This is a genomic window from Variovorax sp. YR752, assembly GCF_943372545.1.
The window spans coordinates 1-56,050 of the sequence record NZ_CALRZC010000024.1 but is presented as its reverse complement, the minus strand read 5'-3'; the positions used below and the strand labels follow the sequence as shown (position 1 = coordinate 56,050).

General features: G+C 66.7%; 54 protein-coding genes (1 of these 54 cut by a window edge). 16 read left to right on the top strand and 38 right to left on the bottom strand.

Annotated elements, in window-relative coordinates; translation table 11 throughout:
• From AAG801_RS08505 to AAG801_RS08495, 3 genes are all read left to right on the top strand, one after another.
• Positions 1-38, top strand: partial view of a calcium:proton antiporter gene (locus AAG801_RS08505; RefSeq protein WP_341888013.1) — the 3' end only. The gene continues 1,144 nt to the left of window position 1, outside the view; 38 of the gene's 1,182 nt are visible here — the last part of the coding sequence; the start codon falls outside the window, past its left edge; the stop codon is at positions 36-38.
• Positions 39-406: 368 nt separating this feature from the next.
• Complete coding sequence (locus AAG801_RS08500) at positions 407-2,092, top strand: histidine kinase (RefSeq protein ID WP_341888012.1); 1,686 nt, start codon at positions 407-409, stop codon at positions 2,090-2,092.
• Positions 2,093-2,121: 29 nt separating this feature from the next.
• Positions 2,122-2,817 (top strand): response regulator transcription factor, encoded by a 696-nt coding sequence (locus tag AAG801_RS08495; RefSeq protein ID WP_341888011.1) that lies wholly within the window; start codon positions 2,122-2,124, stop codon positions 2,815-2,817.
• Positions 2,818-2,858: 41 nt separating this feature from the next.
• Here AAG801_RS08495 and AAG801_RS08490 read toward each other — a convergent pair whose 3' ends face one another.
• From AAG801_RS08490 to AAG801_RS08405, 18 genes are all read right to left on the bottom strand, one after another.
• On the bottom strand, positions 2,859-3,770 hold the full coding sequence (locus AAG801_RS08490) for a type II secretion system F family protein (protein WP_341888010.1): 912 nt from the start codon (positions 3,768-3,770) through the stop codon (positions 2,859-2,861).
• Between the two features lie 12 nt (positions 3,771-3,782).
• Positions 3,783-4,772 carry a type II secretion system F family protein gene (locus AAG801_RS08485; RefSeq protein WP_341888009.1) on the bottom strand — a complete coding sequence of 330 codons (990 nt, stop codon included), beginning with the start codon at positions 4,770-4,772 and terminating at the stop codon, positions 3,783-3,785.
• A gap of 9 nt (positions 4,773-4,781) precedes the next feature.
• The gene (locus AAG801_RS08480; RefSeq protein ID WP_341888008.1) at positions 4,782-6,161 is read right to left on the bottom strand and encodes a CpaF family protein; all 1,380 of its coding nucleotides are present in this window, start codon (positions 6,159-6,161) and stop codon (positions 4,782-4,784) included.
• A gap of 42 nt (positions 6,162-6,203) precedes the next feature.
• Complete coding sequence (locus tag AAG801_RS08475) at positions 6,204-7,355, bottom strand: AAA family ATPase (protein ID WP_153283516.1); 1,152 nt, start codon at positions 7,353-7,355, stop codon at positions 6,204-6,206.
• A 19-nt stretch (positions 7,356-7,374) separates the two neighbouring features.
• Positions 7,375-7,803 (bottom strand): TadE/TadG family type IV pilus assembly protein, encoded by a 429-nt coding sequence (locus tag AAG801_RS08470; RefSeq protein ID WP_341888007.1) that lies wholly within the window; start codon positions 7,801-7,803, stop codon positions 7,375-7,377.
• The gene (locus tag AAG801_RS08465; protein WP_341888006.1) at positions 7,800-8,267 is read right to left on the bottom strand and encodes a TadE/TadG family type IV pilus assembly protein; all 468 of its coding nucleotides are present in this window, start codon (positions 8,265-8,267) and stop codon (positions 7,800-7,802) included. The genes AAG801_RS08470 and AAG801_RS08465 overlap by 4 nt, the downstream gene beginning before the upstream one ends.
• A 5-nt stretch (positions 8,268-8,272) precedes the next feature.
• On the bottom strand, positions 8,273-9,562 hold the full coding sequence (locus tag AAG801_RS08460; protein ID WP_341888005.1) for a Tad domain-containing protein: 1,290 nt from the start codon (positions 9,560-9,562) through the stop codon (positions 8,273-8,275).
• 45 nt (positions 9,563-9,607) lie between these two features.
• A complete protein-coding gene (locus AAG801_RS08455; RefSeq protein WP_341888004.1) occupies positions 9,608-9,784 on the bottom strand; it encodes a Flp family type IVb pilin in 177 nt (58 codons plus the stop codon).
• Positions 9,785-9,894: 110 nt separating this feature from the next.
• Positions 9,895-10,110, bottom strand: coding sequence for a Flp family type IVb pilin (locus tag AAG801_RS08450; RefSeq protein ID WP_341888003.1), 216 nt, complete (start codon positions 10,108-10,110; stop codon positions 9,895-9,897).
• Positions 10,111-10,243: 133 nt separating this feature from the next.
• The gene (locus tag AAG801_RS08445) at positions 10,244-10,537 is read right to left on the bottom strand and encodes a hypothetical protein (protein ID WP_341888002.1); all 294 of its coding nucleotides are present in this window, start codon (positions 10,535-10,537) and stop codon (positions 10,244-10,246) included.
• An 11-nt stretch (positions 10,538-10,548) separates the two neighbouring features.
• The gene (locus tag AAG801_RS08440; protein ID WP_341888016.1) at positions 10,549-11,949 is read right to left on the bottom strand and encodes a type II and III secretion system protein family protein; all 1,401 of its coding nucleotides are present in this window, start codon (positions 11,947-11,949) and stop codon (positions 10,549-10,551) included.
• 134 nt (positions 11,950-12,083) lie between these two features.
• The gene (gene cpaB, locus AAG801_RS08435; RefSeq protein WP_153283509.1) at positions 12,084-12,926 is read right to left on the bottom strand and encodes a Flp pilus assembly protein CpaB; all 843 of its coding nucleotides are present in this window, start codon (positions 12,924-12,926) and stop codon (positions 12,084-12,086) included.
• Positions 12,927-12,959: 33 nt separating this feature from the next.
• On the bottom strand, positions 12,960-13,544 hold the full coding sequence (locus tag AAG801_RS08430) for an A24 family peptidase (RefSeq protein ID WP_341888001.1): 585 nt from the start codon (positions 13,542-13,544) through the stop codon (positions 12,960-12,962).
• Positions 13,545-13,560: 16 nt separating this feature from the next.
• The gene (locus tag AAG801_RS08425) at positions 13,561-13,707 is read right to left on the bottom strand and encodes a hypothetical protein (RefSeq protein WP_192192337.1); all 147 of its coding nucleotides are present in this window, start codon (positions 13,705-13,707) and stop codon (positions 13,561-13,563) included.
• A gap of 210 nt (positions 13,708-13,917) precedes the next feature.
• The gene (locus AAG801_RS08420; RefSeq protein ID WP_341888000.1) at positions 13,918-15,135 is read right to left on the bottom strand and encodes a CoA transferase; all 1,218 of its coding nucleotides are present in this window, start codon (positions 15,133-15,135) and stop codon (positions 13,918-13,920) included.
• The gene (locus tag AAG801_RS08415; RefSeq protein WP_341887999.1) at positions 15,135-16,103 is read right to left on the bottom strand and encodes a tripartite tricarboxylate transporter substrate binding protein; all 969 of its coding nucleotides are present in this window, start codon (positions 16,101-16,103) and stop codon (positions 15,135-15,137) included. Before AAG801_RS08415 ends, AAG801_RS08420 begins: the two co-directional genes overlap by 1 nt.
• A 36-nt stretch (positions 16,104-16,139) precedes the next feature.
• On the bottom strand, positions 16,140-17,279 hold the full coding sequence (locus AAG801_RS08410; RefSeq protein ID WP_341887998.1) for an acyl-CoA dehydrogenase family protein: 1,140 nt from the start codon (positions 17,277-17,279) through the stop codon (positions 16,140-16,142).
• Positions 17,276-18,433 (bottom strand): acyl-CoA dehydrogenase family protein, encoded by a 1,158-nt coding sequence (locus tag AAG801_RS08405; RefSeq protein ID WP_341887997.1) that lies wholly within the window; start codon positions 18,431-18,433, stop codon positions 17,276-17,278. Before AAG801_RS08405 ends, AAG801_RS08410 begins: the two co-directional genes overlap by 4 nt.
• Positions 18,434-18,509: 76 nt before the next feature.
• Between AAG801_RS08405 and AAG801_RS08400 the strand changes: the two genes are divergently transcribed.
• Positions 18,510-19,340: a helix-turn-helix domain-containing protein gene (locus tag AAG801_RS08400; RefSeq protein ID WP_099790488.1), complete on the top strand. Its 831-nt coding sequence runs from the start codon at positions 18,510-18,512 to the stop codon at positions 19,338-19,340.
• Positions 19,341-19,691: 351 nt separating this feature from the next.
• Here the strand turns inward: AAG801_RS08400 and AAG801_RS08395 are convergent, their stop codons facing one another.
• From AAG801_RS08395 to AAG801_RS08375, 5 genes are all read right to left on the bottom strand, one after another.
• Positions 19,692-20,942, bottom strand: coding sequence for a lipase family protein (locus AAG801_RS08395; RefSeq protein ID WP_341887996.1), 1,251 nt, complete (start codon positions 20,940-20,942; stop codon positions 19,692-19,694).
• Positions 20,943-21,004: 62 nt separating this feature from the next.
• Positions 21,005-22,156 (bottom strand): acyl-CoA dehydrogenase family protein, encoded by a 1,152-nt coding sequence (locus AAG801_RS08390; protein ID WP_341887995.1) that lies wholly within the window; start codon positions 22,154-22,156, stop codon positions 21,005-21,007.
• An 11-nt stretch (positions 22,157-22,167) separates the two neighbouring features.
• On the bottom strand, positions 22,168-23,841 hold the full coding sequence (locus tag AAG801_RS08385; RefSeq protein WP_341887994.1) for an AMP-binding protein: 1,674 nt from the start codon (positions 23,839-23,841) through the stop codon (positions 22,168-22,170).
• Between the two features lie 143 nt (positions 23,842-23,984).
• Positions 23,985-25,013, bottom strand: coding sequence for an AraC family transcriptional regulator (locus AAG801_RS08380; protein WP_341887993.1), 1,029 nt, complete (start codon positions 25,011-25,013; stop codon positions 23,985-23,987).
• Between the two features lie 16 nt (positions 25,014-25,029).
• The gene (locus AAG801_RS08375; RefSeq protein ID WP_341887992.1) at positions 25,030-26,364 is read right to left on the bottom strand and encodes an ABC transporter substrate-binding protein; all 1,335 of its coding nucleotides are present in this window, start codon (positions 26,362-26,364) and stop codon (positions 25,030-25,032) included.
• 165 nt (positions 26,365-26,529) lie between these two features.
• Between AAG801_RS08375 and AAG801_RS08370 the strand changes: the two genes are divergently transcribed.
• Entirely contained in the window at positions 26,530-27,234 is a 705-nt protein-coding gene (locus AAG801_RS08370; protein ID WP_341887991.1) for a Crp/Fnr family transcriptional regulator, read from the top strand.
• Positions 27,235-27,415: 181 nt separating this feature from the next.
• Here the strand turns inward: AAG801_RS08370 and AAG801_RS08365 are convergent, their stop codons facing one another.
• The 6 genes from AAG801_RS08365 to AAG801_RS08340 form a co-directional block, all read right to left on the bottom strand.
• Complete coding sequence (locus AAG801_RS08365; protein ID WP_341887990.1) at positions 27,416-27,862, bottom strand: MaoC family dehydratase; 447 nt, start codon at positions 27,860-27,862, stop codon at positions 27,416-27,418.
• The gene (locus AAG801_RS08360; protein WP_341887989.1) at positions 27,855-29,507 is read right to left on the bottom strand and encodes an AMP-binding protein; all 1,653 of its coding nucleotides are present in this window, start codon (positions 29,505-29,507) and stop codon (positions 27,855-27,857) included. The genes AAG801_RS08365 and AAG801_RS08360 overlap by 8 nt, the downstream gene beginning before the upstream one ends.
• On the bottom strand, positions 29,504-30,244 hold the full coding sequence (locus AAG801_RS08355) for a nitroreductase (protein ID WP_341887988.1): 741 nt from the start codon (positions 30,242-30,244) through the stop codon (positions 29,504-29,506). The genes AAG801_RS08360 and AAG801_RS08355 overlap by 4 nt, the downstream gene beginning before the upstream one ends.
• 13 nt (positions 30,245-30,257) lie before the next feature.
• Positions 30,258-31,649, bottom strand: coding sequence for an MFS transporter (locus tag AAG801_RS08350; protein ID WP_341887987.1), 1,392 nt, complete (start codon positions 31,647-31,649; stop codon positions 30,258-30,260).
• A 158-nt stretch (positions 31,650-31,807) separates the two neighbouring features.
• Positions 31,808-32,827: an AraC family transcriptional regulator gene (locus AAG801_RS08345; protein WP_341887986.1), complete on the bottom strand. Its 1,020-nt coding sequence runs from the start codon at positions 32,825-32,827 to the stop codon at positions 31,808-31,810.
• 6 nt (positions 32,828-32,833) lie between these two features.
• Positions 32,834-33,439 carry a TetR family transcriptional regulator gene (locus tag AAG801_RS08340; RefSeq protein ID WP_341887985.1) on the bottom strand — a complete coding sequence of 202 codons (606 nt, stop codon included), beginning with the start codon at positions 33,437-33,439 and terminating at the stop codon, positions 32,834-32,836.
• Between the two features lie 131 nt (positions 33,440-33,570).
• Here AAG801_RS08340 and AAG801_RS08335 point away from each other — a divergent pair, with 131 nt between their 5' ends.
• From AAG801_RS08335 to AAG801_RS08320, 4 genes are all read left to right on the top strand, one after another.
• Positions 33,571-34,359, top strand: coding sequence for an SDR family oxidoreductase (locus tag AAG801_RS08335; protein ID WP_341887984.1), 789 nt, complete (start codon positions 33,571-33,573; stop codon positions 34,357-34,359).
• Between the two features lie 34 nt (positions 34,360-34,393).
• Complete coding sequence (locus tag AAG801_RS08330) at positions 34,394-35,380, top strand: MDR family oxidoreductase (protein WP_341887983.1); 987 nt, start codon at positions 34,394-34,396, stop codon at positions 35,378-35,380.
• An 11-nt stretch (positions 35,381-35,391) separates the two neighbouring features.
• Positions 35,392-36,222 (top strand): alpha/beta hydrolase, encoded by an 831-nt coding sequence (locus AAG801_RS08325; RefSeq protein ID WP_341887982.1) that lies wholly within the window; start codon positions 35,392-35,394, stop codon positions 36,220-36,222.
• An 84-nt stretch (positions 36,223-36,306) separates the two neighbouring features.
• Complete coding sequence (locus AAG801_RS08320) at positions 36,307-37,308, top strand: NADP-dependent oxidoreductase (protein WP_341887981.1); 1,002 nt, start codon at positions 36,307-36,309, stop codon at positions 37,306-37,308.
• Between the two features lie 46 nt (positions 37,309-37,354).
• Here the strand turns inward: AAG801_RS08320 and AAG801_RS08315 are convergent, their stop codons facing one another.
• Positions 37,355-38,254: a LysR family transcriptional regulator gene (locus AAG801_RS08315; protein ID WP_341887980.1), complete on the bottom strand. Its 900-nt coding sequence runs from the start codon at positions 38,252-38,254 to the stop codon at positions 37,355-37,357.
• A 104-nt stretch (positions 38,255-38,358) separates the two neighbouring features.
• Here AAG801_RS08315 and AAG801_RS08310 point away from each other — a divergent pair, with 104 nt between their 5' ends.
• Positions 38,359-39,525 carry a mandelate racemase/muconate lactonizing enzyme family protein gene (locus AAG801_RS08310; protein WP_101489865.1) on the top strand — a complete coding sequence of 389 codons (1,167 nt, stop codon included), beginning with the start codon at positions 38,359-38,361 and terminating at the stop codon, positions 39,523-39,525.
• 27 nt (positions 39,526-39,552) lie between these two features.
• Positions 39,553-40,542: a tripartite tricarboxylate transporter substrate-binding protein gene (locus AAG801_RS08305; RefSeq protein ID WP_341887979.1), complete on the top strand. Its 990-nt coding sequence runs from the start codon at positions 39,553-39,555 to the stop codon at positions 40,540-40,542.
• Positions 40,543-40,620: 78 nt separating this feature from the next.
• Here AAG801_RS08305 and AAG801_RS08300 read toward each other — a convergent pair whose 3' ends face one another.
• Positions 40,621-41,514: a LysR family transcriptional regulator gene (locus AAG801_RS08300; RefSeq protein ID WP_341887978.1), complete on the bottom strand. Its 894-nt coding sequence runs from the start codon at positions 41,512-41,514 to the stop codon at positions 40,621-40,623.
• Between the two features lie 148 nt (positions 41,515-41,662).
• Here AAG801_RS08300 and AAG801_RS08295 point away from each other — a divergent pair, with 148 nt between their 5' ends.
• The 5 genes from AAG801_RS08295 to AAG801_RS08275 all read left to right on the top strand — a co-directional run bounded on the left by AAG801_RS08295 (position 41,663) and on the right by AAG801_RS08275 (position 47,979).
• Positions 41,663-42,733, top strand: a complete 1,071-nt coding sequence (locus tag AAG801_RS08295; protein WP_341887977.1) for an alkene reductase — start codon at positions 41,663-41,665, stop codon at positions 42,731-42,733.
• 45 nt (positions 42,734-42,778) lie between these two features.
• Positions 42,779-43,714: an NADP-dependent oxidoreductase gene (locus AAG801_RS08290; protein WP_341887976.1), complete on the top strand. Its 936-nt coding sequence runs from the start codon at positions 42,779-42,781 to the stop codon at positions 43,712-43,714.
• A gap of 166 nt (positions 43,715-43,880) precedes the next feature.
• Positions 43,881-44,381 carry a sigma-70 family RNA polymerase sigma factor gene (locus tag AAG801_RS08285; RefSeq protein WP_192192371.1) on the top strand — a complete coding sequence of 167 codons (501 nt, stop codon included), beginning with the start codon at positions 43,881-43,883 and terminating at the stop codon, positions 44,379-44,381.
• Positions 44,378-45,361, top strand: coding sequence for a FecR domain-containing protein (locus tag AAG801_RS08280; RefSeq protein ID WP_341887975.1), 984 nt, complete (start codon positions 44,378-44,380; stop codon positions 45,359-45,361). The genes AAG801_RS08285 and AAG801_RS08280 overlap by 4 nt, the downstream gene beginning before the upstream one ends.
• Positions 45,362-45,510: 149 nt before the next feature.
• Positions 45,511-47,979 (top strand): TonB-dependent siderophore receptor, encoded by a 2,469-nt coding sequence (locus AAG801_RS08275; RefSeq protein ID WP_341887974.1) that lies wholly within the window; start codon positions 45,511-45,513, stop codon positions 47,977-47,979.
• 55 nt (positions 47,980-48,034) lie between these two features.
• On the opposite strand, the gene AAG801_RS08270 is transcribed toward AAG801_RS08275, so the two are convergent.
• From AAG801_RS08270 to AAG801_RS08240, 7 genes are all read right to left on the bottom strand, one after another.
• The gene (locus AAG801_RS08270; protein WP_341887973.1) at positions 48,035-48,922 is read right to left on the bottom strand and encodes a hypothetical protein; all 888 of its coding nucleotides are present in this window, start codon (positions 48,920-48,922) and stop codon (positions 48,035-48,037) included.
• Positions 48,923-49,631: 709 nt separating this feature from the next.
• Positions 49,632-51,503: a hybrid sensor histidine kinase/response regulator gene (locus tag AAG801_RS08265; RefSeq protein WP_341887972.1), complete on the bottom strand. Its 1,872-nt coding sequence runs from the start codon at positions 51,501-51,503 to the stop codon at positions 49,632-49,634.
• A 57-nt stretch (positions 51,504-51,560) separates the two neighbouring features.
• Positions 51,561-52,238 (bottom strand): response regulator transcription factor, encoded by a 678-nt coding sequence (locus AAG801_RS08260; protein ID WP_341887971.1) that lies wholly within the window; start codon positions 52,236-52,238, stop codon positions 51,561-51,563.
• Positions 52,239-52,303: 65 nt separating this feature from the next.
• On the bottom strand, positions 52,304-53,290 hold the full coding sequence (locus tag AAG801_RS08255) for a tripartite tricarboxylate transporter substrate binding protein (protein WP_341887970.1): 987 nt from the start codon (positions 53,288-53,290) through the stop codon (positions 52,304-52,306).
• Complete coding sequence (locus AAG801_RS08250) at positions 53,287-53,745, bottom strand: GAF domain-containing protein (RefSeq protein WP_341887969.1); 459 nt, start codon at positions 53,743-53,745, stop codon at positions 53,287-53,289. Before AAG801_RS08250 ends, AAG801_RS08255 begins: the two co-directional genes overlap by 4 nt.
• Positions 53,742-54,716: a tripartite tricarboxylate transporter substrate binding protein gene (locus AAG801_RS08245; protein ID WP_341887968.1), complete on the bottom strand. Its 975-nt coding sequence runs from the start codon at positions 54,714-54,716 to the stop codon at positions 53,742-53,744. Before AAG801_RS08245 ends, AAG801_RS08250 begins: the two co-directional genes overlap by 4 nt.
• A 52-nt stretch (positions 54,717-54,768) precedes the next feature.
• On the bottom strand, positions 54,769-55,959 hold the full coding sequence (locus AAG801_RS08240) for a M24 family metallopeptidase (protein ID WP_341887967.1): 1,191 nt from the start codon (positions 55,957-55,959) through the stop codon (positions 54,769-54,771).
• Positions 55,960-56,050 lie beyond the last annotated feature (91 nt).

Genomic DNA, 56,050 nt, shown 5'->3' with positions numbered 1-56,050 from the left:
TGTTTGCGGTCTACGGGATGCTGCTTTTCCTGCCCTGAGGCTGCGCGAAATTCGCAGCCTCAACGCGTGACCGGGTTACCCCACGGTCTGCGCCTTCGCACGACAGGCGGACGCCCCGGTGAGGTACCTCGCCCTCTCCGGGGCCTCCCCAAGCTGCGCCATGCCCTCTCACTGCCCCTGTGCAGACGCTGATTTATCCGCATGCAATTCAATGCAAATATAGTTACCAAACGTTAATGGAATGCGATTTCAATTGCTTCTGAACACCAAAGTAGTAATGTGAACTCGTCACACGTTGTGGTCTCAGGTAAGAAAAATGTATTCCAATCTGTCACAGCCGGGCTTCGTCGTCTCCACTGCGATCTCTCGCGGTGCCTGACATGGTTCATGCACAGGATGCATCCCCATGCGAGTCCACGACTCCGCCCCCCGCATCGACGCCAGCCTGGCGGCGGATGCGCTCATGGTGGGACGCATGCGGCTCGTGCTGTCGATTTCGGCCCTGCTGGCGATCACGGTCGACGCCGCCGATAGCCGGAACCAGGTCCCCGCGGCCGTCTGGCTGGCCTTCCTCGGCTACATCCTTCACAGCCTGCTGATCCACGTCTGCACGGCGGTGGGGCGGCCCTACTTCCAGGGCAAGGCGATCCACTGGTCCGACGTGCTGTGGTTCACGTTGATCCTCGCGGTGACCGACGGCACCCACAGCCTGTTCTTTCTTTTCTACTTCTTCGCGATCCTCACCTCCTCGTTCCGCTGGGGCTTCGAGGAAGGCGCCCGCGTAACGATCGCGTCGGTCGTCTCGTTCATTGCCTGCGGGCTGGCCACGGGCACCGACGACATGCCGCAGTTGCTGATGCGCACCGCCTTCCTGCTCGCGCTCGGGCACATGATCGTGTACTGGGGCGGTTCCAAGCTCGCGCTGCAACGGCGCCTGGCGCTGCTGGGCGACGTGAGCCAGCTGTCGAACCCGCGCTTCGGCGCCGGGCGCACCATCGCCCGCACGATGGAACGCACGCTGGCCTTCTTCAAGGCCAGCCATTGCATCCTGCTGACGCGCGACCGCGCCACCGGCACCTGGCTGCTGCGCACGCTGCGCGAGGACGACGCCTGCGAACAGGTACGCATCGAGACAATCGGCCGCCTCACGGCATCGCCGTTCATGGCCCTGGCGCCAGACAGCATCGTGCTGAGCCACCGCCTGCCCTGGCCGCTGAACCACCTGCGCGCGCAGCATCAAGTCTTCGAAGCGGGTACTACCGGCTGGCGCAGCGCCGACGCAGAAGGCGCGCAGCGCTGCAGCACGATCGCCGCCATGCTGGAGGCCCGCGCCTTCATCAGCGCGCCGCTGCCGATGCGCCTGGGCGAAGGCCGGGTGTTCATCTCGTCGCGCGACGGGCGGCTCGGCAAGTCCGACGCGATGTTCCTCGCCCACCTCATGGCGCAGATCTTCCCGGTCATCGAGACCATCGAGGTGCTCGACCGGATGGCCTCGGAAGCCGCATCGACCGAGCGCCTGAAGATCGCACTCGACCTGCACGACACCGCGATCCAGCCCTACATCGGCCTGCGCATGGGCCTGTGCGCGCTGCGCAAGCGGGCCGGCGCCGACAACCCGCTGCGCGAAGACCTCGACAAACTCTCGGACGTGGCCGACGGCGTGATTGCCGACCTGCGCCGCTACGCTGGCGAAGTCAGGCACGGCGCCGACGATGCCTGCGGGCTCGTGCGGCCCCACCTCGAACGCCAGGCCGCGCGGATCAAGGGCCTGTACGGCATCGACATCGACATCGTGATGGCCATCGATGCCCCGCTGCACTTGGACGACCGCGTGACCGCGGAGCTGCTGCAGATGGTGAGCGAAGGGCTCAACAACATCTGCAAGCACACCCATGCACGCCACGGCAGCGTGCGCATCGACTGCAAGAACGGCCAGCTGGCGTTGTGCATCGAGAACGACGCCTGCCAGGAAAGCTTCACCGCTTTCCATCCCCGCTCTCTCACCGAGCGCGCCGCGGCCCTGGGCGGCCAGGCGCATGTCGACCGATGCGCGAACGGCGGCACGGCGGTGCGGATCGAAATCCCGATCTGACCGCGCCGCAGACACTGGAGGAGTCCGTCATGCAAACCCTTGACCACCTTGACCACCCTATTGCCGTCCTGCTCGTGGACGACCACAAGACCATGCTCTGGGGCCTGTCGAAGCTGATCGACGGCGAACAGCCGCGCATGAAGGTGGTCGGCACAGCCAGCTGTTGCGACGAAGCGGTGGCCACGGCGCAAAGCCTCGCGCCCGATGTCATCGTGCTCGACCTCGACCTGGACGGCCACAGTGCGCTGGACATCCTGCCGCGGCTGCTGGCCAACGAGGTGTCGCGCGTGATGGTGCTGACGGCGGAAAAAGAACAGCGCACGCTCGACCTGGCCGTGCTGCGCGGCGCACGCGGCGTGGTGGGCAAGGACGCCTCGGCGCAGCAGCTGCTCGACGCCATCGAGCGCGTGTTCCGCGGCGAGCTCTGCGTCGACGCGCAGACCATGGGGCGCGTCTTCTCCGAGCTCACGGCGGCGAAGAAGCCGCCGAAGGCCGATTCCGACACGGCGCGGCAGGCCACGCTGACGCACAAGGAACGCGAGATCATCCGCATCGTCGCGACCGGCTGCGGCGCCTCCAACAAGGCGCTCGCCGAGCGCGCCTTCGTCACCGAACACACGCTGCGCAACCACCTGTGCGCGATCTACCAGAAGCTGGGCCTCACGAACCGGCTCGAGCTGTACATCTACGCGGTCAAGCATCAGCTCGACACGCAGGCGCACTGAACCGCGCAGTCGCTGCTGCTGCGGCGCGTGCGCGCCCCTCGCTAATGCCCGGCCAGCATCGGCCCAATCATCCGGATCACGCGGATCGCCGCCGGCGTCAGGATCACGAGCGAGATGCACGGGAAGATGCACACCACCAGCGGCAGCAGCATCTTGGTCGGCACCTTCGCCGCCAGCTCCTCGGCGCGCACCTGGCGCTTGTGGCGCAGGTCGTCCGAGAACACGCGCAGCGACTCCCCGATGCTGGTACCGAAGCGGTCCGCCTGGGTCAGCATGGTGGCGAAGGTGCCTATTTCTTCCACGCCCGTGCGAAGAGCCAGGTTGCGCAGCGACTTCTCGCGTGTGCCGCCCGCGCGCATTTCCAGGTTGGTCCAGTGCAGCTCCTGCGCGAGCGCCCGGCTCTTGATCTCGATTTCCTCGGTGACCTTGGCCAGCCCGGCGTCCAGCCCGAGCCCCGCCTCCACGCACACCAGCATGAGGTCGGCCGCGTCGGGAAAGTTCTCGAAGATCTCGCGGCGCCGCGCACGGATGCGCAGGCGCAGCACCAGGTTGGGCAGGTAGCAGCCGGCCAGCGCGGCCAGCGCGAGCCACAGCAGCATCGTCATGCCGCCCTCCGACCCCGTCGCGCGCAGCACGAGGAACGCGACGGCCGCGAAGCCCAGCGGCAGCAGCGTCTTCAGGCCGAAGTAGACGAGGGTCGCATCCGGATGGCGAATGCCGGCGTTCAGGAAGCGCACGCGCAGCGGCGACAGGTCGGCGTCACTGGTCGGCGACGACAGCTGCGCGAACGGACCGACGAGCTTGACGGCCGTCTCGGTCCAGGCCGTCTTGCCGGCCGGCAGCGTCACCGCCTGCAGCCGCTGCGCGGCGCGCGTCGGGGACAACCACACCGCCAGGCCGACAATGGCCAGCGACACGGACAGAAAAACCAGGATGGGGAACAGCAGGGCCATGGCGCTTCTCCTTCAGACGCGAATCTTCACGATCTTGCGCAGGAGCACGATGCCCAGCAGCATCAGCACCAGCATGTAGCGCAGCACCGACTGGCCGATCGGATCGGTCCACAGCGGCGACATGAACTCGGGATTGAAGATGTTCATGAGCGCCGCCAGCGCGAACGGCATGACACCCAGGATCCAGGCCGACAGCCGCCCCTCGGACGACAGCACCCGCACCCGCGCGAGCAGCTTGAAGCGCGCGCGAATCAGCCGGCTCAGGTTGCCCAGCACCTCGGTCAGGTTGCCGCCCGAATCGCGCTGGATCAGCACCGACACCACGAAGTAGCGCAGGTCGGTGAGCGGCACGCGTTCGCTGAGGTTGGTCAGCGCCTGTTGCAGCGAGACGCCGAAGTTCACCTCGTCGGCCACCAGGCGGAACTCGCCGGCAATCGGCTCGGGCATTTCCTCGCCGATCATCTGCAGGCCGCTGGCAAAGGAGTGGCCCGCGCGCAGGGCGCGCGTCACGAGGTCCAGCGCGTCCGGCAGCTGTTTTTCGAGGCGCTCCAACCGCTGGCTGCGCCGATGCTGCAGGTACAAGACGGGAAGCGCCGCCGCCAAGGCCCCAGCCAGAAGCGCCAGCATCACGGGCTGGTGCGCCAGCCACACGGCACAGAACGCGAACACGCCGAGCACACCACAGGCCAGCAGAAAGCTGGACACCGTCCACTCCAGGCCCGCCTGCAGGATGAAGCGGTCCAGCCGGTGCGCCCGCGGCAGCGCCAGCAACTGGCGCTGCATCCAGGGCACGCTGCTGAGCATGCGTTCCTTGGCGAGATGGGCCTGCGACGTGCGGTCGACCGCGGCGGACATCGCCTGCAGCCGCTTCTCGATCTTGCGCGCGTCGGGCCCCTTGTAGGACCGCCACAGCAGATAGAGCCCCTCGATCATGAGCAGCGCGGTCACGAAGACCAGCACCGTGACCGTGATCAGCGTGTCACCACCCAGGTTGTCGAACATGGCGAGCTCCTATTCGAAGTGCTTTTCGGGATCGAAGATGTGGTCGGGCAACTCCACGCCGAACGCGTGCAGCCGCTCCATGAACTTCGGCCGCACGCCGGTCGCGTGGAAATGGCCGCGCACCTGGCCGTCGGGCCCCATGCCCGTCTGGTGAAAGGTGAAGATCTCCTGCATGGTGACGATCTCGCCCTCCATGCCGGTGATCTCCTGGATGCTCGTGACCTTGCGTCGCCCGTCGATCAGCCGCAGCACCTGCACCACCACCGTGATCGCCGAGGCAATCTGCTGGCGCACGGTGCGGTGCGGCAGGTTCAGGTTCGCCATGCCGATCATGTTTTCGAGCCGCGCCAGCGCATCGCGCGGCGAGTTGGCGTGGATGGTGGTGAGCGAGCCTTCGTGGCCGGTGTTCATGGCCTGCAGCATGTCGACCGCCTCGGCGCCGCGCACCTCGCCGATCACGATGCGGTCGGGCCGCATGCGCAGCGCGTTGCGCACCAGCGCGCGCTGCGTGATCTCGCCCTTGCCCTCGATATTCGTCGGCCGCGTCTCCATGCGGGCCACGTGCGGCTGCTGCAGCTGAAGCTCGGCCGCGTCCTCGATGGTGATGATGCGCTCGGACTCCGGAATGAAGCCCGAGAGAATGTTCAGCAGCGTGGTCTTCCCTGCGCCGGTGCCGCCCGAGATCAGCATGTTGACCTTCGCCTGTGCCAGGCCTTCGAGCATCTGCGCCATCGGCGGCGTGAGCGACTTGAGGTCGTTCACAAGGTTGTTCATGCGCAGCGGGATCTTCGCGAAGCGACGGATCGACATCATCGGTCCGTCGAGCGCCACCGGCGCAATGACGGCGTTGACCCGCGAGCCGTCGGGCAGCCGCGCATCGACCATGGGGCTGGACTCGTCGATGCGGCGCCCGACCAGCGAGACGATCTTATCGATGATGCGCAGCAGGTGCTTCTCGTCGGTGAAGCTCACGTTGGTCAGCTCCAGCCGCCCTCGCCGCTCCACGTAGATGCTGGTGGGCGAATTCACCAGAATGTCGGACACGGTCGGATCGGCCATCAGCAGCTCGATCGGCCCGAAGCCCAGCATCTCGTGCTGGATGTCGCGAATCAGCGTGCGCCGCTCGATGTCGTTGAGCGCCTCGGGCTCTTCCTGCAGGAGCCGCCCGACCATCGTCGAGATTTCCTGCCGCAGGGCGTCGGGTTGCAGGGTTTCGAGCGCCGCCAGGTCGAAGCGCTCCAGCAGCTTCAGGTGCATGCGCTCCTTCAGCTGCTTGTAGGTGTCCGAGGCGAAAGGCGACGTGGTCAGCTCGACGACCGGCCCAGTTGGCCCCACGGGCCGCCCGCCGGCATCGCCCTCGATCGCATTGAGTTGGTCCCTGAATGACATGGTTGGCACCTCCGCCTGGGTATTGATGGAATCCGATCCGGCTCAGGCACGGCGGAACAGCCGCCCCATGAAGCCGGGCGTCGCCTCCGGGCGCGGACTGAGCGTGTGGGCGATCTCGTCGAGGCGCTTGGCGAGCGCGCTGCCGCGCGACATCTCCGCCAGCGGTACGCCGCGGTTGATGGACGCATCGACGTCCTTGCCGCCGTCCGGCACCGTCGTGAACGTCGCACCGGGCAGCGACCGGCGCATGTCCGACAACCCGATCTCGCCGCCGCCGGCGCTGCGGTTCACCAGCAGTTCGACCTTGCCGGGCGCGTAGCCCAGCGACTTGAACACCTGCACCAGCCGCGTCACGTTGCGGATGTGCGGCAGGCTGGCCTGCAGCACGGGGAAGATGCGCTCCGCGCGGTCGAGCACGCGCAGCGTGAGCGTGTCGATGCGCGTGCCGAGGTCGAAGATCACGAAGTCGTACTGCGCGAGCGCCACCTGCAGGATGGCGTCGATGTGCTCGGCCTTGACGTCCATCGCGCGCGCCAGGTCCTCGGGCGCGGGCAGGATGCTGTAGCTTGGCGACACGCGCACCACGCTCGCCGCAAGCAGCGAGGCATCGAGGCGCGCGATGTCGCGCGCCACGTCGGCCATCGTCGCGGTCGGGCGCAGGTCGCTCACATACGACAGCGCATCGCCGAACTGCAGGTTCAGGTCGATCAGCAGCACGGAGCGCTCGCGCGACAGCTGGTGCGCGATGTTGGTCGCCAGAAAGGTCGCGCCGCTGCCGCCCTTGCACGGCATGAACGCCACCACCCGCCCCGGGCTGCGCGCCTGCGATCCGGCCATCTTGAGCGCAATGCGGTCGACGGCGGCCTCGAGCGCGGCGGCGTCGGCGGGCGACGGCAGCACCTCGCGCACGCCCGCGCGCATCGAGTGGATCAAAAATTCGGGCGTCTGCATCGCGCACAGCAGCACCACCGCCACCGTCGGATGCCGCAAGGTCAGCGCCTCCACCAGCGAGAGCTCCTGCGGGTCGCAGCACATGCCGTCGACCAGCATCAGGTCGGGCGCGACCTTCTCGACGACCGCCTGCATCCGGCTCTTGCCGCCTTCGAAGAGCGACACGGCATGGCCGCGCGGCTCCAGCACCTTGCGCATGTCCTGCAGGTGGTTCGGATTGGGAGAAACGATGGCGATCTTCATGGTCGTGTCCGGTGTGCTGTCAGGAACAGATGGCCGCGCTGTGCGGGTCTTGCCGCATGACCTCGCGGGGCAGGAAGGTGGAGAAACCCGGCATCGGGATGAGCGGCGCAACGGCCCCCACGATCGGGGAGATCCATTGGTAGTTCAGGCCGGTGATGCTGACCGTGACACCCTGGCAGGTGCTCGCCGTGCAGTCCAAGGGAACCCAGTCCACGCTCACGGTCTGCACCTGCGGCAGCAAGGCCTTCATCCGGGCGAGCACGAGGTCCTGCTTCGTGGTGTCGTCGCACACCACGGCATAGCGCGCGCCGGCGCGCGTCGCCTCGTTGGCCGCGTTCCAGGTGAACAGCATGCGGGCGAAGTCCACGATGCCGAGCACCAGCATCAGGAAGATCAGAAGGCCCAGCGCGAACTCGAGGGTGGTCGCGCCCTTGGCGTGGTGTCTCATGATGGCGCCCTCATGGTGGCGGTGATGTTGCTGAAGACGATGTTGCCGTTGGCGTCGGCGAACTGCACGCCGAACACCGACGGAAACAGCGAGTGGAAGGTGTAGCCGGTGATACGCACCGTGACCGTGTTGATGATCGGGTCCGCCCCCGCCGATTGCCAGGTGCAGCACGTGTCGGCCGGCACGTTCGCCAGGCTCAGGCCGCGCGCCAATGGCACGCCGGTGTCGACGGTGTTGCCGAACACGAGCAGGTTGCGCGCCTCGGCGATCTTCGTGCCGGGCGTCTGCACCGAGAGATAGCGCACCGCGTCGCGGGCCGACTTGGTGAGCGTGTTGTATTCGTACATGGCGCGCCCGAACTCGGTGGTGATGAAGGTGAGCAGCAGCAGCAGCGGCATGATCAGCGCCAGCTCGATCAGCGCGGCGCCGCGTTGCCGGCGGAAAGAGGTTGTCTTCGTCGTCATGGCGCTCACCTCACAAGGACGGGAACCAGCGGGCCTGCCGAACCACCGGGGAGACCGCTCGTGGTGCAGGGACTCGACGTCGGCGAAACCACGCCGGCGTTGCCGAGGTATTCGAGCTGCGTGTCGCCCATGGGAATCTGCAGCGGCTGGAGCATCAGGAAGCAGAGGTAATCGATGACGTGGGACGACCCATCGACCACCGGTGCCGTGACGATGCGGCGGTCCATGCCGTACTGCCTGTGCCCCCCCGCGACGTTGCCGGGCGCCGCGAGCTTCTGGAAGCTGTTGAGCGTCAGGCCCGTGCGCGTTTCGCAGCCGCTCAGGCTCGTTCCGGTGTCGTCGCACGACGCGAAGGCCGCGCGCTTGGTCACGAAGTTCTTCGCGCTGGCTGGCGCACCGGGAGGCGGGCTGCCGTCGTAGGCATTGGGTGGCGTGCCGTCTGAGCGCGCGGGCCAGTTGGTCGTGGTGTAGGCGTAGCCCGTGTAGTCCGGACGCCCCGCGCTCGGACTGCCGCTGTTCTTGTAGATGCCGAAGCGCTCGTTCCAGACCTCGGCGATCACGGCCTGCACGCCGGGAGTGCCGATCGGGTCGCCAATCTCGGTCTCACAGTCGCTGCCGCTCAATTCATCCCGGGTTTCGTCGGCGCTGTTGGTGCCGTTGAGGTTGGCCCAGCCGATCTGACCGCCGACCGCCGCGTTCTGGGCCCTGATCAACGTCAACCACTCGCCCCGGACGAAGCCGTAGTCAGGGGCGGTACCGCCGGGCCTGGGCTTGACCAGGACCGGAATGGGACACGTGGTCTGGGCGCTGCCACGGGTTGCCACGGCGTTGGCTGCGACGCTGCGCGTGGATGGATAGCTGGCGTAATCGCCGGAGAACGCGCCCATGGCCTGCATGAGCCAGATCTGGATGTTGGGTTGGGTGTGGGTGCACTGCGCATAGCGTGCGTTGGCGGATGCGGTGGTGACCACGTAGGACGCATCGCGGAACGTGATGTCGGCCACCTGGAGCTTGCCTTGGCCGCTCCAGGTGGCCGACTGCAGGTTCACGTTGTTGGCATTGCCGGCGGTCTGGCCCGCACTTTGCGCCCTGCTGATGGCCGTGCTTTCCCCATTGAGTTCATTCGCGGCGGCCAGCGCGCAGCTGTCCACCGCTGTCTGCAGCTCGGTGCGGGCGACGAAGAGCCGGCCGAAGTCGAGCGCGATGCCCATGAAGCCGAGCAGGAACAGCATGAACAGCGCGACCGTGATGATCATCGCGCCGCGCTGGCGGCGAGGGGAGCGGCTGGCTTTCATGATCGGTCCTCGGACTGGGCGATAAAAAGAAGGACACCGGATGCGTCAGGCGCAGCCGTTCCCGTTCAGGCACGCGACCAACCGCACGTGCAAGCCGTCGATGCTCGTCGCGATCGTGGCCGGTTGCAGCGCGATCACCAGCACGATGGAAATGACGGCGATGATCAAGGCGTACTCGACCACCTGGGCGCCGTCCTCGTCTGTCAGCAATGACTTGAACATGGTGATGACCTCGTGTCGTTGTGGACGGAAATTGCGCAAAGGCACCGGAAATTGCGGAAGAAAGCAAGCCTCGAGGTAAAGCCCACCTTCTTCCGCCCTCCCAACACACTTCAGACGCAGCCGCCCGTCGTCGAAGTCAGGCAGGTTCCGACACGGGTGATGAAGGTCCCGAAGTCGCCATCGTCGGCCGTGAGGGCCTTCAGGGCAACGACCAGTGCGATCGAGACGACCGCGATGATCAGCGCGTACTCGACGACCTGGGCGCCTTCTTCGTCGCGCAGGAAACCGTTCGTGGATTGACCGAGGGTCTGGAAAAACTTGTTCATGGCTCTTTCCTTTCAAGGGATGGACTACAGAAAATCACATTGAAAAACAGGGAGATCGAATGTCATGCGTGTCGTGGCGTTCTCCTTTCCATGTGGAAGCTGATGTGGAACGGGTCCGCAAAGTCGCGGTCTTTCATTTCCCCGAGCCGCCGCCCTGGCCACCGATCTGCCCGCCAATGTTGATGACATTGACTGCCGGTGGTGGCTTCTTGTAAGACTCGTGGTACTGCACCATCGACTCGCGCGACGCGCGGCCGTCCATGCCTGTGACCGGATCGCCGTTCTTGCCGGCGTTCGGGTTGAGCGTCATCTTCTTTCTGGCGTCGCGCACGGCCTCGCCGAAGCGCGCGTCGTAGTGGGGCGTGACGCTCGAGCAGCCTGCAGCCAGGAGGCATGCGAGCACGAGGGGTGTCGATCGGATGAACATGGCGGGGCTCCTCACGGGGTTTGGCTGGCCGGGGCGGCAGGGGCCGGGGTGCTGCTTTCGAGGGCGCCGTTCAGGTACATCTCGGCGCGGCTGGGCAGCACGTGGTTGTCGGTCGGCACGCGCGGCGGCTCGGCCAGCGGACGCACCAGGCGCGGCGTGATGACGAACATCAGCTCGGTCTGCTCGTTCTGGAACTCGGTGCTGCGAAACAGCGCGCCCATCACAGGCACTTCGCCCAGGCCCGGATAGCGCTTGACCGCCTCCGTCGCGTTGCTCTTGATCAGGCCGGCGATGACGAAGCTTTGTCCGTCGTTGAGCTGCACCGTGGTGTCGGCGCGCCGCACCGTGAGCGACGGCAGCACGGACGTCACGCCGCCGACTGTGGTGAAGGGCGAGCCGGTCTGCGTCAGGTCCGACACCTCCGACACCATCTTCAGGTTGATGCGGTCGCCGTTGAGCACCGTCGGCATGAACTTGACGCCGATACCGAACTCTTTTTCTTCCAGCGTGATGGTGCTCCCGTTGGCGCCGCTTCCGGTTTGCGATACCGGAATGAAGATCTTGCCGCCCGACAGGAAGCTGGCGTTCTGGCCGCTGATGGCCATGATGTTGGGCTCGGCCAGGACGCGCACCAGGCCGTCGTCCTTCTGGCCGTCGATGGTCACCACGCCGCGGCCGATGCGCAGCGCCTCGACCAGGCCGCCGCCCGCGCTCAGGAAATTGGAGATCAGCGAGTAGTTGTGCAGCCCGCCGCCGCTCATGCGCGAGATGCCGACACGCGCGCCCAGCCGGTCGAGCAGGGTCTTGCTGACCTCGGCGATCTTCACTTCGAGCATCACCTGCTGGGGGGCCCCGACGCGCAGCAGGTTCACCACCTTCTTGCCGTCGGCGCCGTAGGCCGAAGCCAGGCTCATGACGTCGTCGAGCTTCAGCGCGTCGCTGATCTCGCCGGTGAGCACGATGGAGCGCTCGGCGCTGCGCACGCGGATGCCGCGCTCTTCGGGCATCAGCTCGGCCAGCTTGGCCTGCAGCGCCCCGGGATCGATGGTGACGATCACGTCCTTGATGTGGCAGGTGCCGTCGGCACTCTGGAGCACGACGTTCATCGAGCCGGCCTGGCGGCCGCGGAAGAACAGGTCGGTCGGGCTCAGCAGCGTGACCTCGATGTCGCCGACGCCTTCACTCTTGGGCACGGGGGGCGCCGCCGCGCCCTGCGGTGCCGCCGGCGCGGCCGCCTGGCCCTGGGGCTGGCCGCTGACCACGATGCGCACGGCACGCACCCTCAACGGAATGACCACCGACTTGCCGAGCACGGCATAGGTCGGCTCGCTGTCCGGAATGATGGCGGTGCAGCGCCGGCTGGCCGGGGCTGCGGGCGCTGCCGCAGCAGCAAGTGCAGCGGGCGCAGGCATGGCGGCGGCCGTGACCGGGGCGGTTGCCACGACGTCCGCGGCCATGGCGGGTGTCGCCACTGTCGCGAAGGTCGCCAGCAGACGGGCGATGGTTGTTGTGAGTGGGCGCACTTGGTGTTCCTCCTGGCGATCGATCAGAAACAGGTGAGCGAGCGACTGGCGTGCTGGATCACTTCCACGCACTCGGAGGCTCGCGGCGTGGCGGGGCCTGCCTGCCGTGCACGCGGACGGGCCGGTGCAGCTGCGGTAGCGACGACCGGCACCAGGTCCTTCTTCTCGCCGAACAGCTGCCCCTTGGTGATGCCCAGGGTGGCGACGGTGGTCTTGTCCATCTGGTTGCGCAGCACCAGCGACAGGGTGCCCACGCTGCGTGCAAGGTCGAGCTTCTCGGAGTCTTCGAGCGAGAGCTCCAGCGTCACCGCGCTCACGACCTTCGGCTTGGTGTCGTCGCGGTTGGCCTCCTGGGCCACCGCCAGCACCAGCACCTTCTCGAGCACGGTCTTGCTGATCTGCAGCGCGTCTTCGCCGCGCCCCTTGTCCTGCTGGGCGTTGACCATCACGTCGACGTAGTTGCCCGGCAGCGCGAAGCCGGCGACGCCGACGACGTCGTTGACGCGCACCGTCATGGCCCGTTTGCCGCTGGCGATCACCGCCGACAGCCCGCCCTGCGTGCCCACCGGCGCCAGCTTGCCCTCCATGAGCGCTTCGCCGCGCAACACGCCGACCTTCACCACGCGGTCGTTCAGCGCCTTGATGTCGCTGAAAGCGCCGTTCGGTATCGAGCCGCTGGGCCAGTCGACGGTGGACAGCATCTGCGCGTTGACGCGGCTGCCCAGGTCGATGTCGACCGCGGCCACCACGACCTTGTTGGACGCGATGCCGCTTTGCCGCGAGACCCAGCCGGTCGCGTAGACCGCGGCCGCCAGCCCGAACAGCAGGGCCAGAAAGATCAGCCCGATCGCCTTGATGTTCTTCATACGAACCTCCGCCAAAGGTGAAACATGTAGGAGCTAGACAAAGCCCAGCTGGTGCGCCAGCACTTGGACCACCGTGCCCGCCGCAATGCACAGGCCGTAGGGCAACTTGCCCACGGACTGGCCCGCCTGCAGGCGCCCGTCGGGCCGCACGCCCACGATGCTGGAAATGAACATGCCCTGTGCCGCGGCCTTGACGTTGCCGAGCATGTGGACGAGGCGGCGGCGATGGATCGCGAAGGCCAGCGCCGCAACGCCGCCCGCAATGAAAGTGAAGAGCAAGGCCATCAGCGTCTGCTGCGGTCCGAGGAAAGCCCCGGTCATGGCCATCAGCTTGACGTCGCCGGCGCCCATGATCCCCAGCGCATAGAACGGCAGCATCGCTGCGAAGCCCACACCCAGGCCACCGAAGGCGGCCAGTGCACCGGATGACGGCGTGCGTGCCGCCAGCGTTCCGTAGATGAGGGCGAAGAACGCGCCGCCGAAGGTCAGCCAGTTGGGAATGCGATAGGAGCGCCAGTCGCTGACAGCCGCCACGCCGAGCAGCGCGAAGAGCGCCAGCATGCGGATGTCGGTCGCCAGCATCGCGAGCAGTTCCAGGACAGCGTTGAGTTCCTGCATGGCGGGCTCCCCGTGCTCAGGCGCTGCGCCGCAAGGCGAGCACCAGCAGAAGGGCCACGACCACCACCAGCGCACCGATCAGTGCGAACTCCATGAACGACATGCCGGCGTCTTCGCGCAGCAGGCTCAGGGCGGTTCTGGGCAGAACTTCGAGCGGTTCCATGCGGATTCCCCAGTGGTCGTGACCGGCCGAAACCGCTGGCCTTCCCGGCGTGGGAAGAAGCGTTCGGCATGGGGGTGACTGTAGGAATCGGGCCGCGTTCGCACATGAGCGGAGCGCCCTTTTCTAGGGGAGTCAGGCGCCCCGCGATGGCGCGGGAGCGGGCATGACAAAACGCCTACCTGACAAGGCAGGCCAAAGCGCAGGCGCGCTTCAGATCACCTGCGCGTCGCGCAGCGCCGCGAGCTGCGCCGCATCGAGCCCCAGCTCGCCGTACACCTCGGCGTTGTGCTGCCCGGTGCGCGGCCCCGTGCCGGCCGGGCGAACGCCTTCGCGGCCCACGAAGCGCGGCACCGCCGCCGGTGCCGGCACCGTGCCGAACTGCTCATCGGGCACGTCGATGAAGGCGCCACGTGCCTGCATGTGCGGATCGGCCTGCAGGTCGGCGATCGAATACACCTTGCTGTAGGGCACGTCTTCGCGGTCCAGCCGCACGGCCAACTCTGCGAATGGGAGGCTGGCACACCAGTCGGCAATGATGCGGTCAAGCGCCTCGAGGTGGCGGATGCGCGCGGCGTTGTCGGCAAAGCGAACATCGGTGAGCAGGTCTTCGCGACCAATCGCGCGGCAGATGCGCGCGAAGATCGGCCCGCCCGTGCCCACCAGCGTGAACCACACGCCATCGGCTGCGCGGAACACGTTGGAAGGCGCGGTGTAGGTGGCACGCGAGCCGGTGCGCTCTCGCACCACGCCGCCGATGCGGTGCTCGGCCGCCAGCGGATCGAGCAGGCGCGACATCGCCTCGGTGGCCGACAGGTCGATCTCGGCGCCCCGCTGCTGATCGCGCGGCAACGCGTTGCGCTCGGCCAGCGCGGTGCTGATGGCAAAGGCACCGAACAGGCCCGCCACCACATCGCCCAGCGGGTAGTTCATGTGCTGCGGCGGGCCGCCGGGTTCGCCGGTCAGGTGCGTGAAGCCGCTCATCGCTTCGAAGATGCGGGCAAAGCCCGGCCGGCGCGCATACGGCCCGGTCTGGCCGAAGCCCGTGAGGCGCAGCACGATGAGGCGCGGGTTGGCCGCGTGCAGCGTGGCGATGTCCAGGCCCCAGCCGTCGAGCGTGCCGGTGCGGAAGTTTTCCACCAGCACGTCGAAGCCGGCGATGAGCTGCAAAAACAGCACGCGGCCCTCGGGCTTGCGCACGTCCAGCGAGATGCCCTTCTTGCCGCGGTTGGCGGTCTTCCAGAACAGCGGATGGCCTTCGTGCACCGGCGTGAGTCCGCGCAGCGGATCACCGCCGCCCGGCAGTTCGAGCTTGACGACGTCGGCGCCCATGTCGCCGCACAGCGTGGCCGAGAACGGCGCGGCGAGCACGGTCGCCATGTCGAGGATGCGCACTCCGCGCAGGGGGGCGTGGTCAGCAGGCTGGCCCATCAGTTGCCCTTCAGGTCGACGCGCTTGAGCACGGGGTCCCACAGCTTGCGGTCGGCGGCGATGCGTTGGCCGTAAGCGGGCAGCGACGGATCGAGCGAGGCCGCGCCCAACTTGGCCAGCTTGTCCTTCACCGCAGGCAAGGCCTTGGCCAGCGCCGCGCGCAGCGGACGCATCACCGCGTCGGGCGTGCCCTTGGGCGCGACGATGCCCACCCACAGGCCGCTGTCGAAGCCCTGCAGGCCCAACTCGGCGAAGGTGGGCACGTCGGGCGCCGAGGGCGAGCGCGAGCGGCCGGTCTGCGCCAGGATTCGGATCTGCCCGCTGCTCATGTAGGGCAGTGTGCCGCCGAGGTTGTTGCACATCACCGGAATGTGGCCGGCGATCAGGTCGTTCACTGCGGGCGCGTTCCCCTTGTAGGGCACGTGCTGCATCTTGATGCCGGCCTGGTGGTTGATCATTTCGCACACCAGATGCGACGGCGTGCTCGGGCCCGCGGAGCCGAAGGCGAGTTGGCCCGGCTTGGCCTTGTCGGCGGCGATGAGCTCGGGCAGCTTCTGGTACGGCGTCTTGGCGTTGACCGCGATGACGTTGGGCAGATCGGCCACCAGGCCCACGGGCACGAAGTCGTCCACCGGGTTCCAGCTGAGCCCCTTGTGCACATACGGCAGAAAGATGTTGGTCAGGCCCGCCATGAGCAGCGTGTAGCCGTCGGGCGTGGACTTGGCGACGAGCTCGGAGCCGATCAGGCTGCCGGCGCCGGGCTTGTTCTCCACGATGACCGGCTGGCCCAGCGCATGGCCCAGCGCCAGCGCCACCTCGCGCGCCACCAGGTCGGTGCTGCCACCGGCGGGGAAAGGCACCACCAGCTTCACGGGACGGTCGGGGAAAGCAGCCATCGCCAGCGAGCCGGCCAGGCTGAGTGCAAGGCCTGCGGCCACGTGCGAAAGTTTTTTACTCAAGGACGTCATCATCAGTCTCCAGTTTCTCTGTGTGTGTTCAGCGTCTCAATGCGTGAGGAAGCGACGGCCGAGCGTGGCGCGGTGCAGCTCGGAAGCGCCGTCGTAGATGCGAAACGGCCGCAGCTCGCGCACGATGAGGGCGATGGGCGCGTCTTCCGACATGCCCAGCGCACCGCACATCTGCGCCGCGCGGTCGGCCACGCGGTTCAGGGCTTCGGACACGAAGACCTTCGTCATCGCCGACTCGGTCTTCACCGACGAGCCCTCGTCCATGCGCCGCGCGCAGTCCAGGCTCATGAGCCGGCTGGCGTGCAGGTCGATGTGGCAGTCGGCCACCATCGCCTGGATCTGCTGTAGGTCGGCCAGCCGATCGCCGAACGAGGTGCGCTCGCACACGTAGGCCTGAGCGATCTCGAGCGCGCGCCGTGCACGGCCCATGAGCCGCAGGCAGTGCGACAGCCGCGCAGGCTCCAGCCGCTGCTGCGCCTCGACGAAGCCCGAGCCCACCTCGCCGAGCACCGCGTCACCGCTCACGCGGCAGGCCGTGAAGCGCAGCTCGCCGTGCCCGCCGACGGCAAACGGATCGATGGCCTTGATGGCGCGCACCAGCGAAAGGCCCGGGTGGTCCATGTCCACGATGAACTGCGTGGGGCCCTCTTCCGTCTGCGCCAGCATGATGCAGAAGGCCGCGCCCACCGCACCGGTGATGAACCACTTGTGGCCGTCGATGACCCAGCCATCACCGTCTCGCCGCGCGGTGGAGCGCAGCATCGACGGGTCGGAGCCCGCGCCGGGGGCCGGTTCGGTCATCGCAAAGCACGAGCGGATGCGGCCCTCGGCCAGCGGCCGCAGGTAGCGCTGCTGCTGCGCGGGCGTGCCCCGGCGCAGCAGGCTGATCATGTTGGGCTGGTCGGGCGCCGCGCAGTTGAGCGCGGCCGGGCCGAGGTAGCTGCGCCCGGCCTCTTCGAACACCGCCGCTCGCTCGACCCACGACAGGCCCAGCCCGCCCTCCTCTGCCGGCATCTGCGGCAGGTACAGGCCCAGCTCGCGCGCGACCGGGCGCAGCTGCGACAGCGCGGCGTCCAGCGCCAGCGGGTCGTGCACGTGGGCGTTCGATTCGAGCGGAATGCAATGCCGCTCGACGAAGTCGCGCACCTGCGCCGCGAGGTCCGCACGCGAGTTCATCGCGTGCCCGCCTCGCGCAGCGCCAGCTTGGCGATGTTCAACTGATGGATCTGGCTTGTGCCCTCGTACAGGCGGAACAGGCGCACGTCGCGGTAGTAGCGCTCGATGGGGCTGAAGTCGGCCACGTAGCCGGAGCCGCCGAACATCTGCACCGCACGGTCGGCCACGCGACCGCACATCTCGGACGCGAAGTACTTGCACATCGAGGCCGACAGGGCCACGTCTTCGCCGCGATCGCGCGCACGCGCCGCTTCGAGAATCATCGAGCGCGCCGCGTAGATGTCGGTGCGGCTGTCGGCGATCATGGCTTGCACCAGCTGGAAGTCGGCCACCGCCTGGCCGAACTGGTTGCGGCTGCTGGTGTGCGCCATGGCCAGGTCCAGCATGCGGATGGCCGGGCCCGTGCACAGCGCCGCCAGATGCAGGCGCTGCTTGTTGAGCACCTTCATCACCGTCTGGAAGCCCGTGCCCTCGCGCCCGCCGATGAGCTGGTCGGCGTGCACACGGCATTCATTGAAATGCACGTCCGACACGAACGAGCCGGCCTGGCCCATCATGCGGTAGGGCTCGCCCGTCGTGAGGCCCGGGCCGCGCTCGACCAGGAACGCCGACACGCCCTTGCTGCCCTTCGAGCCTTCTTCGGTGCGGGCGATGACCGTGAACACATCGGCCACCGGCGCGTTGGTGATGAAGCGCTTGCTGCCGTTGAGCACGTAGTGGTCGCCCTCACGGCGCGCCGTGGTCTGCACGTTGCTCGCCTCCGAGCCCGCCTCGGGCTCCGTCAACGCCAGGCAGCCGGTGAGTTCGCCCGTGGCCATGCGCGGCAGCCAGCGCTGCTTCTGCGCCTCGGTGCCGTCGGCCACCAGCGCTTCGGAGCCGATGCCCGTGTTGGTGCCCACGCGGGCACGCAGCGCCACCGACGACTGCGACAGCTCCATCGCGCACAGCACCAGCTCTTCGGTCGTCAGGCCCAGGCCGCCGTAGGCCTCGGGAATGCTCCAGCCGAAGTAGCCCTTGCGCCGGAGCTCGTCGACCACGTCGGGCGGGATGTCGTTGTCGCGGCTGACCTGTTCTTCCAGCGGATGCCAGCGTTCGCGAACGAAGGCACGGATGTCGGCCCGCAGGGCCTCGAAGTGGGGGGTGTCTCGGATCATGGTGAGCGCGACTGTAGGAAGCAGGTCCACAATCACCGGCACTGAATTTCAATTATTGAAACTGCGATTCACACCCATGCCCCGCCCCACCCAGAATCGCCGCCAGCCCATGAAGGACTCCGACGACCTGCGCCGGGTACGCGACGAAGACCCGTACTTTGCCGGCACCCTGGCCAAAGGCCTGCTCATCCTGCAGACCTTTGTCAGCGATCCGCGCGCGCACGCCAACAGCGAGTTCGCCACCAAGCTGGGCCTGCCGCGCCCGACCGTCTCGCGCCTGTGCCGCACCCTGCTGGCCATGGGTTTCCTGGACCACGACGAGCGGCTCGACCGCTACTTCATCGGCCCCGCCGCCGTCGCGCTGTGCTACCCCTACGTCATCAACACGCCCCTGCTGGCCATGCTGCGCCCGGCCATGCAGCAGCTGGCCGACCGCATCGAAGGCGCGGTCTCGGTCGGCGTGACCAACGACCTCGACGTGGTCTACCTGGAAACCTGTGCCCACGAAGGCGGCACCCTCAAGCGCCCCGGCGTGGGCGCCGTGCGCGGCATCGTCGAAACGGCCATGGGGCGTGCGTGGCTGGCGCAGCTGCCTGCGGGCGAGCGCCAGGAGTTCCTTGCCCGCGTGAAGCGCGAACGGCCTGAGGAGCACGCGCGTTGCATGGAAGGCGTGCGCGAGAGCGTCGCGAACTACGCCAAGCGCGGCTTCGCGATCAATCTCGGCGATTCAGGGTTCGGCGTGCTCGCTGCGGGAGCGGCGGCGCGCGTTCGCTACGGGCCGCGGCGGCTGCTGTTCAACTGCGCGGTGCCGGGGTTTCACTGGAAGAAATCGCAGCTGCTGGACACGATCGGGCCGGGCTTGGTGCAGTTGGTGGGGGCGGCGGATCGGCAGTCGGGGTTGCGGTAAACCGACGCAGGTCCCGCGTTTCTCAGCGCCTCGGCCTGCGGGTTGTCGATGGCCCACGAGGCATCGATTTCAACGGCCTGGTGTCTCGAGTCACTGCCGACGGCGACGTAGCCCTGCCGGAGCGCGCCCAGGCTGATGAAGTTCAGCGCAGGTATCGACCCGTTGAACCCGCCGCCGCCACGCCCCGAGGCAACACCGAAGACACCCCGTCCACCGCCTCCTCTGCCGCAGGACGCAACGAGTGTGGCGATCGCGGTGGTCGCCAGGAAACGAGCACCGGTCTTGCGTGCAAACACGCATCCTGTGAATGAACGGATCCGTGCCATGAAATGAATGACGGCAGCCACCGTGTCAGGGGCAATCGGACACCACCTTGTCGCCCGCAAAGCGATGTCCCATCCAGTCGAGCACGAGCGGCATGCCGAGCACACCGCCTGTGGCGTGTTCGGTGATGCCGAGGGTGCGGAAGTTGACTTTGGCGCCGAGGGCGCACCAGTCGGCGAACAGTTGCTTGACGTCCTGATGCGGCACGACTTCGTCCAGCAGGCCGCCATACACCAGGGCCGGGACCGCGGGGGCCAGCGTACCGGTCCGGTTCTCGGCAAGGCGTGCCTTCCAGTTCGGCCGCGCCAGAAGGCCGGGCGGATCGACCAGCACCGCGTCGCTCAACCCCGGGTAGGTGGCGGCGGCTTCGATGGTGCATTTCTTATCGCGCAGATCGGCCACCACATGCTGCCCGTACGGGGTGAGGATCGACTGCAGGTCGAGTTCCGGGTAAGCGGCATTCATGCCGATGGCCATGTACGCAACGAGGCCGCCGAAGAGGCCGCCGTTGAATTGCGTGTACAGCAGACCATCGAGGCGCGCGGGCGCCGCGCCCGCCGACACGCCTTTGAGCTTGAGCGCAGGCGCATAGCCGGGCTGCAGTTGCGCGGCCCAGGCCGCGGCATGCCCGCCCTGCGAGTAACCGATGATGCCGACGGGTGCGTCGGCCGAGAGCCTTGCAGCGCCCAGTTGCTGGGCGGCCAGCGCCGCATCGAGCACGGCATGGCCTTCGGACTTTCCGACCACCCAGGGATGATCGCCCGGCGTGCCCAGGCCCTGGTAGTCGGTCATGGCGATGGCCCAGCCCTGCGCCAGTGTCAGGGGCGTGGCGCCTGCAATCGCCTCGTACTCGGTACCGATCGCATACTGGTGCGAAGGGGCGCAGTTGTCGGCGACGCCCTGGGTGCCTGGCGCCCAGGCAATGATCGGGCGATGGCCCGCGAACCACGGCGTCCACGGCACCAGCACCGTGCCCGTCACGGCAATGGCCTTGCCGCTGGCGTCGGTGGACTTGTACATGATCTGCCAACCCGAGACGAGCAGCAGGCCGAGCGGAATGAACGGCCGTGAGCGAATCAAGGTGCCATGGGGTCCGTCCGGAAGCGTTTCGGGCGGCGTGTAGAAAGCATCCTCGCGCGGGTCCTGCAGGGGTCCGGCCATTGCCGGCGCCGCCCCGCCAAGCACAGCGGCCAGCACCGCGAAAATCAGGCCCGGACGTCCCACGCGATGCCAGATGGCCATGGCGAGACTTGCAATGCGTGTCGGCATACGGCTCATCGATGTTCCTTCGTTGCGATGATGGGGAATCCGCCTGGCTACGGAGCGCGCGCCCCTTGGCGTCACGCACCCAGTTTTCGGGCGATCAGGTCTTTCATGATTTCCGTCGTTCCGCCGTAGATGCGCTGGATGCGCGCATCGGCGTACAGGCGGGCGATCGGGTACTCGGCCATGTAGCCGTAGCCGCCGAACAGCTGCAGGCATTCGTCGACGACCTTGCCCTGTTGCTCGGTGCACCACCACTTGGCCATGTAGGCGGCCTCGTTGTCGAGCGTGCCGTCGAGCATGCGCTGGGTGCAGTCGTTGACGAAGCTGCGCACCACGTGCGCGATGGTGGCGCACTCGGCGAGCTTGAAGCGCGTGTTCTGGAAGTCGAACACCGTCTGGCAGAAGGCCTTGCGCTCCCGCGTGTAGGCCACAGTCAGTTCCAGCGCACGCTCGATCACGGCCGCCGCCGGCACGCACAGCAGCAGGCGCTCGAAGGGCAACTGGCTCATCAGCTGCACGAAGCCCTCGCCCTCCTTCTCGCCCAGCAGCTGGTCGGCCGGCACGCGCATGCCGTCGAAGAACAGCTCGGCCGTGTCAGACGCATGCTGCCCCAGCTTCTCGAGGCGCCGACCGACGCGAAAGCCCGGCAGGTCTTCGGTTTCGAGCACCACCAGCGACACACCGCGGCTGCCGGCATCGCCGGTGCGCACCGCCACCACCAGCAGGTTGGCTGTGAAGCCGTTGGTGATGAAGGTCTTGGCACCGTCGATCACGTAGTCGTTGCCTTCGCGCCGGGCGCGGGTGCGCAGCGCCTTCAGATCGGAGCCGCAGCCGGGCTCGGTGAGCGCGATGCCGGCCAGCAGCTCGCCGCTGGCAAGCCGGGGCAGCCAGCGCTGCTTCTGTGCCTCGGTGCCGTAGTCGAGGATGTAGTGCGCAGCAATCGAGTGCACGGCAACGTTGGCCGGAAACTCGGCCCTGGCCAGCTCGTCCTGCACGACCAGCTGATGGGCCAGCGTGGCACCGGCGCCTTCGTAGGCCTCGTCGAGTTCGGGCAACAGGAAACCCATCTGCCCGAACGGCCGCCAGACCTCGCGCGGAATGAAGCCCTGGCGGCGCCAGCCGTCGAGATGCGGCGACAGCTCGCCGGCGATGTAGCGGCGCACCTGGTCGCGAAACGCGTCGATTTCTTCGTCCATCCAGCGATGGCGATGCAGTCGGGGCAGCATGTTCCGCGCTCCTAAGCCGAAGCCCGATCGGCTTCCTGCTTTCTCAGGATGAACCGCTGGATCTTGCCGCTCGGCGTCTTCGGCAGCTCGGCGATGAACTCGATCTCGCGCGGATACGCATGCGCGGCCAGCCGGCGTTTCACCAGCTGCTGCAGTTCGCCCGCGAGCGCCTCGCTCGCCGCCACCTTGGCGCGCAGGACAACGAAGGCCTTGACGATCTCCGTGCGCTCGGGGTCGGGCTTGCCGATGACGGCCACCTCCGCGACGGCCGGGTGCTCCATGAGCGCGCTCTCGACATCGAAGGGGCCGATGCGGTAGCCGGCGGACGTGATGATGTCGTCGCCGCGCCCGACGAAGCTGATGCTGCCGTCCTCGTTCAGCTCGACGGTGTCGCCGGTCAGGTAGTAGACGCCGGTAAACGATTGCGTCGCCTGCTTCCAGTAGCCCGGAAAGTAATACAGCGGCGAGCGGCTGCGGTCGATGGCCAGCGTGCCCGGGATGCCCGGTGCGAGTTCGTGGCCCGCGTCGTCGAGCACCGCGACGCGCACGCCGGGCAACGGAAAGCCTGCGCTGCCAGGATGCACCGCGTGCTTCAGCCCATGGAAGTTGCACACCACCATGCCGATCTCGGTCTGGCCGTAGTGGTCGCCGATCGGGCAATCGAGTGCGTCGCGGAACCAGCGCATCACCTCGGGGTTGAGCGGCTCGCCCGCGCTGCTGACCACGCGCAGCTTGCCGCGAATGCGTGCGGCCAGTTGCGGGTCGGCGGCCATCATGAGGCGGAAGGCGGTCGGTGCGCCGGCGAGGTTGGTGATCTCGTATTTCTCGATCAACCGGTAGGCGGTCTCGGCGGAGAACGGACCATCGTAGAAGAGCGTGGTGTTGCCGCTCAGCAGCGGCCCGATGGCGCCGAAGTAGAGCCCGTAGGCCCACCCCGGATCGGCGATGTTCCAGTAGGACTCGCCGTCGCGCAGGTCCACGGCCAGCCGCATGTACATGCCGATGGCCATCAGCGCGCGATGCGGCACGGCCACGCCCTTGGCCAGACCCGTCGTGCCCGAGGTGAACAGCATCATGCAGGCGTCGTCGCCGCCGCGCATGACGGGCTCGAACGATGGCGGTTGCTGCGCCATTTCGCTCAGGTAATCGACATCGCCCGGCGGCAGGTGTTCGTCCGCGCCGCGCGCGATCGTGACGATGCCGGGCCATGTCGCGCTGTCGTCGAGCTTGTGGCGGTTGGCCGTGTCGGTGACGATCAGCACCGCTTCGGAGGCCGTGACACGGTGCTCGATGGCCTTCGGACCGAAGGCCGTGAACAGCGGCTGGTACACCGCGCCCGCACGCCATGTGCCGAGGATCACTGCAAGCAGTTCGGGAATCCTCGGCAGCAGGCCCGCGACCCTGTCGCCGGGCTGGACGCCCCGGCTTGCGAGCAGGTTGGCGAAGCGCGCCGATTGGGCCTGCAGTTCTTCGTAGTTGAGCTCGCAGGTGTTGCCGTCCTTGTCCTCCCAGCGCAGGGCGATGCGGCCCGGCGCGACGTGCCGGTCGCAGGTCTCGACGCAGGCGTTGATGCCGTGCTCGAAGCTGCCTGCGAACGATGTCTTGAAGTCTTCGAGGTCGAAGGCCTCGACGAAGGACGCGTAGTCCGGGGCGGCAACTGGCGAAGAAGAATGGGGCGATGGCACGGTGCGTCCTTTGTCTCTCGTGGTGTTCGTGCGGCACTTGGGAGGCCGATTCGGCCGCACTTTATGCCGCGGGTTTCGATTGCGCATTGCGCGTTCCCGCCAATGTGATTGGCGGGATTTGCCATGTCCTCGCGCGCAGCGGGCTAGTCCGGCAGCGTGGCTCTGTAGGCCCCGGGGCTGGCGCCGGTCCACTTGCGGAAGGCGCGATGGAACGCACTGGGCTCGGCGAAGCCGACCCTGGCGGCGATCTCGCTGACGCTGAGGCCCGAGTCGCTCAGCAGGCTGATCGAAAGATCGCGCCGCAGCGTGTCCTTGATGGCCTGGAAGGGCTCGCCTTCCATCGCGAGGCGCCGTATCAGTGTTCTCTCGGCGAGCCGGAGTTTTCGCGCCATGTCTGGCAGATCCGGCCACGCCGACGCGTCGGTGCCTCGCAGGACCTTGCGCACCCGCGCCGCGGCGCTGTCCTGGTCGCGGTACTTGACGAGAAAGTTCGTGGGTGCGCCGCGCAGGAAGCGCTGCAGTGTCTCTTCGTTCTGCACCACCGGCAGATCGAGAAATCGTTCCTCGAACACCAGCGCCGTGCGGTCGGCGCCGAAGCGGATTTCCTGGCCGAACAGCAGGCGGTACTCCTCGGGGCTGTCGGGCGACTCGGGCGAGAACTCGGCGCGCAGGATGGGGATGCGCCTGCCGACCAGCCAGCAGGCCACGCCGAAGAAGATCACCAGGATCGTGCCGTGCGCGAACAGGCGCTGCGCGCCGGGCCGTTCGTTCAAACGGAATGCAGCCTCGTGCGGCTGCCGCTGCCGCTCGATGGAAGGCTGCATGTCGTCCATCACGCCGCCGTAGAACCGCATGATCCGGCGCAGCGCCTGTTCCAGGTTCTTCGCGCCCAGTGCGCAGCGGCATGCGAGCGCGAAGCTTCCGTAGCGCACCGCGTGTGAGTCCATGCCGAAGAATTCGTCGCCCGTCTTCTCGGCCACCCCGTGCCACATGCGGCCATAGCTTTCCGGCGACACCCGCGCCTGGTCCTGGTGCAACAGCCCCGCCGGAATTCCGGCCGCGCCGAGGATGGCGCCGATGTCGACACCGCGCTGCGTGGCTTCGTGCAACGCTTCGCGCACGAAGCACATCGCGATGGTGTCGCCACCCCTCGTGTGCTCGGGCGTTTTCATGGTGCAGCGGCTCGGATCACGACTGGCAATCGGCCGCTTCGCGGCGCGTCATCTTCTTGTCCGACAGGTACTTGTCGGCATTCGACTTGACCAGCGGCTTGATGATCTGTTCGTCCGCCTGGACGAACTCCGAGCTGGCGTTCCACTTGCTGCCGTCCCAGGTCTGCACGCGCGCCCAGGCCGAACCCATGTGATCGGCGCAACTGGTGGCGAGAGGACGTATGACGTCGGCCAGCCCCAGGGCCTCCAGGCGCTTCGCATCCAGCGCCAGGTTTTCCAGGCCCCAGCGCACCTGCTCGCCGGTCATGACCTTGCCCTTGCCGAAGCGTTCCTGCGCGCGGCGCACACCTTCGACGGCGAGCATCTGCATCAGCATGCCGCGCACGTAGAGCACGGAGCCGACCTCGTCCCGCGGCCCGCTGCCGTTGCCCTTGTCGTGCACCTTCTGGAGGATGTCCTGCATGACCTTCAGTTGCTGGCCCGAGGCATGCAGCGTGAGGGCGTTGTAGCCCTTCGCGCCCTGCCCCACGTCCTTGACGTCGGGCTCGGCGCCCGACCACCACACGCCGTACATCTTCTCGCGCGGATAGCCCGTGGCCACGGCCTCCTTGAGCGCGGCCGAATTCATCACGCCCCAGCCCCACAGGATCACGTAGTCGGGGCGCTGCTGACGCACCTGCAGCCATGCCGACTTCTGCTCGATGCCCGGCGCGGTGACCGGAATGAGCGGCAGCTCAAAGCCGTGCATCTTCGCGCGCTCCTGCAGCAGCGGAATCGGCTCCTTGCCGAACGGCGAGTCGTGATAGACCAGCGCGATCTTCTTGCCCTTGAGTTTGTCCATGCCACCCTCCTTCTTGCCCAGGCCCTGGACGATGATGTCGGCCGCAGTCCAGTAGCTGCCCATCAGCGGAAAGTTCCATTTGAAGGACTGACCATCCTGCGAGATCGAGAGGCCGTAGCCGGGCGTAATGAGCGGCATCTTGTCGGCGGGCACCTTGTCGGTCAAGGCGAAGGTGACGCCCGTTGTCTGCGGCTCGAAGAGTGCCACGCCGGGGCGGCCCTTGAGCCGCTCATAGCACTCCACGCCCTTGTCGGTCGCGTAGCCGGTTTCGCATTCCTCGTAGGTCAGCTTGACGCCGTTGACGCCGCCGTCGCGGGCATTGACGAGCTTGATGTAGTCCTGCTTGCCGTTGGCCAGGGGCGTGCCATTGGGGGCATAGGGGCCGGTGCGGTAGACCAGCAGCGGAAAGAACTGCTCCTTGGCTTGTGCATGTGCGGGCGTCGGTACGAGCACGCTGCCGAAGGCGCCGGCGAGCAAGGCGGTGGTCAGTGCGAGCGATTTCAGTGTCATGGCTGTCTCCTTGTGAGGTACCTGGGTACCGGATCTTCGAGATCTCGATGGCGCGAAGTGCCTGCGCATCGAAATTCGGGCCGATGGTAGAAACCGCTTTGACGGGGACTTGTCTTGCCGATAACAATCCAAGGGAAGTTCCCTATCCGTACGTCCCCATCTCTCATGAGCACCAGCAAAAGTCTCCCCGCAAGACGGCGTCCTGCCACCACCGCGGAACTGCAAGGCATCCCGTGGCTGCCTTCGCTGTCGGCGGCAGAGCGCGAGCGCGCGGTGGCCGAGCTTGTGGTCGGAGAGGTTCTTCCCGGCGAGCACGTGTGCCGCCTCGGCCGTCCGGCGACCTACTGGTTCGGCGTGCTGCACGGCCTGCTCAAGATGAGCAGCAACAACAAGGCCGGCCAGACCATGACCTTCCTGGGCGTTCCGCCAGGCGGATGGTTCGGCGAAGGCACGATGATCAAGAGGGAACCCTACCGCTACGACTCCCAGGCGTTGCGATTGAGCCTGGTGGGGGCGCTTCCTGTCGACACCTTCCATTGGCTGCTGGATCACTCGATCGGCTTCAACCGCTTCGTGATGGGGCAGCTCAATGAGCGGTTGGGGCAGTTCATCGGTGCACTGGAAATCGACCGCATGACCGACATCGACGCCCGGGTGGCGCGAAGCCTCAGCGCTCTGTTCAATCCGGTGCTGTATCCCGGCGTGGGCGACATGCTGCGCATCACGCAGCAGGAACTCGCGTCCATCGCGGGCCTGTCGCGCCCACGGGTCAACACGGCGCTCGCCGCGTTGCAGAAGAAGGGACTCATCCGCGTGGAGTACGGCGGGTTGAAGGTGCTGTCGCTTGAGGGCCTGCGCGGATCGGACTAGCTTTCGTCGGTGCCCCTGTGCCGGCACTGCTGCGTCGCAGCGTGACGGCGCCTAGCCAGGCGACGTGCAGGTGAAGCTGGACGCCACATGTCGCGTCGGCATGTGAGAAGAGCCATCTTCATTTTTTGTCTCATTGTTGGGGCAATGCCCCCGTGAACGCGCACGCTGACGCGGAAAGCGCTCATGCGGCGGGCGTGAAAAGCACCGTGCCTTGTGCGAGCACGCTGGTCCGGTCGTCCGCGCTCTTGATCGCGCCTTGCAATTCGAGAACGCAGCCGCCCTTCGCATGCGTGGCCATCGATGTCACGCGCCACTCGATGAGCACGGTCTCGCTCGCCCGCACGGGACGCAGCAGGTCGACCGAGAAGTTCATGCCCAGCACCTTCCCCTTCGTGGCGAAGTGGCTGGCGGTCAGCCCCATCAACAGCGAGGTGGTGTGGGTCGCGCTGGCGATCAATCCGCCGAAGCGCGTGCCCTGTGCAAACGCGGCATCGTGGTGCAGCGGGTTCTCGTCTCCCGCGGCCAGCGCGAAGGCACGCACTTGCGCTTCGTCGAAGGTGTGAGGTCGCGAGAAGCGATAGCCGGGCCCGACCGGCCCCAGGGCCGCGGCCGCTTCGCACTCAGCCATGGCTGGCGAGCCGGGTGATGGCGTCCTGGCTTCCGGCCTGCTGGCGCAAGCGAAACTTCTGGATCTTTCCCGTGGCCGTCTTCGGCAAGGGCGTGAAGATCACGCGGCGCGGACACTTGAAGTGCGCCAGCCGCTCGCGGCAGAACGAAATGATCTCCTGCTCGGTGGGCGCGGCGACACCGGTCTTGAGTTCGATGAACACGCACGGCACCTCGCCCCACTTGGGGTCGGGCTGGGCCACCACGGCGGCGTGCAGCACCGCCGGGTGTCCATGGACGACATCTTCGATTTCGACCGACGAGATGTTCTCGCCGCCCGAGATGATCACGTCCTTCGACCGGTCGGTGATCTGCGCATACCCGTTGGCGTGCAGGACCGCGACGTCGCCGGTGCGGAACCAGCCGTCCGCGAGCGCCTTGCGCGTTGCGGCCTCGTTCTTGAAGTAGCCCATCATCACGGTGTTGCCGCGCAGCATGAGCTCCCCTGCCGACTTGCCGTCGGGCACGACGGGTTCGAGGGTGTCGGCGTCGCCGACCATGAGGCCTTCGAACATGGCGGCGCGCACGCCCTGGCGCACGCGCAGCGCGCCCTGCTCAGCGGGCGCCAGGTCGTCCCAGCCGTCCTGCCACACGCAACTCACGGGCGTGCCCGAAACCTCCGTGATGCCGAAGACGTGCTCCACGTCGAAGCCCATCGCCAGCACCGCATTCAGCACGGCGAGCGGCGGCGGAGAACCGGCCGTGAGCACGCGCACGGGGCGCTGCAACCGGGTGTCTTTTGCTGTGTCCGCGAGCATCGCCATCACGACCGGCGCTGCGCAGAGGTGATCGATCTGGTGGCGCTCGATGGCCTCCAGCACTGCTTCGGCGGACACCCGGCGCAGGCAGACATGGGTGCCCGCAGCCGCGGTGACGGCCCAGGTGAAGCACCATCCGTTCGCGTGGAACATGGGCAAGGTCCACAGGTACTTCGGCGCCCGTGGCATCGCCCAGTTCGTGATCTGCAGCAGGCTCATGAGGTAGGTGCCGCGATGGCTGGCGACCACGCCCTTGGGGTCTCCGGTGGTGCCGGAGGTGTAGTTCAGGGCGATGGGTTGCCACTCGTCGCTGGGCCACCGGCCGGCAAAGTCCGGGTCTCCGCTCGCCAGCAGCGATTCGTAGTCGGTCTCGCCGATGGGGTCGCCCGGTGGTGCGAGGTGGTCGTTGATGTCGATGACCGCAGGCGCACTGTCGAGCAGTTTCAAGGCTGCGGCCACCGTGGCAGCGAACTCGCGGTCGACCAACAGCAACTTGCACTCGCCGTGACGCAGGATGAACGCGATGCCTTCGGCGTCGAGGCGATGGTTGATCGCGTTGAGCACTGCGCCGGCCAGCGGAATGCCGAAGTGGGCCTCCAGCATGGCCGGCGTGTTGGGCGCGAGCACCGACACGGTGTCGCCCGGCGCGATGCCGCGCATCGCCAGCGCCGACGCCAGGCGATGGCACCGCTCGCGCGTCTGCGCCCAGGTTCGCGTCAGCTCGCCGTGCACCACCGCCACGCGGTTCGGATGCGCGAGCGCCGCGCGGTCGAGAAAGCCCAGCGGCGTGAGCGGCACATGATTTGCCGCGCAGCGTTCGAGGCCCCGTGCATAGGATGGCGCGCTCATGCGGTGGTCTCCTTGGAGGTGTCGTGGAAGGTCGTGAAGGCGGACACGGGCTCGCGCTCGGTGACGAGCGAGTTCTCGACCGACGAGGTGTCGGCGTAGCCCAGGCTCATGCCGCAGACCAGCATCTGGCCGGCCGGAATGTCCAGCAGGTCCGCGATCTGGCGATGGAATTTCAGGAACGCGGCTTGTGGGCAGGTGTGGAGGTTGCGGCCGCGCGCGGCCACCATCACGCTCTGCAGGAACATGCCGTAGTCCAGCAGGCTGCCCTCCTGGAGTTCGCGGTCCACCGTGAAGAACAGGCCCACGGGCGCATCGAAGAAGCGGTAGTTGCGACCGTGCTGCAGGTGCATGCGCTGCTTGTCGCCCTTGGCGATGCCGAGCAAACCGTAGAGGTCCCAGCCGACCTTGCGGCGCCGCTCCAGGTACGGCGAAAACCATTCGCGCGGGTAGTAGTCGTAGGGCTCGAGCAGCTCGCCCGACCGGCCGGGGTCGTCGTCGAGTGCAGCAATCGCCGCCGACAGACGGGCCTTGGCAGGCCCTGTCAGCACATGCACATGCCAGGGCTGCATGTTCATGCCGGAGGCGCTGTAGCGCGCGGTCGAGAGGATCGCCTCGACCTCTTCCCGGGGCACCGGCAGGGGCAAGAACGCCCGGACGCTGCGCCGGGTGGCAATGGCCCAGTCGACCGCTGCGCGCAGCGCGTATGCATCCAGCGGTGGCGCCATCATTCGGTTCATTGAGGTTTCCTTGCTATTTCGATGCCGTGCGAATCGCCCCGTCCACACGGCCTGCTTCGCCGGTGGCTGCGCGCGCGGCCCTGGCCTGGGTGGACGCGGCGCGCGATTGGTTCACGAACGACACCGCTGCCGCGCCGATGACACCGGCCAACGCGATCGCCATGAAGTTCTGCTCGATGGGCAAGCTCAGCGACACGAGCCAGCCGATCAGGATCGGCGCGGCAATGGCGCCGATGCGGCCGACACCCGAGGCGAAGCCGACGCCCGTCGAACGCACGGCCGGTGGATAGAAATCGCCGGCATACGCGTAGGCCAGCAATTGCGTTCCGAGCGTGGACGCGCCCACCACGAACACCGCAACGAACAGCAGCTCGGTCGATTTCGTGTACGCGAGCGCGGCCAGCGACGCGGCCCCGACCACGTAGAACGCCACCAGCACATGCTTGATGTTGAACCTGTCGCTCAGCAGGCCGCCGCCGATCGCGCCCACGATCGCGCCGACGTTGAAGACGATCACGAAGTTCAGGGCCGAGCCCAGGCTGTATCCCGCCATGGCCATGAGCTTGGTCAGCCAGGAGTTCAGCGCGTAGACCATGAACAGCCCCGTCATGAAAGCCACCCAGATCATCACGGTGCTGAACGCGCGTCCGGCGTCGAACAGGGTGCGCACTGGCGCGTCGTGCAAGCGGTCGGTGGACGCGCCGACATACACGGTGCCGGCTGCGTTCGGCTGCTCCGGCGCGAGCCGGGCCGCGATCTCGCCGAGCTGCCGCTGGTCACCCTTCTTGAGAAGAAACGACAGCGATTCGGGCATCGTTTTCAGGATGAGCGGAATCAGCAGCACGGGCAGGCCGGCCACATAGAACACCCATTGCCATCCGTGGCTCTCGATGAGCTGCTTGGCAGTGAGCGCGACCAGAATGCCGCCCACGGAGTAGCCCGCGAAAACCATCGTCACCAGGCGCGTGCGCAGCTTCGCCGGTGCGAACTCTCCCATCTGCGCGGTCACGATGGGCAACACCCCGCCGATGCCGAGGCCCGCGATGAAGCGGGCGACGCTGAAGCCGATGGGTTCGGTGGCCAGCCCGGTCAGCGCGGTGAAGACACTGAAGAGCGCGACGCACACCGCGATCATGCGAGGGCGGCCGATGCGGTCTGCCAGGGTGCCCAGGAAGATCGCGCCCAGCATGGTCCCGAACAACGCCGAGCCGGCCACGCCGGCGCTCGTGGCATCGACGCCCATGTCTTTCATGATCGATGGCAGCGCGGCGCCCACGACCGCCAGGTCGTAGCCGTCGATGACCAGGATCAGCACGCACCACCAGAGCACGAGCCCGTGGAAACGGTTGAACCGCGAGTGCCCCGCCAACGCGTGGATGTCGACCTGATTGCCGGTCTGCTGCATGTTTTGTCTCCTGTCGTTTTTGCAATCGCGAGTTGCGATGTCGACGGGAGGTTAGTTCTGCAGGCGGCGCGCTTCCATGCCCGCGCGTCTCGATCTGGATGGGGCGTTCGGACATGCCGGCATCACCAGCCAGCGTCGGCGAGCGCCGCAGCTTCGGCTTATTCCGGCGTGGGCGCGGACGAACGATAGGCGCCGGGGCTGACGCCTGTCCATTTCTTGAAGGCGCGATGGAAGGCGCTGGTTTCCTGGAAGCCGGTGCGCGCGGCGACTTCGGCCACCGTCAGCGAGGCGCTCGACAAGAGGTCGATGGCGATGTCCCGCCGCAGGTCGTCCTTCACGCGCTGGTAGCTCACGCCCTCCTGTTGCAAGCGGCGTTGCAGCGTGGTGCCGGAAACGCAGAGTTCCTGCGCGAGCTTTTCGAGTTCGGGCCACGCCTCGGGCATCTGGCTGCGCAACCTGTTGCGCACCTGGGCGCTGGTGCTTGCATCGTTGCGGTACTTGACCAGCAGGTTGGCCGGCGCTTCCCTCAGGAAGTTGTCGACCGTGGCGGGCGACTCTGCGATCTTCAGGTCCAGCAGCTCGCTGGCGAAGCTGATGTGCGTGGTTTCGCCGTTGAACTTCACGTTCTCGCAGAAGCGCGTGCGGTAGTGGCTGTCGTCGCCGGGCGGCGGGCATCGGAACTGCATCTCGCGCAGAGGAATGCGCCGGTGCACGAGCCAGCACGCCAGGCCGTGGACCAGGATGAACCAGGTCCCGTAGCCGAACAGCCGGCGCAGCACGCCGCCGTCATGCAGCACGACGCGCGCCTCGTCGCCATCGCAGACCAGCTCGCCGCGGAAGTCGTCCAACGTGGCGTGGAGGAACCTCAGGATGCGGCGCAGCGCATGCGCCAGGTTGTCGGCGTTGACGGCGGCGCGCGTCATGAGCGCATAGCTGCCGCGGCGAAGCCCGTGGCTGTCGAGGCCGAAGAACTCGTCGTCCATCAGGTCGGCCAGCGCCACCCACATGTGCGAGTACGCAGCCGCCGAGATGCGTGCACGCGGCGCGTTCAACAGCTCGCGGTCGATCTTGGCGCTTTCGAGGACGCTGCTGATGTCCATGTTTCTCAGCGCCGCGGCGTGGATCGCCTCGTGCACCAGTTCGATGGACACGGTTCCCTTCTGGCCTGCAGACTTCATACGGACTCAGCTGATCGGGGAATCCGACGCGCCCGGGGCCGCCGGGGAAAGTCCCGACAGGACGGCGCTGCGGCAGGCGTCCAGGATTTCATCGGCGAGCGGCGAATCGTCAGGACAGGCCCGCGACAGCACGATGGCACCGACGACCTGCGCAATGAGGGCGATCCGCCGGGCGCGTGCCTTGGCGCGCTGCTTGCCTCGTTCGGGCGCGTCGAACGGGGCGCCCAGCGTGCCGAGCACGCTTTCGATGCCGGTCGCGAACGCCGTCTTGATCGCCTCCGGCTGGCGGCCGGCGTCGGCGCACAGCGCGGCCATCGTGCAGCCGTCGCCGGGCGCGTCGCGGTGCTCGCGGGACAGGTACTGCTTGACGAACGCGACCGCATCGGCGCCGTCGGCTTTGGCGGCTGTCTGCGCAAAACCGCAGGTCGCGGCTTGCGCCATCAGGTCGGCCTTGGATTCGAAGTGCTTGTAGAACCCGCCGTGGGTGAAGCCTGCGAACGCCATCAGGTCGGCGATTCCCACGCCGTCGTAGCCGCGCTCGCGAAACAGCGTGGAAGCCGTCTCGACGATGTGCGCCCGGTTCGCCTGGGCCTGCGCTTTGGTGACCTTCATGTCCAGGACCTCTCTAGATGTGCCATCAGTGAAGCCATGAATATACATTGATGTTATTCATCATCAAAGTCCTTGACAACAAAGATGACGATCGACATCATTGAGCCAACTTCCCATCAAGAGCACAACACATGACCTCCTCTTCCACTGTTCTCATCACGGGCGCCTCGACCGGCATTGGCGCCATCTATGCCGACCGCTTCGCACGCCGCGGCCACGACCTTGTGCTGGTGGCACGCGACAAGGCGCGGCTGGAAACGCTCGCGGCGCGCCTGCGTGAGGAAACCGGCGTTGCCGTCGATATCCTTGCGGCCGATCTGACCCAGCCCGGCGACCTGGCCGCCGTCGAGACGCGCCTGCGCGAGGACGCCAGGATCGACACCCTGATCAACAACGCCGGGGCCGCGCTGTCCGGCGCGTTCATCGACCAATCGACAGACGATGTCGCCCGCCTGATCGCCCTCAACACCACCTCACTGGTACGGCTGTCCAGTGCCATCGCTCCGCGCCTGGTGCAGGCCGGCAAAGGCGCGATCGTCAACATCGGCTCGGTGGTCGGCCTGGCGCCCGAGTTCGGCATGTCGGTCTACGGCGCGACCAAGGCCTTCGTGCTGTTCCTGTCCCAGGGGTTGAGCCTGGAGCTCGCGCCCAAGGGCGTCTACGTACAGGCGGTGCTGCCGGCCGGCACCCGTACCGAGATCTGGGAGCGCGCGGGCGTCGATGTCAGTGCGATGCCGGACCTGATGGGAGTAGAAGAGCTGGTGGATGCCGCGCTGGCCGGATTCGACCGCCGTGAACTCGTGACCATCCCGCCGCTGCACGATGCCGCGCGCTGGGAAACGCTGAACGCGGCACGTCAGGCCCTGGTCGCGGACATCCGGCAGGCGCATGTGGCGCAGCGCTATCGCACCGCCGCCTGAATCGACAAAAGCCCCAGTACGAAAGGGACAGCACATGACATTCAAGGCACTGCTCGCCAGCAAGAACGGCGACACCATCTCAACCAACCTGGTCGACTTCAACGACGAGGACCTGATGCCGGGCGACGTCACCGTCGCGGTCGAGTACTCGACGGTGAACTACAAGGACGCGATGGCGCTCAGTGGCCGGTCGCCGGTCATTCGCCAGTTTCCGCTGATTCCGGGCATCGACTTTGCCGGCGTCGTCGAGTCGTCGACCTATCCCGGCCTCGTCGCGGGCGACCGTGTGCTGGCAACCGGCTGGGGACTGAGTCAGACGCACCACGGTGGCTTCGCGCAGAGGGCGCGGGTGAGCGGTGATTGGCTGGTCAAGGTGCCGGAGGCCTTTTCGACCCGGGACGCCATGGCCATCGGCACCGCCGGATTCACCGCCATGCTGTCCGTGCTCGCGCTGGAGCATGGCGGCCTGACGCCCGAGCGTGGCGACATCCTGGTGACCGGCGCCAATGGCGGCGCCGGCTCCGTGGCGATCGCGCTGCTGTCGGGCCTGGGCTATCGCGTGATCGCATCGACCGGGCGTCTCGATGAATCCGATTACCTGCGTGCGCTGGGCGCGGCGGACGTCATCGACCGCCACACCCTGTCCGAAGCGGGCGCACCGATCGCCAAGGAGCGATGGGCCGGGGCCATCGATTCGGTCGGCAGCCATACCTTGGCGAACGTCCTGGCGCAGACCCGGTATCGCGGCGTGGTCGCGGCCTTCGGCCTCGCACAGGGCGCGGACCTGCCGGCATCGGTTCTGCCCTTCATCCTGCGCAACGTCACCCTCGCCGGCATCGACTCGGTCAATGCGCCGCAGCCTGCGCGGCTGCAGGCGTGGTCGCGTCTGGCCAGCGACCTGGATCTGGGCAAGCTGGCACGGACCACCAAAGTGATCGGATTGGCAGAGGTTCCTGACGTCGCCAGCCAGGTACTCGCAGGGAGGGTCCAGGGGCGCACCATCGTGGATGTGAACGCCTGACCGGATCGCGCATGCCCTACATCGACGCTCCCAACCTCTCGATCGATGTCGACGGGACTGCATTCGCGTACCGCGACCTGGGGCCGCGCGATGGCGTGCCGCTGGTCCTGCTCAACCACTGGGGCGCGGTCCTCGACAATTTCGACCCGCGGATCGTCGATGGGCTTTCTCGCAGGCATCGCATCATCGCCATCGACTATCGGGGGATCGGCGCTTCAAGCGGAACAGCACCCGTGACCATCGATGCGATGGCACGAGACGCGATCGCGCTGATCCACGCACTGGGTTTCGAGAAGATCGATCTGCTCGGCTTCTCCCTCGGTGGATTCGTGGCGCAGGACATCGTGCTGAAAGCCCCCGGCCTGGTGCGCCGACTCATCCTGACCGGCACGGGGCCAGCAGGCGGCACAGGCATCGAACGGGTCGGAGCGGTCTCCTGGCCGCTGATGGTCAAGGGCTTGCTGACGCTGCGCGATCCGAAGACCTATCTGTTCTTCACCTCCACGGCCAATGGTCGCCACGCCGCGAAAGCCTTTCTGGAGCGACTGAAGGAGCGCAAGGCAGAGCGGGACAAGGGGCCGACGCCCCCTGCCTTCCTGCGGCAGCTGAAAGCCATCAAGGCCTGGGGCCGGCAGGCGCCCCAGGATCTGGGCGGCATCCGCATCCCTGTGTTGATCGCCAATGGCGACAACGACATCATGGTGCCCACCGTGAACAGTCACGACATGGCGCGTCGCATCCCAGGCTCACAACTGGTCATCTACAAAGACGCCGGGCATGGCGGGATTTTCCAGTACCACGGCGAGTTCGTGCCCAAGGCGCTGGCCTTTCTCAATGACTGAACGACGGCGTCCTTGGCGACCGCACCCCGCGGAGCGGGGCTGTCCGAAGCCCATTCAATCAAACACTCTGGAAAAAAGTCGCCCATGAAAGCGTTCATCATCGATCGTTACGGAAAGAATGAAGTTGGCCGCATCGGCGAAACGCCCGTGCCCGAGCTGCGGGACGATGACGTCCTGATCCAGATCCACGCGGCGAGCATCAATGCCCTGGACTCGAAGATCAAGAGCGGCGAATTCAAACTGATTCTTCCCTACCGCTTTCCCCTGATCCTGGGCAACGACCTGGCCGGTACGGTTGTGCGGGTCGGCGCTCGCGTTCGCAGCTTCAAACCGGGCGACGAGGTTTATGCGCGCCCCGACGACGATCGCATCGGCACCTTCGCCGAGTTCATTGCCGTCAAGGAATCGTCGCTGGCGCTGAAGCCAAGGAACCTCAGCATGGTCGAAGCCGCATCTCTTCCTCTGGTGGCCCTGACCGCCTGGCAGGTGCTGGTCGAAACCGCCCAGCTGAAAAAGGGGCAGAAGGTTTTGATCCATGCCGGCTCCGGCGGCGTCGGCACCATCGCCATCCAGCTTGCCAAGCATCTCGGGGCGTTCGTGGCCACGACCACCAGCACGGCCAACGTCGCCTGGGTGAAGGCCTTGGGCGCGGACGTCGTCATCGATTACAAGCAGCAGGACTTCGCCACGGTGCTCCGCGACTACGACGTGGTGCTGAACAGCCTCGGAAGCGGTGAGCTGAACAAATCCCTCCAGGTTCTCAAGCCGGGCGGGCATCTCATCTCCATCTCGGGGCCGCCCACTCCGGCGTTCGCCATCGCGCGAGGACTGGCCTGGCCGCTCAGGCAAGTGCTGCGCCTGTTGAGTTTCGGCATCAGGAACAAGGCAAAGAAGAACGGGGGCCAATACACCTTCGTCTTCATGCGGGCCGATGGGGCGCAGTTGCGCGAGATCACGGCCCTCATCGAGTCAGGCGCCATCCGCCAGGTCGTCGACAAGGTATTCCCGTTTCAGGACACCCACAAAGCTTTGGCTTACGTCGACAGTGGGCGCGCCAAGGGCAAGGTTGTGGTGCAAGTGGTGTAGCTGCCGCATGCCTGCAGCGGCGTCTTCGATCAGGCCCTTGCCCCGCTCACACGCCAATGGCGGCGTTCCAGAACGCGTTCGCGGCCTTCCCCAGAAGCTCGCTGTCGCGATAGAGCCTTATCTCCAGGGGGACTTCCCACTCGTTGCTCGCCGCAGCGACAAGCCGACCCTGGTCGATATCGTCCTCCACCAGCGTCTGCGGCAACCACGCGATCCCCCTGCCGTCCAGCACCATCGTTCGGAGAACAGAGGCGAGATGCGCCGTGAAGACGGCCTGCGCAGGAACCGACTCCAGCCTGCAGCCGATCACGGCGCGCATGATGCGTCCCAGCCCTGATTCCTCGGTGTACTGAAGCAGGGGGACCGCAGCGTCGCCTCGACGCGCGAGCTGATAGCGCGCCTGCCCCTTCTCGTCCGGCGCCGAGACCGGAATCAGCAGATCCTCACCGATCCGGGTCGACCTGTACGGCTCCGCATCCAGCGCCCCTTGCGCCTTGCTGTGCGCGTGGCTCAACACAAACTGAACCTTGCTTTGCAGCATGAGTGCTTCGCAACGCTGGAGCACGTCGGACATCAGTTGCACCGGCCCGAGCGTCGTGTTCGATTCGAGGCTTCGCAACCATCGCGGCAGAAAAGTGAACGAGAGCGCATGCGTGGACGCGATGCGCAAGGTGACCGAACTGGCCTCGGCGACCTTCTTGGCGTCACCCGGCACCCGCGCGACGCGAGCGATCAATTCCTGCGCCACGCCGGTGAACCATTCGCCGGCTTCGGTCAGCTGGGCGGGTTGCGAGCTCCGGTCGAAAAGCTCGGCGCCGATCCATTCCTCGAGGGCCCGAATGCGCCGGCTGAACGCGGGTTGGGAGCTGTGGCGGTCCTCTGCGGCGCGCGAAAAATTTCCCGTGGCAGCCAAGGCCACAAAGTCTTCAAGCCAGATCAGATTCATGTGCGGTTCGTCCAGTGCATGGAAGCAGCGAAAAGGAGCATTGGCCCCAAAACCCCGTGCGGCGGACCATCAAGGCTCTCAATCAAAGCCCCCTGGAGCCCGCCATGAAGATCGTCGAAATCCGCGAGAAAACCATTCCCATCAGCTCGCCCATCCGCAACGCCTACATCGACTTTAGCAAGATGACACTGAGTCTTGTCGCGGTGATCACCGACGTGATCCGCGACGGCAAGCCGGTGGTCGGCTATGGCTTCAATTCGAACGGCCGCTACGGCCAGGGCAAGCTGATGCGCGAGCGGTTCATTCCGCGCATCCTCGAAGCGGCCCCGTCGTCGCTCGTCGACGACACGGGCGACAACCTCGACCCGCACAAGATCTGGAACACGATGTTCACCAACGAAAAGCCGGGCGGCCATGGTGAACGCTCCGTGGCCATCGGCACGATCGACATGGCGGTGTGGGACGCCGTGGCCAAGATCGAAGGCAAGCCGCTCTTCCAGTTGCTCGCAGACCGCTACGGCGACGGCAAGCCGAACCGCAAGATTTTTGTCTACGCGGCGGGCGGCTACTACTACCCTGGGCAGGACCACCGGAAGCTCCAGGACGAGATGCGCAGCTACATCGACCGCGGCTACACGGTCGTCAAGAAAAAGATCGGCGGCGCCTCGCTCGACGAAGACCTTCGCCGCATCGACTCGATCATGGAAGTGCTGCAGGACGGCCAGAAGCTCTGCGTCGACGCGAACGGGCGCTTCGACCTTGAAACCGCCATCGCCTACGCCAAGGCGCTGTCGCAATACGACCTGTTCTGGTACGAGGAGCCGGGCGACCCGCTGGACTTCGAACTCCAGGCGGCGCTGCGCAACTTCTACAAGAACCCGATGGCCACGGGCGAAGACCTTTTCTCGATGCAGGACGCGCGCAACCTCATTCGCTACGGCGGCATGCGCCCCGACCGCGACTGGCTGCAGTTCGACTGCGCGCTGAGCTACGGCCTGGTCGAGTACCTGCGCACGCTCGACATGCTCAAGGAGCACGGCTGGTCGGCGAGTCGCTGCATCCCGCACGGCGGACACCAGATGTCGCTGAACATCGCCGCCGGGCTCGGACTGGGCGGCAACGAGTCCTACCCCGACCTGTTCCAGCCGTTCGGCGGATTCCCCGATGGCGTGAAGGTCGAGAACAGCCATGTGACGCTGCCTGACCTGCCTGGCATCGGCTTCGAAGGCAAGGCCGATCTGTACCGCGAGATGCAGGCGCTGTCGGCCTGACACAAACAACCCCAAGGAGACAAGACCATGACGCGATACATATCCCATCTTTGGCGCTGCGGCGCCGGCCTCGCCGTGCTCGGATTCGCTTCGCTGGCGTGTGCCGAGTTTCCCGACAAGCCCGTCACGCTGGTCGTGCCTTTTTCCGCCGGCGGTCCCAGCGACAAGATCGCCCGGGACCTGGCCGAGGCGCTGCGCAAGCCGCTGGGCCAGACCGTCATCATCGAAAACGCCGCCGGCGCAGGCGGCACGGTCGGCTCGGCCAAGGTGGCGCGCGCCACACCGGACGGCTACACGCTGCTGGTGCATCACATCGGCATGGCCACCGCGCCGGCCTTGTACCGCAAGCTCAGCTACAAGGTACCGGACGATTTCGAAACCCTGGGTGTGATCAACGAAGCGCCCTCGGTGCTGATTGGCAAGCCAAGCCTCGCTGCAGGCAACTTCGCGGAGCTGCGTCAGTGGATCGCGTCGAACGGCGGCAAGGTGAACCTCGCCAACGCGGGGCTCGGTTCCGCATCGCACCTGTGCGGCCTGATGCTCCAGGGCGCGCTGAAGACGAGCATGACGCCCGTGCCCTACAAAGGGACCGCGCCGGCCATGACGGACCTCATCGGCGGACAGGTCGATGTGATGTGCGAACAGGCGACCAACGCGGTGCCGCAGATCGAGGGAAAGAAGGTCAAGGTCTACGGCATCACCAGCTTGCAGCGGCTACCGCTCGCGGCGCTGAAGGACACGCCAACTCTGGCCGAAGCCGGACTGAAAGACTTCAACGTCCAGGTGTGGCACGGCCTGTACGCACCGCGTGGCACGCCTGCCGCCGTGCTCGCCAAGCTCAACGCCGCACTGCGCACCGCGTTGAAAGATCCTGACCTGATCAAGCGGGAGGAGGCCCTCGGCCTCACCGTCGTCAATGACGACCGGCTCGACCCCGTCGGCCACAGGAAATACCTGGAAGCCGAAAAGGTGCGGTGGTCAAAGGTGATCAAGGACGCTGGCGAATACGCCGACTGATGCCGGTGAGGACCGCGGGCTGACAGCGCCTGCGCTTTCGGTTTGACGGCATGGCAGGCCGTCGGCACAGCGGTTCATTCATCGATCGGCGCGTGGCTGCGCCAACCGCTCCTGCAGGAGCTCGATGAACCGCAGCGTCTTGGCCGGTAGCAGCCGGGTTTCAGTCAGCGCGTACACCGGCACCGGCTCTCCATGCCAGTCCGGCAGGATGCGACGCAAACGCCCGTGGGCCAGGTCGTCGGCCACCACGCCTTCGGCCAGCAGCGCGATCCCCTGGTCATGCACCGCGAGGCTGCGGTACATGCCGACGCTGGTGACGGTGAAGCGCTGGCCGATACGCACCTCGGCCGTTGCCTCGTCGTTGTGCAGCACCCAGGGGCCGGATTTCGGGAAGCCAAGGCACTCGTGCTGTTGCAGCTCGGCGGGATCGCGCGGTTCGCCGGCCATCTTCAGGTAGCGCGGCGATGCGTAGAGGTGGGGCGTCAGCCGCGCCAGCAGACGCGCGATCAGCGTCGAACTGGGTTGCTCGCCCATGCGGATGGCGACGTCGAAGGGCTCGGCCACGAGGTCCACATTGCGTGGGCTGAGGTCCAGGTCGAACGAGATGCCCGGATAGCGGCGCGCGAACTCCGCAATCAGCGGTGCCAGGTAGATGGTGGCGAAGTCCACCGGCAACGACGCACGCAGCACGCCGGTGGGTTGCGCCAGCATCTCGCCCAGCTGCTCATGCGCGATGCGCGCCTCTTCGACGATGCGCCGGCACCGCTCGTAGTAGACCTGCCCTGCTTCGGTCAGCTCTATCCTGCGCGTCGTGCGATGCAGCAGGCGCAAGCCGATCACCTTTTCCAGCGCCCCGATGCGGCGCGACAAGGTCGAGTTGGGCACCCCCGTCACGTCGGCCGCCCCTCGAAAGCTCTTGGCTTTCACGACCTCCACGAAGAGGGCCATGTCGTTCAGGTATTCCGTGCTCATTGCGCCAATTTTGGATCAATGAATCCCGAACAACCATCTTTATCTCACAGTTGGATTAATTGAAGATGCCTTCTTCTTCAGCGCGACGCACGCGTTCAAGCCAGCTCAGACGGTCTGGGCACTTTTTTCAACCTCATCCGAAATCGTCATGACCCCACTTTTCAGCCCCGTCAAAGTCGGCCGCTACACCCTCTCGAACCGCCTCGTGATGGCACCGATGACCCGCTCGCGCGCCGAATTCGATGGCACGCCCAAGGCGCTGGCCGTCACCTACTACGCGCAGCGCGCCACCGTCGGCCTGATCGTCTCTGAGGGCACGCAACCTTCCGACGACGGGCAGGGCTATCTCGGCACCCCCGGCATCTACACCGATGCCCAGGTCGCCGGCTGGAAGACCATCACGCAGGCCGTGCACGACAAGGGCTCACGCCTGTTCATCCAGCTCATGCACGCGGGGCGCATGTCCCATCCCGACAACACGCCCCACCACCGGCAGCCGGTCGCCCCTTCGGCCATCGCCCCCGGCGCGCCGATGTTCACCATGACCGGCATGCAGCCCATTCCCGAGCCTCGTGCGCTAACCACCGACGAGATTCGCCAGACGGTGGCGGACTTCCGCCTGGCCGCTCGCCGGGCCATCGAAGCCGGTGCCGACGGGGTCGAGATCCACGGCGCGAACGGCTACCTCATCCAGCAGTTCTTCGCCCCGAGCGCCAACACCCGCACCGACCTGTACGGTGGATCGGTCGAGAACCGCGCCCGCTTCGCGATCGAGGTGGCCACAGCGATCGCAGAAGAAATCGGTGCGGACCGCACCGCCATTCGTTTCTCTCCCGGCGCCAAGCTGGGGGGCATCGACGAGGGCTCCGAAGCGCCGGCCCTGTACCGCCATCTGATCACCGAACTCTCGAAGCTGGGCCTGGCCTACGTGCATGTAATGCACGCAGGCGACGAGGCCCTGGTGGCAGACATCCGCAAGCTCTGGCGCGGCACGCTCATCGTGAACCGCCCGTCGCGCGCACGCGAACAGATCGGCACCGACCTGGCGTCGGGCCTGGCCGAGCTGGAAGCCTACGGACAGATGGTGCTGGCCAACCCCGACTTCGTCGAACGCCTCCAGACCCACGCACCGATGAACACGCCGGACCACACCTCCTACTACGGCGGTGACGCGAAGGGCTACACGGACTACCCGAGCCTGGCGCTGGCAGCGAACTGAAACGACGCGGGCATCGCTCATCGACTTGAACAGTAGAAACCGCACATGACTACCACCCAACGCGCTGTGTTGATCCGCGCCTATGGCGGCGCTTCTGCCGCCGAGATCGCCGAAGTCTCGAGACCCTCCGCAGGGGACGGCCAGGTTCTGGTCCGGGTCCGCGCGGCCGGCATCAACGGCATCGACTGGAAAGTCCGTGAAGGCCTTGTCCAGAAGGCGTTTCCGCTTCAACTGCCCGCGGTGCTGGGCATCGAGCTGGCGGGCGTCATCGAGGCGGTCGGCCCCGGCGCCTCGCGCTTTCGCGTCGGCGATCGCGTCATGGGGCCGCTCGGCAGGCTGGGTGCCTATGCAGAAGTCGTGGCGGTCGACGAGGCGAACCTGGTGCGCACGCCGCAGGGCCTGGACGATGCGCATGCGGCCGCCATTCCCGTGGCGGCCGTGGCCGCCTGGCAGAGCCTGCACCTTGCAGGCCCCATCGCCGCAGGCCAGCGCATCCTGATTCACGGCGCAGCGGGCGGGCTGGGCGGCTATGCCGTGCAGTACGCCAAGCGGGCAGGCGCCGAAGTCTTCGCCACGGCGTCAGCCGCACACCTCGCGCACGTTCGCAGCCTGGGCGCGGACCACGTCATCGACTACCGCAGTCAACGCTTCGAGTCGGTCGCGCAGCACATCGATCTGGTGCTCGACTACGCCGGCGGCGAAGTGCTCGATCGTTCGTGGGACGTGCTGAACAAGAACGGCGCCATCGTCAGCGCAGCGGCGCCCGACATCCTTGCGCGCACACCTCCCGGTCGTCGCGGACTGTGGTTCCAGAACAAAACCGACGCTGGGCTCCTGGAGCGCCTTGCCGCGGAGATCGCCGAAGGCTCACTGATCTCGAAGCTCAGCGAAGTCGTGGGTTTTGGCGACATCCCCGCAGCCATCGAACGCAATCGCACCGGCCCTCGCATCGGCAAGGTCGTGGCGGACTTCTCACGCTGAGCACGTCCTCTGTGCGGGGATGCACTCATGGAGCGTTGCGTCCCAAGGGCTGCCCATGGCCAGACCGTGGCGCACGCCTGGCTGGCCACGGATCGCCCGCGCAGCACGCCAGGCCGCGACGCTCTTAAAATGAGAGTAATTCTCAATTGCATCGCCTTCCCCTCTCATGTCTTCCGCCGACACCCGCACCGTGCATGCGCTCTACACGGAGCACCACGGCTGGCTCAGCACGTGGCTGCGCCGGCGCCTGGGCTGTGCGCACAGCGCCGCCGACCTGGCGCAGGACACCTTCGTTCGCGTGCTGCTTCGCCCGCAGGTGCTGCCCACGTTGCGCGAGCCGCGCGCCTACCTGACGACGCTGGCCAAGGGCGTGGTCAGCGAACACTGGCGCCGGCAGGCCTTGGAGCGCGCGTACATCGAAGCGCTTGCGCTGGCGCCCGAGGCGCTGGCGCTGTCGCCTGAAGAGCGCCTGCAATTGCTGCAGACGCTGGATGCCATCGACGCGATGCTGGACGGCCTGCCGCACAAGGCGCGCGAAGCCTTCGTGCTGTCCCAGCTCGAAGGCCTGACCTACGCACAGATCGCCGAGCGCTTGGCGATCAGCGAACGCACCGTCAAGCGCCACATGGCCCTGGGCTTCGAGCACTGCCTGGCGTTGGTGGAATGAGCGCCTTGCCACCCGCCCCCACACCCGACACCGCCGTGCTGCGCGAAGCCGCGCAATGGCTGGTGCGGCTGCACTCCGGCCGCGCAGGCGAAGCGGACCGCGCGGCCTGCGAAGCCTGGCGCCATGCGGACCCGGCGCACGAACGCGCATGGCAGCGCGCCGAACGCTTGTCGCAGAAGTTCGGCGCCGTGCCCGCGAGCGTCGGCGTGCCGGTGCTGGCGCGGCAGGCACGCGGCAACCGACGCGCCGCGCTGCGCACGCTGGCCGTGTTGACGACGGCCGCGCCGGCCGCCTGGATCGGCTGGCGCCTTGCGCCGTGGGACAGCTGGACCTCCGACCACGCCACCGCCACCGGCGAGCGGCGCGACGTGCAGCTGGCCGACGGCAGCCGCGTGCTGCTCGACACCGGCAGCGCGATCGATGTGCGCATCGACGGCGTGCAACGCACGGTGCGGCTGCGCGCGGGCGCGATCCGGGTCACGACCGCCGCCGATGCGCGGCCCTTCATCGTGGAGACGGTGCAGGGCCGGCTGCGCGCGCTCGGCACGCGCTTCACCGTGCGCCAGGACCACGACGCGCACGAAACCGCATCGCCCCCCGATGTGCGGCTGGCCGTCACCGAGGGTGCGGTCGAGGTCACCTTGCGCGGTGCGGCGTCGCCCGCGGGCATCGTGCCGGCCGGCCAGCAGACCGTGTTGAGCACCCAGGGCGCCTCGACGCTGGCCGCCGTCTCGCCCGAGAGCCAGGCGTGGACGCAAGGCGTGCTGTATGCCGAGAACATGCGCCTGGCCGACTTCTGCGCCGAGCTGTCGCGCTACCGGCCCGGCCTGCTGCACTGCAGCCCCGAGGTGGCGAACCTGCGCATCTCCGGTGCGTTCCAGCTGCGCGATACCGACTACGTGCTGTCGATGGTGGCCACCACGCTGCCCGTGCAGGTGCTCACGCGCACGCGGTGGTGGGTGACGGTGGTGCCGGCCTGACGCAGAAATTTTTCGCTGATTCCTGTCCCTTTTTGAAGTCTGGTCGGGCATGCCATGGAGCCGTGCTGTGAGTACGGCAAGAACAGGACCACCGAACCATGGCATTGCCCTCCTCCCGCACCGCGCCCCTGCGCCCACTTTCTCTTTGCATGCCCCCGCGCCCGAGCGCCGTGAGCCACGGCGTGCGCTCCCTCTGCCTGGCCTTCGCCCTCGCCGCTTCGGGCGCCGCGACCGCACAGGCGAACCCACCGGCAGCCACCACCGCGGCCTACGACATCCCCGCCGGCGCGCTGGGCCCCGCGCTGTCGCGCTTCGCCGCGCAGGCCGGCGTCACGCTGTCCTTCGAACCCGCGCTGACCGAAGGCCGCCGCACCGGCGGATTGCGCGGCACGCATGCCGTCGGCGACGGTTTCTCCAGGCTGCTCGCGGGCACGGGCCTCGAAGCGGTCGCACGCGCAGGCGGTGGCTACACGCTGCGTCAGCCGGCGCCCAACGCGGCCACCTCCGCCGCACCGGCAGACGCGCAGAGCAATCTGCTCAGCGAAGTGCGCGTCACGGCGCAGGCCGAGCGCAGCGCGATCACCGAGGGCTCGAGGTCGTATGCGAGCCGCATCGTCACCGTCGGCAAGGGCGAGCAGACGCTCAAGGAGATTCCCCAGTCGGTCACGGTGGTCACGCGCCAGAAGATGGACGACCAGAACCTCTACACCATCGACGACGTGCTGGCCCAGACCACCGGCATCACGATGTACGACAGCCCGATGGGCGGGCGCTATGTCTACTCCCGCGGCTTCCGCGTCGACACCTACCAGTTCGACGGCGTGAACCGCGCCTTCTACTACCCGCAGGCCAACAGCTTCACGAGCAATGCCGCCACGCTGGACCGCGTGGAGGTGGTGCGCGGCGCCACCGGCCTGCTGCAAGGGGCCGGTTCGCCCAGCGCCACGATCAACATGGTGCGCAAGCGCCCGACGGCCGACAAGCAATTGCAGGTGTCGGCCAGTGCGGGTTCATGGAACAACTACCGCACCGAGATCGACGCCAGTGGCCCGCTGAACGAAGCCGGCACGCTGCGCGGCCGCATCGTCGCCAGCGGCAACGACCGCGATTATTTCTACGACACCGCGAAGAGCCGCACCGGCGTGCTGTACGGCGTGCTCGCAGCCGACCTCGGGCCGCAGACCGTGCTCACCATTGGTGCCAGCCACGAAACGCTGCGCGCCACCCCGTTCTTCCAGGGCTTGCCGAGCTACAGCAACGGCGCCGACCTGCACCTGCGCCGGTCGACCTACCTGGCGGCCGACTGGAACCGCTGGAAAAGCGCGCAGACCTCCGCGTTCGCTGAACTCGCGCACCGCTTCGATGCCGACTGGTCGCTCAAGCTCACCGCGGGCTACATGCGCGAGGCGCAGGACATCAAGTACGCCTTCCCCCTGGGTGCCGTGAATCCGGTGACCCTGGCCGGCAACGTCATGTACGGCGGCCTGTTCGACTTCAAGACCGACAACAAGACCCTCGACCTTGCCGTCGACGGCAAGTTCGACGCCTTCGGCAGAAAGCACTCGGTGAGCTTCGGTGCCAACACCGGGCGCATGTTCAACCACAGCGACTTCTCGCTGATGCAGTTGCCGGGCGTTGCCAACAACGTGTTCCATCCGGTCTCGGCGATTCCCGAGCCGAGCGACGCGACCTTCGTCGCCAGGCGCTACCGCGGTGGCGACACCGAAACAAGCATCACGCAATCGGGCGCCTACGGCGTTGTACGCCTGAGCCTCACCGACCCGTTGACGCTGGTCGCCGGTGCGCGCGTCACGCGCTACCGGGCCAGCGACCGCGACCGCACCACGGGCACCGCGGCGACCGAGCCGTACCGCGAGAACGGCGTGCTGACGCCCTACGGCGGACTGATCTATGCGCTCAACCCGCAATGGTCGGCGTACGTGAGCTATGCCGACATCTTCCAGCCGCAGAACGCGATGACCGCCGCCGGCGACATGCTGCCGCCGGTCAAGGGCCGCAACTTCGAAGCGGGCCTGAAGGGCGAGCTGCTCGACGGCAAGGTCAACGCCTCGGTCGCGCTGTTCCGCCTCGACCAGAACAACCGGGCGCAGGAAGACCTGGTCAACGTCTGCACGCGGAGCACCTACTGCTACATGTCCACCGGCAAGGTGCGCAGCGAAGGCCTCGACGCAGAGATCAGCGGCGAAGTGGCGCGCGGCTGGCAGGTTTTCGCGGGCTACACGTTCAACCACTTCAAGTACATGAACGACACGGCCAATGCCGGCATCGACTTCGCCAGCACGTACTCGCCCAAGCACATGCTGCGCGTGTGGACCGAGTACCGCCTGCCCGGCGAGCTGAACGCCTGGACGCTGGGCGGCGGCGTGAACTTCCAGACCGCGAGCTCACGCACCACGGGCGCGATCAAGCTGGAGCAGGCCTCGTACGCCGTCTGGAGCGCGCGTGTCTCCTACCAGATCAACCGCAACTGGTCGGCCGCGCTGAACGTGAACAACTTGTTCGACAAGACCTACTACCAGACCGTTGGTGCGCCGGCCTGGGGCAATGTCTACGGCGAACCGCGCAGCGCCATGGTGACCTTGCGCGGAACCTTCTAGAAGGTTCTAGACGGGATGGCCGCCTGCCCAGGCAGGCGCCTCCCATCTCAGGTGTCTAGGGGAAAAGAACGGCGCCTCCGCGATTGAGGTCCGCCAGCAACGCGCCCTGAACATAGACCGCATAGTCCGCGAAGAACATCGCGGCGCCCCCGCTCGCTCCGGTAGGAACACTCAAGCCGGAGTAGAAAAATCCCTGGCTCGCCTGGTCATTGAGTCGCGCGAGTCCTTCGGTCGTATTGATATCGACCGGGCCCCCAGGCATTTCATCCGAGAAGCGATAGGCCACTGCCGCAGGCTTGCTGCTGTCGAGCTCGTAGGTATTGAAAACGCCTCGAACGGGCTGCCCACTGCGGTTCGCAAAGTACTCGAAATAGCCCCTGTAGCGGAATCCACTTTGACCGCGGCTGGTGAGTTGCGGCTTGGGATCGGAGACGACGGGTTCGAACGCGTAGCTGTAGGTCGCCCCTGCCGCTGCAGAGCTTTTGACGACGATCGCATTCACGCTCGGGCTGAGACCCAGCTCCGTATTCAGGAAACGATAGCCTTCCTGCCCCTGCGCGTTCAGCTGGGCAATGAAGTCTTCCGGCAGCATCAGATCGAAGCTGAATTTTCGATAGGTGTAGGTGACGGGCTGGCTTTCGTTCTTGACCAGGATGAGGCTGGCCTTGCGGATCGCATTGAGCGAATCGTCCAGCGTATGCGTCTCCCCCACCAGCTGGTGCAGCACATAGCCCTTGGCGCCCTCGTCTTCCAACCGCTGCAGCAGCGCGTTGCTGGCCCCGTCCCAGCCATCGCGACCGGAGAAGGTGAGCGTGAATTCCTTGTAGCTGTATTTGTCGTTGGCGGCTTGCGGGTTGACATACAGCGAATTGCTTCCCACGGGGCGCATGCGGACGCTGCCCTTGGCGCCTTGGTCGTTCAGTTGCTGCAAGACGGCCGGCACCGATGCAATGTAGGAATCCTTGTCGCCGTCCCAGGCAGACGGGAGCGTCTCGTATTGCGTGGGGGCAGGTGTTCCGGGTTCCTGGGTTCCAGGCTCCTGCGTTCCAGGGCCTTGGGTTCCGGGCCCCTGCGTCCCGGGCCCTTGCGTTCCAGGGCCTTGTGTTCCAGGCCCTTGTGTTCCGGGGTCGTCCGTTCCAGGCCCGATAAGCCCCACGGGGAAGCCACCTCCACCTCCGCCCCCGCTGCCACCCCCACATGCCGCAAGCATCAAGGCGACTGCCGTTGCAGCAGCCACTGCAGATTTTTTGAATTTCATTCCCTTGCCTTTCAATTTTGTCGAAGCCAATGCTGCCGAGATGGCAACGTTGTTCCTGGCGATCGGTCCTCCCAACGTGGCCCGTCAGATCGCCGTCGACGTTTGTATGGCCGGCGGGAGAAATTTCCCCATGCCGAAAGTCACAACGACCTGAAAGCGATGGGAAATCGATTTTTTGTTATGAGGAAGTTATGACTAATTTGAACCATGTGATCGGAATAGAGACGGCGTCTTCCCTTTCCAATATCGAGAGGGTTCGCATGACGATGCGGGCTTTCCCACCCCGATCTATTCTTCTCACCTGACTTTGAAAAGTAACGCCTTGGAATGGCGTCTTTGAAGCCGGCATCGGCCCACCAGGCGAACCGCGCCGTGGCAATGACGCGGCAGACAATCAGGTCACCGGCGACGGGTCTCTGAAGTACCGGGTCGCCGGAGAAAAAATCCGCGTCTGCCCCGTGACGGATGTCAGGTCCGCCATCGCCTGCAGGAGCGCAGCGGCGCTCACCGGCTTGAACAACATCGGCACCCCCGATGACTGTGCACGCCGCAGTTGATGCGGGGCCGTCTCGCCCGTGATCAGGAGCATGGGAATGTCAAGCTGAAAGCGCTCGAGCAGGCGCAGGCCGACCTCAAGTCCATCTCCCCCGTCGGCCAGCCGGTAGTCGCACAAGAGCATCGAGAACGGACGGCTTTTCGCATCCGGGTGCGTCAATGCTTCGACCGCATGCGATTCGTCAGTCACTGCCACGACATCGACAGCGTGCGCACGCAGCAGCGCCGCCATGGCCAGGCGAATCTCCGCTTCATCGTCGATCAGTAGCACGGGCCCAGGCAGGTTCGGCGCAGCGAGGCTGCGATGCGTGGGAATCTCCAGTTCATCGAGCAGCAGTTCGGCCGGCGCGGTGATCGCTGCCTCGGCTTGCGGCAGGACCACGCGGAAATGCGTGCCACGTCCCGGTCGCGAGTGCACCTCGATCGGGTGAGACATCAGGTGCGACAGGCGCTTGACGATCGACAGCCCGATCCCGAGTCCGCGCGCCCGGTCGCGGCCCGGGTTGTCGATCTGATAGAACTCTTCGAAGATGCGGCTCAACTGTTCGGGGGCAATGCCGACGCCGGTGTCGCGAACCTCCAGCCACACCTTGTCTCCTCGCCGCCGCGCGACCACGCTCACGCCGCCCTCATGGGTGTACTTCAAGGCGTTGTCGACCAGATTCGAAAGCAGGCGAAACAGCAGCTGGATGTCGCTGCGCACCCACATGCCACTGGCACGGATGCGCAATTGCAGACCCTTCTGTTCAGCGTAGGGGGTGAAGGTCTGGTTGAGGACAAGAAGCAGTGCATCGAGCTCCAGTGCCTGCGGTTCGGACACGACGACGCCTGCATCCAGATGCGACACGTCGAGCATGGTGTCCAGCGATGCACCGAGCGCGTCGACGGCGCGCATCAGGCGTTTGGCATTCGTTCTTTCAGGATGGTCATGCAGTGCGGTTTCCATGGCTGCGCCGAAAAGTGCAATGGCATGCATCGGCTGGCGCAGATCGTGGCTGGCCGCGGCAAGAAAGCGGGTCTTTTCCGCACTGGCGCGCTCCACGGCAGCGATGCGTTCGCGCAACTGTGCGGCGAGCATCTCGTTCTCGAACTGCAACATCAAGGAGGCTGTCAGCCGCTTGTTCTGCTTCACCCCTTCGTGCAGTGTCAGTACCAGATTGGCGAAACTGAAGAGCGCCAGAAACCAGTGCAGCGTGCCACCGTGCCAGATCAAGGCAAGAATCAGCCCGCCCATCACGGGGACGCCGCAGCCGAACATGGCCCCCTTGATCGGCCAACGGGCCTGAATGGCCCGGGTCCAACTGACCATGATCACGACGATCACAACGGTCGTCATCGCCGGGCTCTGGATGAGTACGAGGAACAAGGCGCAGGGCAGCGCCGTGGTCACGCTGACCAGCGTGACGATCCACGTGTACCGGCGCGCCCAATAGCGGCTTTCGGACAAAGGGACATCCGGCGTCCACCGCGGCGCAAGCAAGGCATACAGGTTCATCGACACGACGGCAGCGACCATGCCGACCACCAGCAGGTGGTGGGTCGAATCGATGTTGAAGTAGCCGAAGATGCCAATGGCAATGGCGAAGCCGATGTGCGCACAGGTGGCCGTCGTGTGTGCGGCATACACCGAGGCCACGTGTTCGCGGAGCACCCGATGGTCCAGATCGGCGGCCGCCGGGGCCTGATGCATCGATCGGGCAGCGTCATTCATGAATTGGGCCCTTCGTTCTTGTTTCTTCGATGATCGCGTTGCACCTCCTGCGATGAATCAACGCAGGCTGCTGATCAGTTCCGCCCGCGATTGCACGCCGAACAGCAAGAGGATCGTCGAAACATAGTTCTTCACCGTGCCTTCGCGCAACTCGGCCAACAGTGCGATCTCCTTGTTGGACTTGCCTTCGAGAATCATCTGCAGCACACGCGCCTGACTTCCCGTCAGCGAACTCAGGGCGCCACCGGCGGAACGGCGGGGCGCCCGCCCAACCCACCTGGACGTACCTGGCAGGCCGTCGACAACGTCCCGCCCGAGCAGACCGCAGGCACGGATGAAGCTCACCACCTCCTTGAGGTTGGCCGACTTCGGCAAGAACGCGCTGGCACCCTGAGCCAACGCACTTTGCGCAATGGCGTTCTGGGCCAGCGCGGTGGCGCCGGCGCCCGACAACGCGACCACCCGGGCCTGCGGATAACGCTGGAGAAAAACGGACACGCCGCTCAGACCTCGTGTGTCAGGAAGTGCCAGATCGAGCAACACCAACCCGATGCTCGCCTGAGAGCGCTCATACACAGCCAGTGCCTGCGCCATGCTGCTGGCTTCGAAGACCTCGACCGCCGGCCCGTGGGGCGAGGCCTGCGCCTGGAGCAAGGCACGCACGCCCAGGCGCACCAGGTCGTGGTCGTCCACGATCAGGATGGCTGACGCCCGGGTCGACACAGGAATGCTCATGGCGCGCATGTTAGGGTCATGCGCCGCCGGCTGAAAGTGACGAAAGTCAACTCGTCAGCAGACCTTTACTCCTTCTTCAGTCCGATCTGCTGCGCAGTCAGCCCAAACCGCGCAAGGTCTGACCGGGCCCGCGCCGCTGCCTCAGCAGGCGAACTCCCCATCGGCATCCACCCCGCCTCAATCAACCTTTTCCGCGTCTCGGGCCGCGCCATGCCCTCAACGATCACCGCATGGAGCCTGTCGATGATGGCCTGCGGCGTGCCCTTCGGCGCCGCCAGCCCAAACCACCCCGAGGTCACGAACCCCGGCAGCCCGGCCTCCTGCGCCGTGGGCACGCCGGGCAGCGATTCGCTGCGCTCGCGCGTCGTGACGAACAGCGCGCGCACCTTGCCGGCCTGCACGTTCGCGACCTGCGCGGCGGCGTTGTCGATCATGGCGTCGATGTGGCCGCCGAGCAGATCAGCGATGGCGCCGGTGCCGCCCTTGTAGGGAACGACGTTGGCCGTGATACCGGCCTCCTTCATGAACATCATCTGCGTCAGGTGGGCCTGCGTGCCCACACCCGCATTCGCGAACGAAACCTTGCCCGGATTCGCCTTGGCATGCGCGACGAATTCCTTGAGCGTGCGCGCGGGAAAGTCCGGCCTCGTCACGACCACGAAGGGAATGTCGACCAGGATCGTGATGGGCGCGAGGTCTTCCACCGGCTTGTACTTCAGGTCGTACAGGTAAGGATTGACGGCCATCGTTCCGCTGGCCACGAGCACCAGCGTGTGCCCGTCCGGGTTGGCGCGCACCACCTGCTGCAGCGCCATCGATCCACCGGCGCCCGGCTTCGCGTCGACGATGACCGGCTGGCCGAGCGCCTTGGCCATGAGGTCGGCGATCTGGCGCGTCATGGCGTCGGTGGCGCCGCCGGCCGCGTAGGGAAAGACGATGGTGATCGGCTTGCTGGGATAAACCGGGCCGGCCGCTCGCGCCGCGGTGGCGAGCGATGCCGCACACACAAACGCGGCGGCATTCAGCACGAAGGTTCGGCGAGGGATCGTCATGCGGGCATCTCAACGTATCGGAGCGAAAGAAGCAAGGGCGCCGCCTGTTCAGCGAAGCGCATCAGCGCGGGCACCATGTCGGGCTGGTACCAGTGCTCCTGGTGCAGCAGGTTCAGCGAGCCGATGGTGCAACCGCCGTGCCGCACCGGCACGTTGATGGCAGACCGACAGCCCAGCGTGTCGATCAGCGCATGGTCGGGAAACGCGCGGCGACAGGCTTCCTGATCCGAGCAGATGCGCGCCCGACCGCCCTGCACCACCTCGCGAAAGAAGTCGTTGTCGGGGTGCAGCGGCTTGGTGCCGCCGCACGGATAGGCCGCCGGGTCGCTCGTGTACAGGCGCCGCGACGCCGCGAGGCCGGGGTCGATCGCCAGCACGGTGAAGAGCCGGTGCCCCGGAGACCGCCGCAGCGTGTGGTCCAGCGCTTCGAAGGAAAGCGGCTCGATGTCACTCATTGCGCAATGCCCAGCCGATCGATGATGGGGCCCCATGCGGCCGACTCGCGCTGCGTGAACTTCAACACATCGGCCGGCGTCGACTTGACGCCGATCAGCATCTGGCCGGCCAGGCGCTCCTTCATCTCGGGCGTGTCCAGCGCCTTGTTGATCTCGGCGTTGAGCCGCGCGACCGCGTCGCCCGGTGCGCCCGCGCGCGCCACCAGGGAGTACCAGCCGGGCACCTCCATGTCGATGCCCAGCTCCTTGAACGTGGGCACGTCGGGCAGTTGCGGCAGCCGCCGTTCGCCGGTCACGGCCAACGGCACCAGCTTGCCGCTCTTGACCAGCGGCACGACGCCGACGGGGACGGTCGTCATCACCGGCGTGTCGCCCGCCATCACGCTGGTCAGCGCGTTGGGACCGCCCGCGCCGCTGATGGGCACGTGCTGCATCTGGATCCCGGTGCGCGACTTCAGCAGCTCGCTCGCCAGATGCGTGGAGTTGCCGATGCCGGCCGACGCGAAGCTGAGCCGCTGCGGCTCGGCCTTGGCCATCTTGATGAGGTCGGGCAGTGTCTTCACGCCCAGGCTCGGCGCCACGACGGTGACGAACGGCGTGTTGGCGATGACGGCGACGCCGGTAAAGTCGCGCGCCGGCTGGTGCCCCAGCGACTTGTACAGGTGCGGGTTCCACGACATGTTCGAGACGCCGGCCAGGAACAGCGTGTAGCCGTCCGCGGGCTGCGAGAGCACGTAGGCCGCGGCCAGCGTGCCGTTGGCGCCGGGCCGGTTCTCCACCACGACGCTCTGCCCCAGGCTCTTGCCGAGCACGTCGGCCAGCGTGCGCGCCAGCGTGTCCGGCCCCGAGCCGGCAGGCTGCGGGACCACGACCTTGATCGGCTTGGAAGGAAAGCCCTGCGCGAAGGCGGGTGCGGCGAGCAGCGAAGCTGCAACGGCCAGCGCGGAAAGCATGGTGCGGCGGGTGGTCATGGGGAGGTCGAGGTGGGTAGGTTGCGAAAGCGGGTGCGGGCGGGCGTCGGTCTCAACCCACGGTGGCGTAGTCGAGCGACTTGGGCGTGGCGGTGAGCACGCGCGGCGTCGCGCCCACCACGACCGTGTCGTCGATGCGAAAGCCGCCCACGCCGTAGACGTACAGGCCGGGCTCGGCCGAATAGACCTCGTTGTCGAGCAGCGGGCGCTGGCTGAAGGCCATGTCCTCCGGATACTCGTGGTGCACGATGCCGATGGCGTGGCCCGTGCGGTGGCGGATGCAGTCGGCAAAACCGGCGCGCTCGATCACGGCCTGCGCCGCGGCATCGATCCCACACACGGGCCGGCCTGTCACGGCCGCGCCGATGGCCGCGTCGGTGGCGTCGCGCGCGGCGGTCCACAGCGCCTTCTTCTGGTCGTCGGGGCGCCCGCAGAACCAGGTGCGCTCGTTCTCGATCGTCAGGCCGCTGAGCCGGGGAATGATGATGTTGACGAGCACGTCGCCTTCGCGGATGCGCGCGCCGCAGGAGGCACCGTCGCCGTGCGGCGACGCCGACGCCGGGCCGCTGAGCGTCCAGCAGCGCACGACCTCGAACTGCTCGCCGGGAAAGCGCTCGGCGGCCTCCTGCACGAACAGGCTGGCCATGGCGCAGTCCATCTCCTGCACCAGCCGGCCGGGCTTGATGGCTTCGCGATAACGGTCTTGCAGCCAGTCGGTCAGCCCGGCCATGGCCTGCATCACGGCCAGTTCCTCGGCATGCTTCTGCCAGCGCAAGCTGCGCACTTCCGCGGTGGCGACGCGCACGTTCAGGTCGGGCAGCAGGCGCTGCACGGCGGTCATCACGCCGCTGCCGGCATCCAGTGCGATGCGCGAGCGGCGCAGGCCGGCGCGGCTCAGGCGCTCGGCAAGGATTTCGGGGAGCTGCGACACGAGCGGCAGGCGGTTGCTCACCATCGGATGCTCGGCATAGAACGTCACGTCCGTGATCCACACCTTGTGGGCTTCCATCGAAAAGCGCATGTGGTTCGTGGACAGTTCGTTCATCACCAGGAAGCCCTCGCCCTGGCGCGGCACCACCGCGAAGATCGGCCGCTCCCACGGCTGCACGTCGGTGTGGAAGTTGGTGGCGAACTGAAAGAAATCTGCGGTCGTGAACACCAGCGCATCGACGGCGAGTTCGTCCATCAACCGGACCATCTGGTCGTGGCGGTACCGCCAGACGGCTTGCGTCAGCTTGGGCATGTGTCGTTTCCTTGAAGGGGCCGGAGGCATCCGGCGGGTTGTTTTCTGAACAGCTCGGGGGTGCGGGCTACAGCGCGTCGAACTCGACCAC

Bases quoted from the DNA above. Each gene is read 5' to 3' on its own strand.
- AAG801_RS08500 (WP_341888012.1), top strand. From the start codon at position 407: ATGCGAGTCCACGACTCCGCCCCCCGCATCGACGCCAGCCTGGCGGCG.
- AAG801_RS08495 (WP_341888011.1), top strand. From the start codon at position 2,122: ATGCAAACCCTTGACCACCTTGACCACCCTATTGCCGTCCTGCTCGTG.
- AAG801_RS08490 (WP_341888010.1), bottom strand. From the start codon at position 3,770: ATGGCCCTGCTGTTCCCCATCCTGGTTTTTCTGTCCGTGTCGCTGGCC.
- AAG801_RS08485 (WP_341888009.1), bottom strand. From the start codon at position 4,772: ATGTTCGACAACCTGGGTGGTGACACGCTGATCACGGTCACGGTGCTG.
- AAG801_RS08480 (WP_341888008.1), bottom strand. From the start codon at position 6,161: ATGTCATTCAGGGACCAACTCAATGCGATCGAGGGCGATGCCGGCGGG.
- AAG801_RS08475 (WP_153283516.1), bottom strand. From the start codon at position 7,355: ATGAAGATCGCCATCGTTTCTCCCAATCCGAACCACCTGCAGGACATG.
- AAG801_RS08470 (WP_341888007.1), bottom strand. From the start codon at position 7,803: ATGAGACACCACGCCAAGGGCGCGACCACCCTCGAGTTCGCGCTGGGC.
- AAG801_RS08465 (WP_341888006.1), bottom strand. From the start codon at position 8,267: ATGACGACGAAGACAACCTCTTTCCGCCGGCAACGCGGCGCCGCGCTG.
- AAG801_RS08460 (WP_341888005.1), bottom strand. From the start codon at position 9,562: ATGAAAGCCAGCCGCTCCCCTCGCCGCCAGCGCGGCGCGATGATCATC.
- AAG801_RS08455 (WP_341888004.1), bottom strand. From the start codon at position 9,784: ATGTTCAAGTCATTGCTGACAGACGAGGACGGCGCCCAGGTGGTCGAG.
- AAG801_RS08450 (WP_341888003.1), bottom strand. From the start codon at position 10,110: ATGAACAAGTTTTTCCAGACCCTCGGTCAATCCACGAACGGTTTCCTG.
- AAG801_RS08445 (WP_341888002.1), bottom strand. From the start codon at position 10,537: ATGTTCATCCGATCGACACCCCTCGTGCTCGCATGCCTCCTGGCTGCA.
- AAG801_RS08440 (WP_341888016.1), bottom strand. From the start codon at position 11,949: ATGCCTGCGCCCGCTGCACTTGCTGCTGCGGCAGCGCCCGCAGCCCCG.
- cpaB (WP_153283509.1), bottom strand. From the start codon at position 12,926: ATGAAGAACATCAAGGCGATCGGGCTGATCTTTCTGGCCCTGCTGTTC.
- AAG801_RS08430 (WP_341888001.1), bottom strand. From the start codon at position 13,544: ATGCAGGAACTCAACGCTGTCCTGGAACTGCTCGCGATGCTGGCGACC.
- AAG801_RS08425 (WP_192192337.1), bottom strand. From the start codon at position 13,707: ATGGAACCGCTCGAAGTTCTGCCCAGAACCGCCCTGAGCCTGCTGCGC.
- AAG801_RS08420 (WP_341888000.1), bottom strand. From the start codon at position 15,135: ATGGGCCAGCCTGCTGACCACGCCCCCCTGCGCGGAGTGCGCATCCTC.
- AAG801_RS08415 (WP_341887999.1), bottom strand. From the start codon at position 16,103: ATGACGTCCTTGAGTAAAAAACTTTCGCACGTGGCCGCAGGCCTTGCA.
- AAG801_RS08410 (WP_341887998.1), bottom strand. From the start codon at position 17,279: ATGAACTCGCGTGCGGACCTCGCGGCGCAGGTGCGCGACTTCGTCGAG.
- AAG801_RS08405 (WP_341887997.1), bottom strand. From the start codon at position 18,433: ATGATCCGAGACACCCCCCACTTCGAGGCCCTGCGGGCCGACATCCGT.
- AAG801_RS08400 (WP_099790488.1), top strand. From the start codon at position 18,510: ATGCCCCGCCCCACCCAGAATCGCCGCCAGCCCATGAAGGACTCCGAC.
- AAG801_RS08395 (WP_341887996.1), bottom strand. From the start codon at position 20,942: ATGAGCCGTATGCCGACACGCATTGCAAGTCTCGCCATGGCCATCTGG.
- AAG801_RS08390 (WP_341887995.1), bottom strand. From the start codon at position 22,156: ATGCTGCCCCGACTGCATCGCCATCGCTGGATGGACGAAGAAATCGAC.
- AAG801_RS08380 (WP_341887993.1), bottom strand. From the start codon at position 25,013: ATGAAAACGCCCGAGCACACGAGGGGTGGCGACACCATCGCGATGTGC.
- AAG801_RS08375 (WP_341887992.1), bottom strand. From the start codon at position 26,364: ATGACACTGAAATCGCTCGCACTGACCACCGCCTTGCTCGCCGGCGCC.
- AAG801_RS08370 (WP_341887991.1), top strand. From the start codon at position 26,530: ATGAGCACCAGCAAAAGTCTCCCCGCAAGACGGCGTCCTGCCACCACC.
- AAG801_RS08365 (WP_341887990.1), bottom strand. From the start codon at position 27,862: ATGGCTGAGTGCGAAGCGGCCGCGGCCCTGGGGCCGGTCGGGCCCGGC.
- AAG801_RS08360 (WP_341887989.1), bottom strand. From the start codon at position 29,507: ATGAGCGCGCCATCCTATGCACGGGGCCTCGAACGCTGCGCGGCAAAT.
- AAG801_RS08355 (WP_341887988.1), bottom strand. From the start codon at position 30,244: ATGAACCGAATGATGGCGCCACCGCTGGATGCATACGCGCTGCGCGCA.
- AAG801_RS08350 (WP_341887987.1), bottom strand. From the start codon at position 31,649: ATGCAGCAGACCGGCAATCAGGTCGACATCCACGCGTTGGCGGGGCAC.
- AAG801_RS08345 (WP_341887986.1), bottom strand. From the start codon at position 32,827: ATGAAGTCTGCAGGCCAGAAGGGAACCGTGTCCATCGAACTGGTGCAC.
- AAG801_RS08340 (WP_341887985.1), bottom strand. From the start codon at position 33,439: ATGAAGGTCACCAAAGCGCAGGCCCAGGCGAACCGGGCGCACATCGTC.
- AAG801_RS08335 (WP_341887984.1), top strand. From the start codon at position 33,571: ATGACCTCCTCTTCCACTGTTCTCATCACGGGCGCCTCGACCGGCATT.
- AAG801_RS08330 (WP_341887983.1), top strand. From the start codon at position 34,394: ATGACATTCAAGGCACTGCTCGCCAGCAAGAACGGCGACACCATCTCA.
- AAG801_RS08325 (WP_341887982.1), top strand. From the start codon at position 35,392: ATGCCCTACATCGACGCTCCCAACCTCTCGATCGATGTCGACGGGACT.
- AAG801_RS08320 (WP_341887981.1), top strand. From the start codon at position 36,307: ATGAAAGCGTTCATCATCGATCGTTACGGAAAGAATGAAGTTGGCCGC.
- AAG801_RS08315 (WP_341887980.1), bottom strand. From the start codon at position 38,254: ATGAATCTGATCTGGCTTGAAGACTTTGTGGCCTTGGCTGCCACGGGA.
- AAG801_RS08310 (WP_101489865.1), top strand. From the start codon at position 38,359: ATGAAGATCGTCGAAATCCGCGAGAAAACCATTCCCATCAGCTCGCCC.
- AAG801_RS08305 (WP_341887979.1), top strand. From the start codon at position 39,553: ATGACGCGATACATATCCCATCTTTGGCGCTGCGGCGCCGGCCTCGCC.
- AAG801_RS08300 (WP_341887978.1), bottom strand. From the start codon at position 41,514: ATGAGCACGGAATACCTGAACGACATGGCCCTCTTCGTGGAGGTCGTG.
- AAG801_RS08295 (WP_341887977.1), top strand. From the start codon at position 41,663: ATGACCCCACTTTTCAGCCCCGTCAAAGTCGGCCGCTACACCCTCTCG.
- AAG801_RS08290 (WP_341887976.1), top strand. From the start codon at position 42,779: ATGACTACCACCCAACGCGCTGTGTTGATCCGCGCCTATGGCGGCGCT.
- AAG801_RS08285 (WP_192192371.1), top strand. From the start codon at position 43,881: ATGTCTTCCGCCGACACCCGCACCGTGCATGCGCTCTACACGGAGCAC.
- AAG801_RS08280 (WP_341887975.1), top strand. From the start codon at position 44,378: ATGAGCGCCTTGCCACCCGCCCCCACACCCGACACCGCCGTGCTGCGC.
- AAG801_RS08275 (WP_341887974.1), top strand. From the start codon at position 45,511: ATGCCCCCGCGCCCGAGCGCCGTGAGCCACGGCGTGCGCTCCCTCTGC.
- AAG801_RS08265 (WP_341887972.1), bottom strand. From the start codon at position 51,503: ATGAATGACGCTGCCCGATCGATGCATCAGGCCCCGGCGGCCGCCGAT.
- AAG801_RS08260 (WP_341887971.1), bottom strand. From the start codon at position 52,238: ATGAGCATTCCTGTGTCGACCCGGGCGTCAGCCATCCTGATCGTGGAC.
- AAG801_RS08255 (WP_341887970.1), bottom strand. From the start codon at position 53,290: ATGACGATCCCTCGCCGAACCTTCGTGCTGAATGCCGCCGCGTTTGTG.
- AAG801_RS08250 (WP_341887969.1), bottom strand. From the start codon at position 53,745: ATGAGTGACATCGAGCCGCTTTCCTTCGAAGCGCTGGACCACACGCTG.
- AAG801_RS08245 (WP_341887968.1), bottom strand. From the start codon at position 54,716: ATGACCACCCGCCGCACCATGCTTTCCGCGCTGGCCGTTGCAGCTTCG.
- AAG801_RS08240 (WP_341887967.1), bottom strand. From the start codon at position 55,959: ATGCCCAAGCTGACGCAAGCCGTCTGGCGGTACCGCCACGACCAGATG.